General features: G+C 27.5%; 53 protein-coding genes and 6 pseudogenes (2 of these 59 only partly in view). 27 read left to right on the forward strand and 32 right to left on the reverse strand.

The window, feature by feature from the left end:
- Both CVOLT_RS06530 and CVOLT_RS06535 read right to left on the reverse strand, forming a co-directional pair.
- Positions 1–1,231, reverse strand: the 5' portion of a protein-coding gene (locus tag CVOLT_RS06530) for a DUF2920 family protein (RefSeq protein ID WP_039665998.1). The gene continues 8 nt to the left of window position 1, outside the view; the window shows 1,231 of its 1,239 coding nt (coding positions 1–1,231); it begins with the start codon at positions 1,229–1,231; the stop codon falls past the left edge of the window.
- 14 nt (positions 1,232–1,245) lie between these two features.
- Entirely contained in the window at positions 1,246–2,457 is a 1,212-nt protein-coding gene (locus CVOLT_RS06535; RefSeq protein WP_039665999.1) for a DUF2920 family protein, read from the reverse strand.
- 62 nt (positions 2,458–2,519) lie between these two features.
- On the opposite strand from CVOLT_RS06535, the gene CVOLT_RS06540 reads away from it, so the two are divergent.
- From CVOLT_RS06540 to CVOLT_RS06580, 9 genes and pseudogenes are all read left to right on the forward strand, one after another.
- Positions 2,520–3,323, forward strand: a complete 804-nt coding sequence (locus CVOLT_RS06540) for an AAC(3) family N-acetyltransferase (protein ID WP_039666000.1) — start codon at positions 2,520–2,522, stop codon at positions 3,321–3,323.
- Positions 3,304–4,788 (forward strand): amino acid adenylation domain-containing protein, encoded by a 1,485-nt coding sequence (locus CVOLT_RS06545; RefSeq protein ID WP_039666001.1) that lies wholly within the window; start codon positions 3,304–3,306, stop codon positions 4,786–4,788. The genes CVOLT_RS06540 and CVOLT_RS06545 overlap by 20 nt, the downstream gene beginning before the upstream one ends.
- Complete coding sequence (locus CVOLT_RS06550) at positions 4,775–5,482, forward strand: GNAT family N-acetyltransferase (protein ID WP_052243191.1); 708 nt, start codon at positions 4,775–4,777, stop codon at positions 5,480–5,482. The genes CVOLT_RS06545 and CVOLT_RS06550 overlap by 14 nt, the downstream gene beginning before the upstream one ends.
- A pseudogene (locus tag CVOLT_RS08260) lies at positions 5,479–6,199 on the forward strand (formyltransferase family protein). Before CVOLT_RS06550 ends, CVOLT_RS08260 begins: the two are co-directional and overlap by 4 nt.
- Positions 6,200–6,209: 10 nt before the next feature.
- On the forward strand, positions 6,210–6,443 hold the full coding sequence (locus CVOLT_RS06560; RefSeq protein ID WP_039666002.1) for a phosphopantetheine-binding protein: 234 nt from the start codon (positions 6,210–6,212) through the stop codon (positions 6,441–6,443).
- Positions 6,440–6,964 (forward strand): adenylyl-sulfate kinase, encoded by a 525-nt coding sequence (locus CVOLT_RS06565; RefSeq protein WP_039666003.1) that lies wholly within the window; start codon positions 6,440–6,442, stop codon positions 6,962–6,964. The genes CVOLT_RS06560 and CVOLT_RS06565 overlap by 4 nt, the downstream gene beginning before the upstream one ends.
- The gene (locus CVOLT_RS06570; protein ID WP_039666004.1) at positions 6,961–8,013 is read left to right on the forward strand and encodes a sulfate adenylyltransferase; all 1,053 of its coding nucleotides are present in this window, start codon (positions 6,961–6,963) and stop codon (positions 8,011–8,013) included. Before CVOLT_RS06565 ends, CVOLT_RS06570 begins: the two co-directional genes overlap by 4 nt.
- 1 nt (position 8,014) lies before the next feature.
- Positions 8,015–8,980: a pyruvate kinase gene (locus tag CVOLT_RS06575; RefSeq protein WP_039666005.1), complete on the forward strand. Its 966-nt coding sequence runs from the start codon at positions 8,015–8,017 to the stop codon at positions 8,978–8,980.
- 6 nt (positions 8,981–8,986) lie between these two features.
- Positions 8,987–10,240 (forward strand): sodium/hydrogen exchanger family protein, encoded by a 1,254-nt coding sequence (locus CVOLT_RS06580; RefSeq protein WP_039666006.1) that lies wholly within the window; start codon positions 8,987–8,989, stop codon positions 10,238–10,240.
- 186 nt (positions 10,241–10,426) lie between these two features.
- Here CVOLT_RS06580 and CVOLT_RS06585 read toward each other — a convergent pair whose 3' ends face one another.
- The 4 genes from CVOLT_RS06585 to CVOLT_RS06600 form a co-directional block, all read right to left on the reverse strand.
- Positions 10,427–11,656, reverse strand: a complete 1,230-nt coding sequence (locus tag CVOLT_RS06585; RefSeq protein WP_039666007.1) for a DUF2920 family protein — start codon at positions 11,654–11,656, stop codon at positions 10,427–10,429.
- A gap of 132 nt (positions 11,657–11,788) precedes the next feature.
- Complete coding sequence (locus CVOLT_RS06590) at positions 11,789–13,120, reverse strand: ANL family adenylate-forming protein (protein WP_039665100.1); 1,332 nt, start codon at positions 13,118–13,120, stop codon at positions 11,789–11,791.
- The gene (locus CVOLT_RS06595; protein WP_039665101.1) at positions 13,113–13,835 is read right to left on the reverse strand and encodes an SDR family NAD(P)-dependent oxidoreductase; all 723 of its coding nucleotides are present in this window, start codon (positions 13,833–13,835) and stop codon (positions 13,113–13,115) included. Before CVOLT_RS06595 ends, CVOLT_RS06590 begins: the two co-directional genes overlap by 8 nt.
- Complete coding sequence (locus CVOLT_RS06600) at positions 13,835–14,104, reverse strand: hypothetical protein (protein WP_039666008.1); 270 nt, start codon at positions 14,102–14,104, stop codon at positions 13,835–13,837. The genes CVOLT_RS06595 and CVOLT_RS06600 overlap by 1 nt, the downstream gene beginning before the upstream one ends.
- A 142-nt stretch (positions 14,105–14,246) precedes the next feature.
- Here CVOLT_RS06600 and pseF point away from each other — a divergent pair, with 142 nt between their 5' ends.
- Positions 14,247–14,936, forward strand: a complete 690-nt coding sequence (gene pseF / locus CVOLT_RS06605; RefSeq protein WP_039666009.1) for a pseudaminic acid cytidylyltransferase — start codon at positions 14,247–14,249, stop codon at positions 14,934–14,936.
- An 11-nt stretch (positions 14,937–14,947) separates the two neighbouring features.
- Here pseF and CVOLT_RS06610 read toward each other — a convergent pair whose 3' ends face one another.
- The gene (locus CVOLT_RS06610; protein ID WP_052243192.1) at positions 14,948–15,622 is read right to left on the reverse strand and encodes a CDP-alcohol phosphatidyltransferase family protein; all 675 of its coding nucleotides are present in this window, start codon (positions 15,620–15,622) and stop codon (positions 14,948–14,950) included.
- Positions 15,623–15,799: 177 nt separating this feature from the next.
- On the opposite strand from CVOLT_RS06610, the gene CVOLT_RS06615 reads away from it, so the two are divergent.
- The 4 genes and pseudogenes from CVOLT_RS06615 to pseH (CVOLT_RS08270) form a co-directional block, all read left to right on the forward strand.
- On the forward strand, positions 15,800–17,701 hold the full coding sequence (locus CVOLT_RS06615) for a motility associated factor glycosyltransferase family protein (protein WP_039666010.1): 1,902 nt from the start codon (positions 15,800–15,802) through the stop codon (positions 17,699–17,701).
- On the forward strand, positions 17,698–18,522 hold the full coding sequence (gene pseG / locus CVOLT_RS06620; RefSeq protein ID WP_039666011.1) for a UDP-2,4-diacetamido-2,4,6-trideoxy-beta-L-altropyranose hydrolase: 825 nt from the start codon (positions 17,698–17,700) through the stop codon (positions 18,520–18,522). The genes CVOLT_RS06615 and pseG overlap by 4 nt, the downstream gene beginning before the upstream one ends.
- Positions 18,500–18,937, forward strand: a pseudogene (gene pseH / locus CVOLT_RS08265) (UDP-4-amino-4,6-dideoxy-N-acetyl-beta-L-altrosamine N-acetyltransferase); the annotation flags it as partial. The gene pseG and the pseudogene pseH (CVOLT_RS08265), both read left to right, overlap by 23 nt.
- A gap of 144 nt (positions 18,938–19,081) precedes the next feature.
- Positions 19,082–19,549 (forward strand): annotated as a pseudogene (pseH, locus tag CVOLT_RS08270) (UDP-4-amino-4,6-dideoxy-N-acetyl-beta-L-altrosamine N-acetyltransferase); the annotation flags it as partial.
- On the opposite strand, the gene hisF reads toward pseH (CVOLT_RS08270), so the two are convergent.
- Genes hisF through pseA form a run of 3 tightly spaced genes read right to left on the reverse strand, consistent with a single transcriptional unit; the run spans position 19,517 to position 21,993 of the window.
- Positions 19,517–20,248: an imidazole glycerol phosphate synthase subunit HisF gene (gene hisF, locus CVOLT_RS06630; protein WP_039666012.1), complete on the reverse strand. Its 732-nt coding sequence runs from the start codon at positions 20,246–20,248 to the stop codon at positions 19,517–19,519. The pseudogene pseH (CVOLT_RS08270) and the gene hisF sit on opposite strands and share 33 nt — an antisense overlap.
- Positions 20,249–20,257: 9 nt before the next feature.
- A complete protein-coding gene (hisH, locus tag CVOLT_RS06635; protein WP_039666013.1) occupies positions 20,258–20,872 on the reverse strand; it encodes an imidazole glycerol phosphate synthase subunit HisH in 615 nt (204 codons plus the stop codon).
- The gene (gene pseA, locus CVOLT_RS06640; protein ID WP_039666014.1) at positions 20,857–21,993 is read right to left on the reverse strand and encodes a pseudaminic acid biosynthesis protein PseA; all 1,137 of its coding nucleotides are present in this window, start codon (positions 21,991–21,993) and stop codon (positions 20,857–20,859) included. The genes hisH and pseA overlap by 16 nt, the downstream gene beginning before the upstream one ends.
- A gap of 105 nt (positions 21,994–22,098) precedes the next feature.
- Between pseA and CVOLT_RS06645 the strand changes: the two genes are divergently transcribed.
- A complete protein-coding gene (locus CVOLT_RS06645) occupies positions 22,099–22,878 on the forward strand; it encodes a sulfite exporter TauE/SafE family protein (RefSeq protein ID WP_039666015.1) in 780 nt (259 codons plus the stop codon).
- Here the strand turns inward: CVOLT_RS06645 and flhB are convergent.
- The 4 genes and pseudogenes from flhB to CVOLT_RS06660 form a co-directional block, all read right to left on the reverse strand.
- Positions 22,870–23,946 carry a flagellar biosynthesis protein FlhB gene (flhB, locus tag CVOLT_RS06650; RefSeq protein WP_039666016.1) on the reverse strand — a complete coding sequence of 359 codons (1,077 nt, stop codon included), beginning with the start codon at positions 23,944–23,946 and terminating at the stop codon, positions 22,870–22,872. The genes CVOLT_RS06645 and flhB overlap by 9 nt on opposite strands.
- 266 nt (positions 23,947–24,212) lie before the next feature.
- Positions 24,213–25,229: pseudogene (locus tag CVOLT_RS08275) on the reverse strand (methyl-accepting chemotaxis protein); the annotation flags it as partial.
- Between the two features lie 132 nt (positions 25,230–25,361).
- A pseudogene (locus CVOLT_RS08325) lies at positions 25,362–26,222 on the reverse strand (cache domain-containing protein); the annotation flags it as partial.
- A gap of 345 nt (positions 26,223–26,567) precedes the next feature.
- Positions 26,568–27,164, reverse strand: coding sequence for a peroxiredoxin (locus CVOLT_RS06660; RefSeq protein WP_012662030.1), 597 nt, complete (start codon positions 27,162–27,164; stop codon positions 26,568–26,570).
- 185 nt (positions 27,165–27,349) lie between these two features.
- Between CVOLT_RS06660 and CVOLT_RS06665 the strand changes: the two genes are divergently transcribed.
- From CVOLT_RS06665 to CVOLT_RS06690, 6 genes are all read left to right on the forward strand, one after another.
- Positions 27,350–27,634 (forward strand): ferredoxin, 4Fe-4S, encoded by a 285-nt coding sequence (locus tag CVOLT_RS06665; RefSeq protein ID WP_039666018.1) that lies wholly within the window; start codon positions 27,350–27,352, stop codon positions 27,632–27,634.
- 151 nt (positions 27,635–27,785) lie between these two features.
- Positions 27,786–28,199, forward strand: a complete 414-nt coding sequence (gene ndk, locus CVOLT_RS06670; RefSeq protein WP_039666019.1) for a nucleoside-diphosphate kinase — start codon at positions 27,786–27,788, stop codon at positions 28,197–28,199.
- Positions 28,199–28,549 (forward strand): DUF177 domain-containing protein, encoded by a 351-nt coding sequence (locus tag CVOLT_RS06675; RefSeq protein WP_039666020.1) that lies wholly within the window; start codon positions 28,199–28,201, stop codon positions 28,547–28,549. Before ndk ends, CVOLT_RS06675 begins: the two co-directional genes overlap by 1 nt.
- 20 nt (positions 28,550–28,569) lie before the next feature.
- Positions 28,570–28,716, forward strand: coding sequence for a 50S ribosomal protein L32 (rpmF, locus tag CVOLT_RS06680; protein WP_012662034.1), 147 nt, complete (start codon positions 28,570–28,572; stop codon positions 28,714–28,716).
- 5 nt (positions 28,717–28,721) lie between these two features.
- Positions 28,722–29,711 (forward strand): phosphate acyltransferase PlsX, encoded by a 990-nt coding sequence (gene plsX, locus CVOLT_RS06685; RefSeq protein WP_039666021.1) that lies wholly within the window; start codon positions 28,722–28,724, stop codon positions 29,709–29,711.
- The gene (locus tag CVOLT_RS06690) at positions 29,698–30,669 is read left to right on the forward strand and encodes a beta-ketoacyl-ACP synthase III (RefSeq protein WP_039666022.1); all 972 of its coding nucleotides are present in this window, start codon (positions 29,698–29,700) and stop codon (positions 30,667–30,669) included. Before plsX ends, CVOLT_RS06690 begins: the two co-directional genes overlap by 14 nt.
- A gap of 12 nt (positions 30,670–30,681) precedes the next feature.
- Here the strand turns inward: CVOLT_RS06690 and motB are convergent, their stop codons facing one another.
- Genes motB through polA form a run of 3 tightly spaced genes read right to left on the reverse strand, consistent with a single transcriptional unit; the run spans position 30,682 to position 34,851 of the window.
- A complete protein-coding gene (gene motB / locus CVOLT_RS06695) occupies positions 30,682–31,416 on the reverse strand; it encodes a flagellar motor protein MotB (protein ID WP_039666023.1) in 735 nt (244 codons plus the stop codon).
- A gap of 8 nt (positions 31,417–31,424) precedes the next feature.
- Positions 31,425–32,198, reverse strand: coding sequence for a flagellar motor stator protein MotA (gene motA, locus CVOLT_RS06700; RefSeq protein ID WP_039666024.1), 774 nt, complete (start codon positions 32,196–32,198; stop codon positions 31,425–31,427).
- A 13-nt stretch (positions 32,199–32,211) separates the two neighbouring features.
- Positions 32,212–34,851 carry a DNA polymerase I gene (gene polA, locus CVOLT_RS06705; RefSeq protein ID WP_039666025.1) on the reverse strand — a complete coding sequence of 880 codons (2,640 nt, stop codon included), beginning with the start codon at positions 34,849–34,851 and terminating at the stop codon, positions 32,212–32,214.
- A gap of 134 nt (positions 34,852–34,985) precedes the next feature.
- Between polA and CVOLT_RS06710 the strand changes: the two are divergent.
- Together CVOLT_RS06710 and CVOLT_RS06715 are read left to right on the forward strand one after the other, a co-directional pair.
- Positions 34,986–36,341: pseudogene (locus CVOLT_RS06710) on the forward strand (MFS transporter).
- Positions 36,341–37,345 (forward strand): inosine-uridine preferring nucleoside hydrolase family protein, encoded by a 1,005-nt coding sequence (locus CVOLT_RS06715; protein WP_039666314.1) that lies wholly within the window; start codon positions 36,341–36,343, stop codon positions 37,343–37,345. Before CVOLT_RS06710 ends, CVOLT_RS06715 begins: the two are co-directional and overlap by 1 nt.
- On the opposite strand, the gene CVOLT_RS06720 is transcribed toward CVOLT_RS06715, so the two are convergent.
- Positions 37,301–37,744, reverse strand: a complete 444-nt coding sequence (locus CVOLT_RS06720) for a YqaA family protein (protein ID WP_039666027.1) — start codon at positions 37,742–37,744, stop codon at positions 37,301–37,303. The two genes, CVOLT_RS06715 and CVOLT_RS06720, sit on opposite strands and share 45 nt — an antisense overlap.
- A 289-nt stretch (positions 37,745–38,033) precedes the next feature.
- Here CVOLT_RS06720 and trpB point away from each other — a divergent pair, with 289 nt between their 5' ends.
- The 4 genes from trpB (at position 38,034) to CVOLT_RS06735 (ending at position 41,556) form a co-directional block, all read left to right on the forward strand.
- Positions 38,034–39,209 (forward strand): tryptophan synthase subunit beta, encoded by a 1,176-nt coding sequence (gene trpB / locus CVOLT_RS06725; RefSeq protein WP_039666028.1) that lies wholly within the window; start codon positions 38,034–38,036, stop codon positions 39,207–39,209.
- 91 nt (positions 39,210–39,300) lie between these two features.
- Positions 39,301–39,468, forward strand: coding sequence for a hypothetical protein (locus CVOLT_RS07945; RefSeq protein WP_165902308.1), 168 nt, complete (start codon positions 39,301–39,303; stop codon positions 39,466–39,468).
- Positions 39,469–39,477: 9 nt separating this feature from the next.
- Complete coding sequence (locus CVOLT_RS06730) at positions 39,478–41,067, forward strand: disulfide bond formation protein B (protein WP_039666029.1); 1,590 nt, start codon at positions 39,478–39,480, stop codon at positions 41,065–41,067.
- 108 nt (positions 41,068–41,175) lie between these two features.
- Complete coding sequence (locus CVOLT_RS06735) at positions 41,176–41,556, forward strand: TPR repeat protein, Sel1 subfamily (protein WP_052243193.1); 381 nt, start codon at positions 41,176–41,178, stop codon at positions 41,554–41,556.
- Between the two features lie 22 nt (positions 41,557–41,578).
- Here CVOLT_RS06735 and uvrA read toward each other — a convergent pair whose 3' ends face one another.
- The 14 genes from uvrA to lysA all read right to left on the reverse strand — a co-directional run.
- Positions 41,579–44,410 (reverse strand): excinuclease ABC subunit UvrA, encoded by a 2,832-nt coding sequence (uvrA, locus tag CVOLT_RS06740; protein WP_039666030.1) that lies wholly within the window; start codon positions 44,408–44,410, stop codon positions 41,579–41,581.
- 15 nt (positions 44,411–44,425) lie between these two features.
- On the reverse strand, positions 44,426–45,502 hold the full coding sequence (serC, locus tag CVOLT_RS06745; RefSeq protein WP_039666031.1) for a phosphoserine transaminase: 1,077 nt from the start codon (positions 45,500–45,502) through the stop codon (positions 44,426–44,428).
- Between the two features lie 9 nt (positions 45,503–45,511).
- Entirely contained in the window at positions 45,512–46,675 is a 1,164-nt protein-coding gene (gene xseA / locus CVOLT_RS06750) for an exodeoxyribonuclease VII large subunit (RefSeq protein WP_039666032.1), read from the reverse strand.
- Positions 46,672–47,373: a bifunctional demethylmenaquinone methyltransferase/2-methoxy-6-polyprenyl-1,4-benzoquinol methylase UbiE gene (ubiE, locus tag CVOLT_RS06755; protein WP_039666033.1), complete on the reverse strand. Its 702-nt coding sequence runs from the start codon at positions 47,371–47,373 to the stop codon at positions 46,672–46,674. Before ubiE ends, xseA begins: the two co-directional genes overlap by 4 nt.
- Before the next feature lie 35 nt (positions 47,374–47,408).
- Positions 47,409–48,080, reverse strand: a complete 672-nt coding sequence (locus CVOLT_RS06760; protein WP_039666034.1) for a hypothetical protein — start codon at positions 48,078–48,080, stop codon at positions 47,409–47,411.
- A 45-nt stretch (positions 48,081–48,125) separates the two neighbouring features.
- The gene (gene perR / locus CVOLT_RS06765; RefSeq protein ID WP_039666035.1) at positions 48,126–48,542 is read right to left on the reverse strand and encodes a peroxide-responsive transcriptional repressor PerR; all 417 of its coding nucleotides are present in this window, start codon (positions 48,540–48,542) and stop codon (positions 48,126–48,128) included.
- An 81-nt stretch (positions 48,543–48,623) separates the two neighbouring features.
- Positions 48,624–50,453 carry a 1-deoxy-D-xylulose-5-phosphate synthase gene (gene dxs / locus CVOLT_RS06770; RefSeq protein ID WP_039666036.1) on the reverse strand — a complete coding sequence of 610 codons (1,830 nt, stop codon included), beginning with the start codon at positions 50,451–50,453 and terminating at the stop codon, positions 48,624–48,626.
- Positions 50,450–51,262, reverse strand: a complete 813-nt coding sequence (gene fliH / locus CVOLT_RS06775; RefSeq protein WP_039666037.1) for a flagellar assembly protein FliH — start codon at positions 51,260–51,262, stop codon at positions 50,450–50,452. The genes dxs and fliH overlap by 4 nt, the downstream gene beginning before the upstream one ends.
- Before the next feature lie 4 nt (positions 51,263–51,266).
- Positions 51,267–52,295, reverse strand: a complete 1,029-nt coding sequence (fliG, locus tag CVOLT_RS06780) for a flagellar motor switch protein FliG (RefSeq protein ID WP_039666038.1) — start codon at positions 52,293–52,295, stop codon at positions 51,267–51,269.
- A complete protein-coding gene (fliF, locus tag CVOLT_RS06785) occupies positions 52,295–53,980 on the reverse strand; it encodes a flagellar basal-body MS-ring/collar protein FliF (protein ID WP_039666039.1) in 1,686 nt (561 codons plus the stop codon). Before fliF ends, fliG begins: the two co-directional genes overlap by 1 nt.
- Before the next feature lie 14 nt (positions 53,981–53,994).
- The gene (gene hisC, locus CVOLT_RS06790; RefSeq protein WP_039666040.1) at positions 53,995–55,086 is read right to left on the reverse strand and encodes a histidinol-phosphate transaminase; all 1,092 of its coding nucleotides are present in this window, start codon (positions 55,084–55,086) and stop codon (positions 53,995–53,997) included.
- Positions 55,076–56,149: a chorismate mutase / prephenate dehydratase gene (locus tag CVOLT_RS06795; protein WP_039666041.1), complete on the reverse strand. Its 1,074-nt coding sequence runs from the start codon at positions 56,147–56,149 to the stop codon at positions 55,076–55,078. The genes hisC and CVOLT_RS06795 overlap by 11 nt, the downstream gene beginning before the upstream one ends.
- Positions 56,146–56,907: an HAD-IIA family hydrolase gene (locus CVOLT_RS06800; RefSeq protein WP_039666042.1), complete on the reverse strand. Its 762-nt coding sequence runs from the start codon at positions 56,905–56,907 to the stop codon at positions 56,146–56,148. Before CVOLT_RS06800 ends, CVOLT_RS06795 begins: the two co-directional genes overlap by 4 nt.
- A gap of 1 nt (position 56,908) precedes the next feature.
- On the reverse strand, positions 56,909–57,671 hold the 3' portion of the coding sequence (gene lysA / locus CVOLT_RS06805; RefSeq protein ID WP_039666043.1) for a diaminopimelate decarboxylase. It continues 446 nt past the right edge of the window; the window shows 763 of its 1,209 coding nt (coding positions 447–1,209); its start codon lies off the right edge, out of view; the stop codon is at positions 56,909–56,911.

The raw sequence follows: 57,671 nt of genomic DNA on the forward strand, positions 1-57,671 counted from the left end.
TAATCTCTAATCTTATTTGATCATCTTCTTCCTTAAAAGTATAAATCAAATCATCACATTTATATGAAATTTCTTTTTTACACGATTTATCTTGTAAAGGTTCTTTTAAAATTTCATCTAAATGTTTTTTTATAAGTAATTTCATAGGTATTCCACAACCATGCTCTAAATTTTTAATAAATTTTCCATCTATTTCATTTTCACTTGTTATTTTAGTAAAATCAATTTCAAATCCTAAATCTTTTAAAATATTAAAATATTCTTCTCTTTCTTCTAAAGGAACATATTGATCAAATTTAGAATGATAAGCAATGTATTTTGGTTTTGGATATAAGCTTTGAACTTTTAAATGTTCTTTGTTTAATGGTTCTCTTATTATTTTTCTAGCATTGGAAAAATAATTTGGTGAAGAAGAATTAGAAGTCCAATGTGTTTTATCAAAAGCAGCTAATTTAATGTTTTTAAAAATATGCGTAAGTCCTGCACTACAATATTTAATATAATCAATCTCTCTTCCAAATCCCACAAATCTCCATAAATCATTATCCAATGTTATATGAGAAGAATTATCTACAACAGTATCAATACTCCAAGGAGCTATTTTAACACATAAATTAGCTAAATATCCTCCATGAGAAGAACCTACTAAAATAGTCTTTATACCCCACCCCGTAATTTTAAAAGGAAGATTAGATTTTACATATAAAATAGCATTGATTATATCTGTTGCTTGCATGATACCAAAATTTTGATATTCATTTTTAGTGGGTTCAAATCCTACACTCAAATATAAATGATAATCTTCATTGAGCTCTTTTTCTCTTTTTAATCTTTCTATAAATTTATTTACAACATCTGCAACACAATAAAATTCATCATATGATTTTAAATTTTGCACATCTATGGGGAGTTGTATTCCTATTGCCTCCAAACTCGTTTTTAAAATAAATTTATCAAGCTCATTAATATAAAATAATGCTCCAGTTTGAGGGCGATTTCCTATACAATGATAATTCACACTTAAAACAGCTACATTATAATTTCTTGCACAATACTCATCGATGTATAAATTATCATTTATATCTCCACCTAATCCAGGTATAATACAAACTAAAGCTTCTATTTCTTTACTATCATCATAAATGAGTTTAAACTCAACCTTAGATTCTCTTTTTATATTTAATTCTACATCATCACAAGAATTGATTTCATAAGTTTTATTGATTATCATTGTTAGTCTTTATTTTAAATTATTTCCAAAACAAATTTATCATCTTTATCCTTAAAAGTAAAAACTTTGTTTTTACAAGGATAACTTATACTATCTTCTTTCATGCTAAAGGTTTTATCTTTTAGTTTTTCAAGCATTTTTGGTAATTCTTTGTTAAATAAAGCTTTATCAGGAATTCCACAACCATGAGTTAAATCTTTAATATATTTACCATCTATATCTTTTTCATCAATTAAATGAAAAGTTATGTCATAATTTAATGCTTTTAAAATTTCACACATTTGGATTTTATATTTAGCAGGGGTTGATGGATCTTCTTTAGAATGATAACTAATAATAGATATATCTTTATTTTTTTGACTTTGTAAGATTAAATGATCTTTATTTAATAAAGCTCTTATTAGATAATTTTCATCAGCAAAATAATAAGGTGAATTTGGATCTTTACGAGTCCAAAGAGTTTTTACATGACAAAAAATTAAAGTATTTGGATCATTAAAAACATAATCTTCAGTTTCTAATTCTCTTCCTATAATATAATTTAATGGTGGCAATGCTGCTCCTGAATTATCTATAACTCCATCTACATACCAAGGAGCTATCTTGGCACACATTAAAGCTAAATAACCTCCATAAGACCCCCCCCCGTAAATCTTAGGTAAAGATTTAAATTGAGGATAGTTTTTCATAATATCTTTTAAAGCATTGATATGATCAATTGCAGCCATTATGCCAAAATTTTGATATTCATTGTTGGGTGGGATGAAAGAACGAGAAAGGCTAACTTTATAACTAGTATCTAATATTGATTTTTCTTTTAAATTATTAATAGTTTGATATAAAAATTCATAATGAGCTGATGCGGTATCTATATCTAACTTACTTGTTTGAATTTTAAAATTTTCCAAAATTGTTTTCAAATGCGGTAAATCATCTTCCATAAAAGTAGTAGTAGCACTGTATTTTTCTACATCTGATCTTCTTTGACAAAAACAATGATATAAAACATTAACAGCTATTACATCAAATTTTTTAGCTATAAATTTTCTATAACTTTCTAAAAAATGCATATTAGTATTTGCACCATATCCACCTATGATAAAAACTATAGCTTTCATTTCTTTACTATCATTGAAAGTAATTCTATATTCAAGTTTAGATTCTCTTTTTATATTTAATTCTACATCATCACAAGAATTTATTTCATAAGTTTTATTAATAAGCATTTTAAGCCTTTTGAAATTGATATTAAATTATACTTAAATTTTAAAAAATATATGGATTTAATATGAAGCTATTTTTACAACACAATGATAAAAAATACTCGAATTTTGATTTAATAAAAGCTTTTGAAAATTTAGGCATTAAAAAAGGCGATATTTTATGCGTGCATAGTGAGCTTTTTAAATTTGGAACTCCTTTACTTAAAAAAAATGAATTTTTACAAACTATAATTGATTGTTTTTTTGAAGTTATAGGAAAAGAAGGCACACTTATAATGCCAACTTTTACTTATAAATTTTGTAAAAATGGAATTTATGATAAGCTAAATTCAAAAAGTGAGGTAGGAATTTTAACAGAATATTTTCGTAAATGGGGGGGGGTAATACGCACCAATGATCCTATTTTTTCTTTTGCCATAAAAGGTACTAAACAAGATTTGTTTTTAAAAGATACAAAGAGTTGTTTTGGAGAAAATTGTGTATATGATACTTTGTGGAAAAATAATGGAAAAATCATTCTTTTTGGAACTCATCTAGTAGGATATACCTTTACTCATTTTATAGAAGAAATAGCAAAAGTCCCATATAGATATTTTAAAAATTTTAGTGGAATTTTAATAGATGAAAATGGTAAAAAAATACAAAAAAATATAACTTATTATGTAAGAAAATTAGAAGAAAATTCCTTAATATGCAAACAAAAACAAATAAATTTATTAAAAGAAAACAATAATTTTAATATAATTAATTTCGCAGGATCTTGCATAGTTAGCATAGAAAGCAAAGGATATTTTTTAGATACACTAAAATATTTAAAAAATAATCCATATAGTCTATTAAAGGATAAAAATGACAACCAACATAAATGACTTTTTACAAAAAAGTGTAGCTAAATATCCAGATAAAAAATTATTTGTTGAATTTGATGGAAAGTATATAAGCTACAAAGAATTTGACATCATTACAGATAAACTTGCAAGTAAAATAATACAAGAAAAAATTTACCAATCACCTATTTTAATAATATTACCAAAAAGTATAAATGCTTTAATATCTTTTTTTGGTTCAATAAAAAGTGGAAATTTTTATACCATACTTGATGAAAAAACTCCAAAAGAAAGAATAGAAAAAATTATACAAACTTTAAAACCAAAATTATTTATAACTTCCAAAGAATTAAATATAAATTTAGATCTACCTACTATTTATACACAAGAATTTGAAAATTTCACTATAGATAAAACAGCTTTAGAAGATATAAAAGAAAAACACATAGATACAAATTTATTATATGTATTTTTTACAAGTGGAAGCACAGGCACTCCAAAAGGAGTAAGCATAGCTCATAAAAGTGTTATTGATTATACTTTTTGGGTTTGTAAAACTTTTAAATTTGATGAAAATCACATCTTAGCAAATCAAGCTCCGCTTTATTTTGATAATAGTATTTTAGATATTTTCTCTACCATAAAAGCTGGCGGGACTTTGCATTTGCTTCCAAATCATTTATTTGCTTTTCCAAATAAAATTATAGAGCATCTAGTAAAAAATGAAGTAAATACCATATTTTGGGTGCCTTCTGTTTTGATATATTTTGCAAATACTGATGCTATAAAAGACATCGATCTTAAACTAAATAAAATATTATTTTGCGGTGAAATAATGCCAAATAAACAATTAAACATATGGAGAAAATATTTACCAAATGCTTTATTTGCAAATTTATATGGACCAACAGAAATAACTGATGTTTGTTCTCATTACATAATAGATAGAGAATTTAGCGATGATGAACTTTTACCTATAGGAAAAGCTTGTAAAAATACAGAGCTTTTGGTATTTGATGAAAATTCAAACTTAATCACTAAAGATAAAATAGGAATAAAAGGTGAGCTTTATGTAAGAGGAACTTGCCTTTCACTGGGCTATTACAATGACAAAGAAAAAACTCATAAAGCCTTTGTGCAAAATCCTTTGCATGATAATTATTTAGATCTTTTATATAAAACAGGAGATATAGTAGCTTATAATGAATTTGGTGAGCTTTTATGTTATGGAAGAATAGATAATCAAATCAAATACATGGGTCATCGTATAGAGCTTGGAGAAATAGAAACCATAATAAATTCTCATGAAAAAATCAAAAATAGTGCTTGTATATTTAAAGATGATATTATTTGTTTTTATGAAAGTGAAGATGAGATAAATTTCAAAGAATTCTTAAAAGATAAATTACCTTCTTATATGATTCCTAAAAAATTTATAAAAATAGATAATTTTAAATTAAATCAAAATGGTAAGATAGATAGAAAGGTTTTGGGTGAGTTTGTTTGATAGCACTAAAAACACAAATGAAAGTATTAGCAATATATATGAAAATATGAATAATATTTATCAAGAAAAATATGATGATAATACTTTAATATATAAAGATAATCTTCTTTTTTATATAATTAATAATATATGCAAAATAGATAATTTAAAACCATCTTTTGTAAAAATCATCACAAAAAATTTAGATGTATTAGAAAGACATGAAAAATTTTTGCAATTAAATAATTTCAAATTATTAAAAACTTTTAAGCAGATGATTTTAAAAAATGAAAATTTAAATCCTATAAAATTTAATTTTATTCAAAAACCTTCTTTAAGTGATTTGGAAGAATGTTATAATTTTTTACTAAATATTTTCAAATATGAATTTGAACTTTTTTACAATAAACAAAAATTTAAAAATTATATAAATAATATATTGATTTATAAAGAAAATAATAAAATTTGTGGCGTTTTATTATATAATAATACTATAAACTATCATGCTCAACTAGAATATATTGCTGTAAAAAATAATTTAAAATATAAAAATATAGCATACGCCTTACTTAATAGTTTCTTTTTAGAAAATCAAAATAAAAAATTTTATAAATTATTTGTTGATACTAAAAATACAAAAGCTATTAATTTTTACAAAAAATCAAATTTTATGTTCAAAGAAATAGAACTTAGATTATATAGGAATTTTTTATGAATTTTAAAGAAATTTATTTACTAGGTGATGGAAAAGTTGCCAAGGAATGTTTAAAAATTACAGAATGTTTTTTTTAACAAAAAGGTTATTTGTATAAATTTAAAAGAAAAAATTAAACTAGATGAATTTTTTACATCTATTAAAAATACTTTAATTATTAGCGCTAATAATTTTTATATTTTTAAGAAATCATGCGTTGAGCAAAACTTTATTATTAATTATCATAATTCTTTATTACCAAAACATAAAGGCTGCAATGCGCATATATGGAGTATATGGGAAAATGATAAAAAATCAGGAATTACTTGGCATAAAGTAGATTGTGGTATAAATACAGGAGAAATTATACTTCAAAAAGAAATTCAAATTACCGAAGAAACCACAGCATTAAAACTTTTAAAAAAACAACACAGCATTGCAATTGAATCTTTAAAAGAATGTTTTAATATTCTTAAAATTAATAATTTTTCATGCGAAAAATCAATAAGTTATGGGGGGGGGTATCACAAAAAATGCGATTTACCAAATAATGGAATTTTAGATTTATCTTGGGAAAAAGAAAAAATAAATCGTTTTTTAAGAGCTATGGATAATGGAAATTTAACTCCAAAAGCTAAAGTAATTATTAAAAACAAAGAAATAGAAATTGTATGTTATAAATTCAACAAAACTTACATTGAAATAATTTTAAATGATGATATAATTTTAAAAATTTAAAGGAATGACAATGGATTTAACAAATGCAACAATTCAAAAATTCTTTATCAACATCGAAAGAACAGATATTGATGAAACTATGCAAAATTTGGTTAGTGAAGATATTATAGATAGTATAGATATAATGGCTTTAGTTGCTGAAATAGAAAAATACTATGGTAAACCACTAAACGCAGAATTTATAAGTCCTGAAAATTTTGAAGATTTTCAAAGTATTAAAAATATGATTGAAAATATTAAATGAAGATAACAAATCCTATCATTTCACTAACTGGTCTTGCAGGTAGTGGAAAAAGCACCATTGGAAAAGTTTTATATGCAAAATTACAACAAAAATATCCAAACATTATCTATTTAGATGGAGACGAATTTAGAGATCTTTTAGGTGCTTATGATTATGATAAAAAAAGTCGTATTGATTTAGCCATCAAAAGATCAAATTTTGCTAAATTTTTAAATAATCAAAATATGATAGTCATCATTACTACCATATCAATGTTTAATGAAATTTATAAATACAATAGAGAAAATTTTAAAAATTATGTTGAAATTTACATTAAATGTGACCTACAAGAGCTTATAAGAAGAGATCAAAAAGGGCTTTATACCCAAGCTTTAGAAGGAAAAATTAAAAATGTAGTGGGTATAGACATAAACTTTGATGAGCCAAATCCTCATTTAATTATCAAAAATTCACATCAAGATAAAATAGAAGAAAAAACACAAATGATTATTGATTTTATTCTTCAAAAAACAAATAAATGATCCACATAAACCATGAAAATCTTTTAGATTTAAAATATCTAGCATCTGGCGTATTTGATCCTTTACATGGCTTTATGAATTATGAAGAATTTAAAAGCGTCGTATATGATATGAAACTTTTAAATGATAATATTTGGACATTACCTATAACTTTAGAAGTTAATGATGATTATAATGTAGGCTCTATACAGGATTTATATTACAATCAAACCCTAATTGGAAAAATACATATAGAGGATAAATTTCAAATACAAGATAAAGATTTATTTGAAATTTTTCAAACCAAAGATCTTAATCACCCAGGTATTAAAAAAGAAAAATCAAAATCATCTCTTAAAATAGCAGGAAAAATACAAATTAAAGAAGAGCTTTTAAAAAATACCTTATACAAAGGTATGTTGCAAGATGTTTTTAGTAAGAAAAATAAAGAAGTTAAAACTATTGCTGGATTTCAAACAAGAAATGCCATTCATAGAGCTCATGAACATCTTCAAAAAATAGCTTTAGAGCTTTGTGATGCTTTATTTATAAACCCTTTGGTTGGCTGGAAAAAACAAGGTGATTTTACTCAAGAAGCAGTGATGAGTGCATATAAAGTAATGTTTGATGAATTTTATCCACAACATAGAGTATTTATACAAGGTTTAGAAACTAATATGCGTTATGCAGGACCTAAAGAAGCTATATTTCATGCAATAGTTCGTAAAAATATAGGTTGTACTCATTTTATCATAGGTAGAGATCATGCTGGAGTTGGAGATTATTATGGAGTATATGATGCACATAAACTTGCAAAAGAATTAAATTCTACCAATAAGCTTGGTATAGAATTGTTGCTTTTAAAAGAACCTTATTTTTGCACCAAATGTGATCAAATTGTAAGTGAAAAAGTATGTTCTCATGAAAATACTCATAAAATTTCTATTAGTGGTACTAAGATTAGACAGGCTTTAGTTTCTGGAAAAATACCCGATGAAAGATTTATGAGAAAAGAAGTAGCTAAAGCTTTAATAGATCTTGGCATGGATAATATATTTATAAAGGAATAAAATGCAAAAATATATTTTAACCATAGGACCTAGTTTAGGAAATGATATAAAATTAAATGAAATTCATCAAGAAAATTTTATTTACAGGATAAATGGGGCTCATGGAAGCATAGAAGATATAAAAAATACAATCATCCATTTAAAAAATCAAATCAATAATATAAAACTTTTAATTGACTTACCTGGAAATAAAATAAGAACAGCAAATATCGATAAAAATGGCATTAAAGTAGAGTGCGGTAAAGATTTTATTTTAAAAAATGATCAATTTAATTTTAAAGAATTTCATAAATTAGTCAAACCTCAAATGGTAGTATATGCAAATGATAGTGTTTTTACTTTTATAGTTAAAGAGATCAATGAAGAAGGTATAGTATTTACTTCAAAAAGTAATGGCGTACTTTTAAATAATAAAGGTATGCATATTAGAAATTTACACAAGGATATTCCATTTTTATTTCAAAAAGATCAAGAGCTAATAAAGCTTTGCAATGAATTTGATATAGATTATGTTGGAGCATCTTTTGTTAGAAAAGTAGATAATATAAAAGAGTTAAAAAAACTTCTTAATAAAAATACAAAAATTATTTCTAAAATAGAAACTATAGATGCTGTTAATAATCTATATGAAATTTTACAAGAAGTAGAATTTATACTAATAGATAGAGGTGATTTATCTACAGAAATTGGCATAGAAAAAATACCGCGTTTTCAAGAATATATTATAAATCTTGCTAATCATAATGGAATTAAAGTATTTTTAGCAACACAAATTCTTAAAAATATGGAAGAAAAACCTATCCCTACTATAGCTGAAATTGATGATTTGTATAATATTTCAAAAAGTGGAGTGTATGGAATTCAATTATCTGAAGAAACAGCCGTAGGAAAGTTTGTAAAGGAATGTGTGCAAATTTTAAATTTGATGAAAAATGAAATAAACTCTGAAAAAATTATATTAAAGTGATATAGCATGAAATTAGAATCTTTAAGTCCTGATAATCTTACAGCTGTTTTTTTATCTTTAGGAATTTTATTATTAAGTGCTTTTTTGTTTGGAAAAATATTTACTTTATTAAAAGCTCCTAAAGTTATAGGAGAAATTCTTGGTGGATTTATTTTAGGTGCTAGTGGGCTTTATTTGATAATGCCTGATGTTGTAAGTGGAATTTTTTTAAATTTTCAAGAGCAAGGTAAAATCTTAAATACCTTTTATCAATTAGGTCTTATATTTTTAATGTTTATAGCTGGTTTTAATACACAAATTAATTTTGAAAAACAAAATATTAAAATTATCTCTACCTTGTTTTTAGGGGCAACCTTCATACCAATATTTTTTGGATATTTTTTTATTGATTATTTTAAAGAAAGCTTTATAGGTGAAAAAGGCAATGATTTATCATTTAGTTTAGTATTTTTAATAGCCATTGCTGTTACATCTATTCCTGTAATTTCTAAGATTTTTTTTGATATAGGTATTATTAAAACAAGATTTGCTAGTGTTGTGCTAACTACTTCTACTATACAAGATTTGTTTTTATGGATTTTATTAAATGTTGCGATTAATACTTCACACACTAGCTCTTTTTCTATAGAAAATAATTTATTGACAGCATTTGTTACGGTGTTGTTATTTATATTTGTAAAATTACTTGCCAATATTGTCAGTAAATTTTATTTTTCATTAACTTCTATAGATTTTTTTACCTTATCTTTTATTTTATTGTTTTTAAGCATAGGCTTGTTAAATACTTTACACATCAATCCTATGTATACATCCTTTTTGGTTGGATTTTTAATTAAAAATATTTTACAAAACAATCAAGAATTAAAAGAAAAAATCATTAGTATTTCTGATTTTTCTTTTTCATGTTTTATACCTATATATTTTGCATTAATTGGCATACAATTAAATGTAATCCATGAGTTTTCATTTATAATGTTTATTGCTTTTTGTGTGTTAGCGTGTGTGTTTGAATTTTTAGGTTGCTATATAGCTTTGTTAAGTTTAAAAATTTCTAATATCTCAAGAATTAATTTTGCCATCAGCATGAATGCAAGAGGAGGTCCAGGTATAGTCTTAGCTAGTGTTGCATTTTATTATCAAATAATAAATACTAGCTTTTTTACCACTTTAATATTAACTACTTTACTTTCTTCGATGATAGCAGGTTATTGGCTAAGATACCAAAAAAACAAAAACGAAGAAGTATTTCATAAATTTTGATATAATCTCTCTTTAAATTTTTAGAGAGATTAATGGAATTTTTTAAATTGTTAATCACATCATCTTTATTTTTAACAATTTCTAAGATATAAGCTACAATATCGTCTAAATCTTTTTCATTAATATTTTTTAATTCAAAATTAGGTTTAAAATCATCTGGTGTGCTTGAAAATATTATTTACTATTTTAAATTATTTCCAAAACAAATTTATCATCTTTATCCTTAAAAGTAAAAACTTTGTTTTTACAAGGATAACTTATACTATCTTCTTTCATGCTAAAGGTTTTATCTTTTAATTTTTCAAGCATTTTTGGTAGTTCTTTATTAAATAAAGCTTTAACAGAAATTCCGCAACCATGATTTAAATTTTTAATATATCTTCCATCTATATCTTTTTCTTCTATTAAATGAAATGTTACATCATATCCTAGTGTTTGAATAAAATTCATCAATTGCGTTTTATACTCATAAGATGTCAATACATCAGCAGAGCTATGATAACTCACATAAATAATATTTTTATTTTTTTGAGCTTGTAAGATTAAATGATCTTTGTTTAACAAAGTTCTTATTAAAAAATTCTCATCTTTAAAGCAATATAAAGAACTTTTATCAGCAGTCCAATGGGTTTTTAAAAAAATTCCCACTTGATAATTCTTTAAATTATAATACATATCAGGGGCATTAAAATCTTTTCCTATAATATAGCGTAAAAGCAACATTGCTTCACCTGAGTTATCAATAACACCATCTATATACCAAGGAGCTATCTTAGCTATTAATAATGCAAGATATCCACCATAAGAACGACCTCCATAAATTTTAGGTAAATTTGAAATTTTACCCCCCCCCTTCATATCTTCAAAATTATGCATTAAATGTTTTAAAGCATTTATAACATCAATTGCTGCCATAATGCCATAGTTTTGATATTCATTATTTGCTGGCAACATAGTTGAAGTAAAATAAAACTTATAATTTTCATTCAAAATATTCTTTGCTTTATATGTATCGATCATAGAATCTACATTAGCTATGTAATTATTAATATTTTCAAGATTAAGTGCATTTGTATCAATGTTGATTTTCTTTAAAGAATCTCTTAAATGATTCAAATTTTGCTCATCATACGAAAAAGTTGCACTATATTTTTTATCTTTTTCATTAATTCTACAACTAAAACAATGATACAAAACACTTACAGCAACAACATCAAATTTTTGTGCAATAAATTGTCTAGTAAAGTCAATTACCGATAAATCAACATTTGCCCCATAACCATCTAAAATGAAAACTATAGCTTTCATTTCTTTACTATCATCATAAGTGATTCTATACTCTAATTTAGATTCTCTTTTTATATTTAATTCTACATCATTGCAAGAGTCTATAAAATATGTTTTATTAATGAGCATTTTACTTCTTTTGTTTTAATTTATACTGCATTATACTTTTTTATTTGTAAATTTAAAACAATAAAAAGCTAAATTAAAAAAATATTCCTTAATTTAATAAAAATATACTTTAATTCTTTTACATGCCATTATCTATTTTCTCACTTTTTTAAATCTTTCACTAACTTCTAAACTTTCTACTATATCAACTTTTGTTGGAATTTTATATGAAGCTAATTTATCTTTGCAAAAGAGTCTAATTTCTTTTTTAAGCTCTAAAGAATTTATATTTTTTTCTTTAGTTAAAACAACCTTTAAGCATACACTTTGTCCAGTTAGTGGATTACTTTGTCCATATACTAAACAATCTTGTATGAAAGGAATTTGAAAAATAATACCTTCAACTTCTTGAGGTAAAACTTTTTCTCCACCAACATTTATAATTTCTTTGTTTCTTCCTACAATTTTAATATATTCTTCACCATTTTCATTTATTACTTCAACTAAATCTCCGCTAGCAAAATATCCATCATCTGTAAAAACAGAATTATCAGCATTTAAATAACCCAAACTTTGAGTATTGCTTTTAAGATATAATTCACCTTCTATGATTTTATATTCAACATTTTCTAATTTAATAAAATCTTTATAGCTTTTAGTTTGAGTTATACCAACTTCACTAGTGCCAAATGTTTGATGAAATTTTACTTTTGGAAATTCTTGTTTTAATTTATCAAGTAATGTCTCTGGCATTTTTTCTGTTCCATAAGTAATCAATCTTAAAGAACTAAAATCATAATTATTCATAACATTAAAAGCTAGCATTAAACTTAATAAAGAAGGAGAAGCTGGTAATAACGATATCTTATATTTTTCTATATTTTCAGCTAAATATTCTACATTCTTTCTATCTTTAATAGCTACTCCGCAAGCATTCATACTAAGACAATTAAAAAGAGTATTTAATCCACCTATATGATCAAACATTAAAAAAAGCAAAATATTAATATTTTTTGTTTTTTTATTTAAATACGAAGATGTAATTTTATCTAAATCATGAATTATTGCTTTAGGTTTTCCAGTGCTTCCACTAGAAAATAAAATTAAACCTGGTTTATTTTCTTTAATTAATCTATCTACTAAAGGATGGTTTATGCTATCATCATTTTTTAAAATAATTTCTCCATTATTAAATACAAGATCGCATCTAACTTCTTTAAGTTTATTTTCTATTTCTTTTTTATCTACAAACGGTATTATTATTTTATTTAATTCTATACAAGCTAACAATAAACTTATACTTTCAAAATCGTAATCACCTATAATGCCGATTATATTAGCAGTAGTAGAATTTAATAAATTTATATTTTTAAGAACATTTTCACTTAATTGCGAATAAGTATATATAATATTTTCATAAATCAAAGCATTATTATCTTTATTTGAAAATATTTTTCTTAAAAAAATATTTTTAAAATTATGCATTTACTCCGCCTAAATATATTATTTGTCCTGTTATAAAATCACTTTTTTCATCTATAAAAAAATTAATTGTATTAACTACATCATTAAAATTTCCAAATCTTTTTATAGCTTGTTGATTTAACAAATCTTGTATTTTATTTTCTGGAACATTTTTTATCAAGTCAGTTGGAACTGGAGTTGGTCCTATAGCATTACAAGTTATTCCAAAAGAACTTAATTCTTTTGCACAAACTTGAGTTAAATTACAAATTGCTGCTTTAGATGCTGCATATATAGCTTCTCCTTCTAATCTTAAAGGTGCTGCTACTGTGCTAAAATTTACTATTCTATACGGCATAGAAATAGTTTCTTTTTTATAAGTTTGACTCATAATTTTAGCTACTTCTCTAATAAATAAAAAACTACCAAAAACATTTGTATTAAAAATATTTTGCAGAGTTTTTAGCGGCGTTGTTAATATATGATTCATAGAAGCAATACCAGCATTATTGATTAAAATATCTATTTTTCCAAATTCTTTTTTAATATTTCTAATCATATTTACTACAAGTTTTTCATCACAAACATCTAATTCAAAATGTCTATAATCTTTATGTTCTATACTAGATTTTCCTCTTGAACATCCACAAACTATATGATTATTATTTAAATAGTACTCACTAAGTTCTTTTCCTATGCCTTTTCTAGTTCCAGTAATTATAATTATTTTTTGCATTATTGTTCTTGTAATTTTTTTTCTATAAATTCAGCTAATGTTTTAACATCTTTAAATGGAGAATTTCTAGAACTCATCATTTTTTCATCCGCTAAAATAATCTCTTTATTAAACTCTTCGCTCAAAATACTTTCTAAATCAGATATTAAGCTAACTAAAGCTAGGGAATCTAAATACAATCTCGTTTCCAAATTTGCTGTTTTTAGTTGAGGAATTTCATCAGATAAATTATGTAAAGCCTTTAATATAATTCCTTCGATATTTTTCATTAGTAGTTACCCCTTAATATTTTTAATCAAATATAACATAAATTAGATTTTTATCTATTTAAGTCGCGCCAATTTTATTAAATTATTTATCACTACAAATATGATACAATAAAATACTGACTTAATTTATGGATATTAAAATATGAAAAATCTCTGCATTATTCCCGCTCGTGGTGGATCAAAAAGAATTCCAAAAAAAAATATCATTGATTTTTTAGGAAAACCTTTAATTTCTTATAGCATAGAAAGTGCTTTAAAAAGTGAAATTTTTGATGAAGTAATTGTTTCAAGCGATAATGATGAAATCATTAATATAGCTTTAAATTTTGGAGCAAAGGTTCCTTTTATACGCAAAAAAGACTTAAGCGATGATTATGCAAGTTCTACGGATGTTATCAAAGATGCCATTAAAACTTTAGAAAAACAAGATCAATTTTATGAAAATATTTGCTGTCTTTATGCTACTGCTCCTTTGATAAATGAAGATGTTTTAAAAAAAGCTTATTATGAATTTATAGAAGAAGATTGCAAGTTTTTATTTTCAGCATGCGAATTTGAATATCCTATCCAAAGAGGATTTTATCTTGATGAACAAAATCAAACTCATATGTTTAATGAAAAATATTATCACACTAGAAGCCAAGATTTAACAAAAGCTTACCATGATGGCGGGGCGTTTTATTTTGGAAAAAAAGAAGCTTGGCTTGGTGAAGATTTTATGTTTAAACCTTATTCTAAAGCATTTTTACTTCCAAGAAATCAAATTTGTGATATAGATACTCCTCAAGACTTAGAATTTGCCAAAATGCTTTATCAATTTAACAAAAAATAAAAAATTTGCATTTATTGAATTTCATTGTGTTTTAAATTATATTTTAATTCAAAAAATCTATAAACTAAATCAAATAAATATAAAAAACTAAGCAAATAACATATAAAAGAAAGTATATTAAAAATCAAACCAATACTAATTAATATTACCAACAAAGTAGCATCAACACCTAATAAAAAACCTCTATCTAAACAATATTTTTTAATACCAAAACGCTTTATATTTTTCACTTTTTTTAGATTTTTTAATATATAGTGTGGACAAATTGTTCGATGTAAATTCATACAAATAATAACAAGAATACACTCAAAAAAACTAATATAAGATGCTATATAAGAAATTATAAAAACACCATTAAAACCTATATGATCGACAACTTTATCCAAATAACTTCCAAATTGAGAACGCAAATCTTTAAATCTTGCTATCATTCCATCTAAACAATCTAAAATACAATAAATTAAATACAAAATTCCAGCCAAAACCGCAAAATGATTATAAATAGCAATAAAAGATATAATTATTAAAAATAAAGACATCAAAGTTACTTGATTTGGAGTTAATCCTGTTTTAGCAACTGGTATCAAAATATATTTTTGTAAAAATAAAACCCTTATGATATATTCTGTTGGATAATATGACATTTCAAGTCTTTGTCTTTTTTTTAATTTTTCATCTAAATTCATAAAAAACCTTCGATATAAATTTTAAAAATATAAGTATTGATTATACAATAAAATATTTTATATTAACTTAGCACTTAATTTATTGTATAATTTTGGAATAAAAAATAGAAATTCCGTTTTACTAAACTAAAACTATATTTAAACTTATTTAAAACATAGCAAAAACAAGGAGAAGATATGTTGCAAAAAAACATTGCAAGTATTAAAACAGGTTTAAATCAAACTCTTTCATCAATCTCTCATTCAAAATATAAAATTATCCAAGGCAATGATAATTTAGATATAAATCTACTAAATACCCAAGATAACACTTTAATATATAAAAATCCTTTGGAAGAATTAAATGCTATGTTAAAAATTTACAATGAAAAATATTGTTTATATCCTGTTTTATATTTTTATGGATTTGGAAACGGAATTTTATATAAAGCTCTTTTGCAAAATAAACGGCATAAAGTTATTATAGTATTTGAAAAAGATTTAGAAATAATCCATACTATGTTTAGTATAATTGATTTTAGCAAAGAATTGCAAGAATTTAGATTAGTAATTGCTGATACAAATTGTCTAAATATTCTTGATTATGAAATAATGTGTAGACAACAACCTATGCTAAATTTTGCAAGAACATATTTTTTAGAACTACATTCTAATTATTATGAAAGATATCATGATGATATTCTACAAGTTAATACAAATATGGCAGAATATTTAAAAAAAGCTGTTCTTAAATATGGAAATCTTCCACTTGATGCTCTTCAAGGCATAGAACAATTTACGCATAATCTTCCCAAAATGATATCCTGCCCAACTTATAAAGAGCTTTTGCGTAAAAGAAAAAATTCAAACGACACAGCTATAATAGTTTCTACAGGTCCAAGCTTAAGCAAACAACTTTCTTTATTAAAACGATATGCTAATAAAGCTACAATTTTTTGTGCAGATAGTGCTTATCCTATATTAGCTAAATACAATATAAAACCTGATTATGTATTATCCTTAGAAAGAGTAGCTTTAACTAGCGAATTTTTCAATAATGATTTTGGTGATTTTGATAAAGATATAATATTTATCCTTAAATCATATATATATAAAAATACAATTAAATATTTAGAAAAAAATAATAGAAAATATATGTTAATCTCTTCCACTGATGCAAAATTTATTTTTTTTACACAGCTACATAATTATGGCTATCTTGCAACAGGATGCAGTGTAGCTAATATGGGGACTAATTTAGCATTTGAACTTGGACATAAAAATATAATTTTAATTGGACAGGACTTAGCATATAGCAATGATGGCATTTCGCATTCAAATGAATACACTTATTTAACCGATGCTTATAAAGATAATAAAATTTATAAAAGAGACTATGGAAAATATGAATGTATTGCTTATGGAGGAGAAGGAAAGGTGCAAAGTTCTTTTGTATGGACCTTATTTCGGCAAACTTTTGAAAGTGATATTGCATTATTTAAACATTACGATACCACTGTCTATAATTGCACCGAAGGTGGAGCTAGAATTACAGGAGCTATAGAAAAACCTTTTAAAGAAATTTGTGAAAAATTACTAGCAAAAAAATCTGAAAAAAAATTCGCCAATTTAGAAAATTTATCTTTAAACAAACAAAATGAATTAATGCTCAAAGCTTATACAAAAATTAAAAAAAGTATTGTACATTGCCAAGAATTAACTAAAACTTTTCAAGAATATTTATCAAATTTAAATGAAAATTGTCAAAATATTTGCTCTCAAAAAGATTTAAATTATATTATAAATTTTATAGATGAGATTAAAAAAGAAATTGAAGATACAAAAAATATTAACGAGTTATATGAAGTATTAAACCCTCTGCTAATACAATTTGAGCTCAATCTTGCCAGAATTTATGTACTCAATCCTATAAATGAAGATGATATTTATAATAAATCTTTATTATGGATTAAAGAGCACATAAGTTGGCTTGAATTGATTATTGCACATATAAAAGCACAAGAAAAAGCTTTAAATGATAATATAATTCCATTAAAAGAAGCCATTATACAAAGAGGATATAAACACAAGATAAAATGAAAGTTCTTTTTAGAAGTGATAGTTCAAACGATATAGGGCATGGGCATATCAAAAGAGATTTAGTCTTAGCAAAGCAATATGAAGATGTTAGCTTTGCATGTTTAGCACTAGAAGGCTCACTTATAGATGAAATTACCTATCCTGTATATGAGCTTACAAGTGCAAGTATTTATGAGCTTATCAATTTAATCAAAAAAGAAAAATTTGATCTTTTAATCATCGATCATTATGATATAAACTATGAAGATGAAAAACTAATCAAACTTGAAACAGGAGTGAAAATCCTAAGCTTTGATGATGATATTAAAGAACATTTTTGTGATATTTTACTAAATGTCAATGCATATGCAAAAGCAAGTGATTATGCGGGGTTAGTTCCTCAATACTGCGAGCTTAGATGTGGGTTTTCTTATGCTTTAATCAGAGATGAATTCTATGAAGAAAGCAAAATAAAAAGAGAAAAAATTTATGATTTTTTAATCTGCATAGGCGGAGTTGATAGTAAGAATTTATCTACTAATATAGCTTTGTCTTTACCTAAAAATAAACAAATTCTTATCATTACCACCAAAGCAAATAAACATTTAAAAAAATTAAAAAAAATAAGTGATGAAAACTCACATATAATACTCATAATTGATGCTTTAAATTTGGCACAATTAATGAATGAGAGCAAAAAGCTTATAATTAGTGCTAGTTCTTTAGTCAATGAAGCTTTGGTTTTAAAAGCAAATTTTAAAGCCATTGCTTATGCTAAAAACCAAGAAAGATTAGCTATTTGGTTAGCTCAAAAAGGATATGAAGTTGAATTTAACGCTTAAAAATTTCACTAATTTAAATGATTTTGAAAAAGAATTTATCTTACGACATAGAAACGATCCAAGCATAGCTAAATTCATGAAAACTAATTATATTAGCCATGAAGAGCATTTAAATTTTATACAAAATTTAAAAAATGATTGTACTAAAAGATATTTTTTAGTTTATGAAAACGATCAAGCAATAGGTGTGATTGATTTTATAAATATCACTATAACTTCTTGCGAATTTGGGTTATATGGCATTAAAAAAGGTGTTGGGAATTTATTAATGGAAGAAATTAAAAATTATGCTTTTAATGTTTTAAAAGTAAAAATCTTAAAAGCTTGTGTTTTTAAAGAAAACACTAAAGCTTTAAATTTGTATTTAAAACACTCTCCTGTTATAATTAAAAAGTCTAAAAAAATGTATTATTTAGAATACATACAAAAATTAATTGTTGCAAAATTATCTTCTATTAATTTTTCTTGGAAAGATGAATTAATTAGCTATACGATAAAGAATAGAGATATTATTTTAAATTTTAACTATAATGAAAAAATTATTCTTAAAAATTTTGCCAATCTCAATCACAAAGAAAAAGAAAAAATTAGACTATATAGAAATCATTTTGAAATAAAAAAGTATCTCTATCATAGACATTATATCAGCAAATACGAACATAAAAATTTTATAAATAATTTAAGAAAAATTACACAAAAAAGCTATTATTGTGTGATTTATAATAATAAAATTCTTGGAAGTATTAATTTTGAAAAAAAATCTAAAGACATTATTGAATTTGGTTTTTATGCGAACCCTTTTTCTAAAATTTTAGGATTAGGTAGAATATTAGAGCATATCAGCATATTTTATGCTTTTAAAATACAAAATTGTGATATTTTGCAACTTGAAGTATTTGAAGACAATATGCAAATCATTGGTCTTCACAAAATATTTAATTTTGAAACAACTTCATCATTTACATTTCAAAATAAATCTGTCTTAAAAATGCAACTAAACAATCCTAACAGGGATATTATTAGCTAAAAGTTCATTTTTAATGTCATTTGGAGTGTATTGACTAAAATGAAATATATAAGCTCCAGCTAAAGCATTTGCTCCTTTTTTTATAGCTTCTACCCCATCACTTGGTTTGCTAAGTCCTCCATTGATAATAAGAGGAATTTTTAATTTATCACAAAACATATCTAAAAGTTCTAAATCGTACCCGCTATTGCTTCCTTCTTTATCAATGCTAGTTAAAAGTATCTCTCCTGCTCCTAAGTCTTGGTATTTTAAAGCAAGATCTAAAGGATTAATATCAAATACTTTTTCATTAAAAACCTTAAATTCACCATTGACTTTTTTTACATCAATAGAACAAACCACACACGAACTTCCAAAAGCATTTGCAGCATCTTTGATAAAATTTACATTTACAAGAGCTGTCGAATTGATGCTAATTTTATCAGCACCTATATTTAAAACCTTTCTAATATCATCTAATGTTTTTATACCACCTCCTATAGTAAGAGGCATAAAACACTCATTGGCTATGTCTTCTAAGCTCTCAAGATCCATTTTTTTATCTATATCCAAAACTATAAGCTCATCTACATTTCTAGCATTATAAATTTTAGCACTTGTTTTGATATGTCCTATAGTTCTAAATGAAGCAAAACTTATACTTTTAACCAGCTGAGCATCTTTTAATAACACACAAGGAATAATTCTAGTTTTTAACATACAATAAACCTACAAATTTGCAAAATTTTCTAAAAGCTTTAAGCCTACATTTTGACTTTTTTCAGGGTGAAATTGCACAGCATATATATTTTCTTTTTCAAAAGAAGCACAAAAAGATATTTCATAATCACACATAGAAGTTTGTATATTTTCAAAACATTCAACAAAATAAGAATGCACAAAGTAAAAATCACTATTTTCTTTTATATCTTTAAAAATTTTACTTTCATTTTTATAATAAATATTATCCCATCCACTATGAAGTATTTTTTCTTTTTTTAAATCAAACTGCAAAACTTCACCATCAATAAAGCTTAATCCTTGGCTACCACCACCTTCGCGACCATATTTACAAAAAAGTTGCATACCAAGACAAATTCCTAAAATAGGCTTTTTATTGACTAAAATTTCTTCTTTTAAAACTTCATCTAAATGCAAAATTTTTAAATTTTGCATTCCTTGGTAAAAAGATCCAACCCCAGGCAATACAAGCTTAGAAGATTTTTTAACATCATTTTCGTTTTTTACTATAAAAACATTTTGATTAAGCGCTTCAAAAGCTTTAATAATAGATCTTAAATTTCCTAAATTATAATCAATTACACCAATCATCTTAAAATGTATTCTTCATTTTTTATTAAAGATCCATCGCAATCTCTTAAAAATTTACCATTTTCATCGCGTTTAAAAATTTTTTTATTTGTGAAACTATCTACTATTTTTTCAAATTCTTCTTTACTAAAACCACTAAATTTTAAGTATTTTTTTATAGCTTTTTTTGGAGGTTTTCCATCATATTTTTGCACCAAACGCACACCTTCTTCGCGGTTTATATAACCAAGTCTTATATCTAAGCATGCATTATCAGTAGCTCTTCCAAAGCCGTATTTGCAGTATTTTAAATAATCATGTAAATGATTAGAATAACAATCTAAATTTTCAAAATTTTCATAAGTAGTTTCAACTGGTTTTGTGCTTGTTTTAAAACCATTTTCTTTTGAAATTTTAAGATTATTTTTATAATCCCATTTAAAATAATATCCCAAAAATAAACCAGTTACTCCTACTTTTTGCAATTCTTCATCACTTGGATAAGTATAAAAATACACATCTTTTTGGCTTATGCCATTAACTCCTATCATATCAGAGATTCTATTACCTAATAATCCTCCAAATTCTTCAAGCCATTTTCTACCAAGTGTATTTTCTGTTTTTGAGCTAGCAGGGCCGCCGTATTCTATTTGAGGACTTTCTCCCCATATGATTAATGGTATATTAAAATTTACAGCTATTTTTGGAACACTTGTAAAAATACCCAAATGGTTTTGCCATTCGTTATCGCCAGTTCTTTCAAAAGCTTCTCTTGCAAGAGTTTTGTAAATTTTTGGATTTGGTTTAATATGTATAAGATCTACTCCTAGTTTATTTAAATTTTTTAGATTTTTGCGACCTATTTTTGTAGGAATACTTGGTTCAAAACAAACACAAAGCGGATTAAGTCCAAGTTCTAAACATTTTATAACTTGAAAAGTAGAATCTTTCCCGCCACTAACTCCTATAACACAATCATAAACAGGATGAGTTTTGTATTTTTTAACAAGTTCTAAAAATTCTTTTTCTCGCTCTTGCCAATTTATATTTTTATCTTTATCAACTTGTGAATTGCAAGCATCACAAATTCCATTTTCATCAAAATGTAAATCAGGTTTGGTATCTGGCATAACGCATTTTTTACAAAATTTCATTTATTCTCCAAAAAAATATAATATAAAATCAAATCGACTATGATTATATTTTCTAAAGCTAAATAAATTTTATTTTGTTACAATATTTTTATATAAAGGCTTGAAATGGATTTATTTTTTTTACCTTATTTAATCATAGGAATTTTTTCTGGAATGGCTTCTGGAATTTTTGGTATAGGTGGTGGAATGATCATAGTACCATTTATGCTCTCACTTGGACTTAGCTCCCATCATGCAATAGCAATTTCAGTAGTTCAAATGATTTTTGCGTCTGTATTTGGATCTTATTTAAATTATAAAAAGAAAAATTTAATCTTAAAAGATGGCTTGTTGATAGGACTTGGTGGTTTTATAGGAGCTATATTTAGTGGGATTTTGCTAACTTATTTTTCAGATATTACTCTAACAAGCGTTTTTTTATGCGTAAGCATTATCTTTTTTTTAAAATTTGCATTCAATCAAAAAAGCAATATTAAAGATGTAAATCATTCTAAAATTTTAAAAAATTTGATCTTAGTTATATGTGGCATTTTTACAGGAATTTTTGCTATATCATTAGGTATTGGTGGTGGATTGCTAATTACTCCAATATTGGCTTATTTTTTAGGTTATGACACTAAAAAAGTAGTTCCATTAAGCTTGTTTTTTGTGATTTTTGCTTCTATTTCTGGAGTTAGCTCTTTTGTTTATAATGATATTATTGATAAAGAAATATTACAAATTGGAATTTTGGTAGGCACTAGCTCTATGTTTGGAGTATTTTTAGGTATTAAAATCATAGAAAAAATTAATCTTAAATACCATCGCATTGCGCTTTTAAGCGTTTATATGCTTTCTATAAGCATGACTATAATTAGTTTATTAAAAAAGCTAAATTTATTTTAATCTATCTGCAAATTTTTGTCTATTAGAAGTATAAACAAAACTCAATACTTCAGCCACAGCTTTAAAAAGTTCAGGCGGTATAAGATCATTTACTTCACAAGATTTATAAAGCTCTCTTGCCAAAGGTGGATTTTCATAAATCATAACATTATACTCATAAGCCATATCTTTAATACGCAACGCTAAAAAATCCACTCCTTTAGCTAAAACTTTTGGTGCTGATTCTTTAGAACTATCATAACGCAAAGCCACAGCATAATGAGTAGGATTGGTAATGACCACATCAGCACTTGCGACATCTTGTATCATTCTTCTTCTAGCTGCTTCCATTTGCAAACGACGAATTCGTCCTTTAATCAAAGGATCTCCTTCGGTTTGTTTGTATTCATCTTTGATTTCTTGCTTACTCATACGCAAATTTTTAAAATACTGATATCTAACCAATAAAATATCCAAAAATCCTATAATCAAAAATGCAATTATCACAACAACAGCTAAAATAATAGCCTTGTCTCTAAGCCATAAAAGTTGCGGATAAATTGTATAAAGTTCCACTCTAGGTAATTCTTGCATAAATTGAAGCAAAAAAACAAAAGCTATACCAAATACAACACCCACTTTTAATATAATTTTTACAGCTTCTATGATTTTTTTTAAAGAAAATAAATTTTTAAGTCCATTAATAGGATTAATTTTATTAAAATTTGGAGTTATAGGTTTAGTGGTAAATATAAAACCAAATTGCATTAAATTTCCAAGCACACCAGCTACCATAATAGTTAAAGTTATAGGCATAATCATAATAAACATTTCTATCATAGTTTTAATGATAATTTTTTGCAAAATTTTTAAATCTAACTCAATGCCTATAAAACTTTGATAAAATAAATACAAGCCACTTATGCGCTCACCCATAAACGGCATGGTAAATAAAACAACAACTACTGCTATAATTAGCACAGCTACAGCTGAAGCATCTTGACTTTTTGGGACATTTCCTTCTTGACGAGCATCTTCAATTTTCTTGGATGTGGGTTCTTCTGTTTTTTCTTGATCATCAGCTGCCATAAACTACCTTTATGATATTAATACTATATTCACAAACCATCAAACCAACACCCTACCAAATTCAATCCCATCTACTAAAAACTTAACAATTAATACAATTAAACCCATAATAGAATATATATATAAGTTTTAATTATAAATTTTATAAGTTTTACAAGTTTTAGTTTTAAAAAACTCTTAAGCTTATATTTTTAAGTCTATATATTATCTATATAGACTTAAATTATTATTTTATTATTTTGTAGTATTTAAAACTCTAGCTTACACTAAAACTTCTTTTTCTTAGCATCTTCTAAGATATCATTAGCAATTTGATTAACATTTTCAGATATTGCAGCACTATCTTTAGCTATTTTAAGATTTTCTTGAGTTACATGATCAATTTGAGCTACAGCATCATTAATTTGAGTAATACCTGTAGTTTGTTCTTTAATACTTTCACCCATTTCATTAATAGATTGAACTAAGATATTAGTATTAGCTTCTATTTCACCTAAAGACTTTTGAGTTCTTTCAGCTAGGTTTCTAACTTCATCAGCAACAACAGCAAATCCACGACCATGTTCTCCAGCACGTGCTGCTTCAATTGCAGCATTTAATGCTAATAGATTGATTTGATCAGCAATATCTCCAATAATAGAAGTAACATTTTTAATCTCTTCACTTTGAGCAATTACTTCACTAGTTTTAGAAGAAACATTTTGCATAGAAGAAGTAATCTCTTCTAAAGCAGCAGCTGTTTCTTCTAAAGAAGAAGCTTGAGAAGATGAAGAATCAGTTAAGTCTTTTACTGCACTTTGTAATTTACCACTTTCAGTAGCAAGTAAATTAGCAAATTCAGAAGATTGTCTTAACATTTGTATGATTTCTTGTCCTAATACATTAGTAGTAATTTCTACTTCACCTTTAGCATCTTTTACTTCTGTAGTAAAGTCTAATGCTTTATAGCTATCAAATACACGATTAATTTCATTCATATTAGAACCAACTTTAGCTTGTAATACATTAAGCATATTGTTTAATACATTTTTTAATTCTACTAATTGAGGACTAGCAGGAATTGCTGTAATTCTTGCTGTTAGATTACCATGTTCTATTTCTTTAGCTGTTTCAACAGATTGTTCTACTGCTTTAGCATCTTGTTCTAAAGCATTTTTAGTTTTAGTGATGTTTTCATTAATAGCTTTAGCTATAGCTCCAAATTCGTCATTGGTTTTTATGATTAAATTGCTAGGTGCTTTAGAAATTTCATAATTTAAATATTTAAAGAAAGAAATCAAATGCATTAAAATTTGACTAATTTTACTAGTAATTGAAATTTTAATAAAATATAAAACTATAATTCCAATAAAAATTAAACTGATAATAGAAAAAACCACTATACTAAAAAGTAAAGTATAAAAAGGTTGATAGATACTCTCTTTTGGTGCTAAAGTTGCCATAGTAAAGTAAGTTTTAGTATTCCAAATTTTAAAAGGTTGCACTCCTGCTAAATACTCATATTCATTTTCTTGATAATCAAACACACCTCTTTTTGTATTTATAGAAGCATTTAAAATAGGTGTAATATCGAAATTTCCTATTTCTTTAATATTTTTTCCAACAAATTTTCTATCAGAATGAAATAAAATTAAACCATCTTGAGTCATGAGAAATTTTTTATCATTTTCAAAAATACTTCTTCTTGGATGCAACAAATCTTCTGCCAAAGCATTAATATTATATAAAATACCAATAGCACCTTGATATTTTTTATTTTTATCATATATAGGAAATGAAAAATTTATAGTAAAAATATTTTGATTGTTTATACTCAAAACAATTGGATTTGAAATATTCATTTTTTCGGCATCTTTAGATAAAATGCTGTTTAAAATATTTTGTTTTAACGCCACAGGCATAGTAAAACTTTTATTATCTTGTGCAATTATAGAATAATCTTCCAATATAATATAAGCATAAGATACAAAAGAAGATGTGCTTGATAAATTCTGCACAATATCTAAAGCTTGATTTTTTAAATTTATAGAGTCTTCTTTAATGATAGAATTTACATTTTTACTAGTAAAATCCAAAGCAGATGAAACTTGATTAAAAAAATTTTCTAATTTATTAACATTTCTAGCACCTGCATTTGAAACAAGTTTATAAGCTTCATTGTTTAAAGTTGTATAAGATTGGTAGCTAATTAAAGCAGTTAGGGTTGAGATCGCAAAAAGCACCACAAAGAAAACGATTAAAACAATTTTTGTTCCTATTTTTAAATTATTCAACATATTTTACCTCCCATTTTTTAAATAATTTAAATTTTTCTTAAATCATTACTATAATTTTAAAATATTTATCTATGATAAAAATGATCATCTATAAGATATTCATTACTAACATTGATTTATCCAAAAAATTTTTATTTAATATTATGTAGTAAAAATTTAAAAAATACTAAGTATATTTTCTTTTAATAAATAAAAATAAAATAATTTATCAATATATAACAATATACAAATATATTATTATTTTAATGCAAGAAAAAATAAGATTGAAGTTGGTATATATAATTATTTAAAAAAGGTAAACAAAGAAAAACATAAAAAATTAGTTTTTCTTTGTTAATTTTTAATTTATAGTTTTCCTTCATTTTTGCTTAGATAGTCAGCAACACCTTTAGGATCAGCTTTCATACCTTCATCGCCTTTATTCCATCCTGCAGGGCATACCTCTCCATGTTCATTTGTAAACAACATTGTATCTACCATTCTAATCATTTCATCAATATTTCTTCCAAGAGGTAAATCATTTATAACCGCATGACGAATAGTTCCATCAGCATCTAATAAGAATGAGCCTCTTAGAGCTACTGCTTCACCAAATAATACATCAAAATTTCTAGCAATTTGTTTTGTTAAATCTGCAACTAAAGGAAATTTCACTTGACCTATACCACCTTGATTTACTGGCATATTTTTCCATGCAAAATGTGAAAATTCATTATCGCAAGAAACACCAATTACTTCTATACCTCTATCTTTAAAATCTTGGTATCTTTTATCAAAAGCAATAATTTCAGATGGACAAACAAAAGTAAAATCTTTTGGATAGAAAAATACTACCGCACCTTTTGGACCAATGTTTTTATAAAGATTAAAATCTTCAACTATTTGATTATTACCTAATACAGCTGGTGCTGTAAAATCTATAGCTTTTTTAGTAACTATCATTGTTTATCTCCTAATTAATAAATTTTATTTGTAACAAAATAATATCATTTATAATTTTAAAAAAAAATAAATTGTGTAAAAATACATCAATAATTGTGTAATTATCAAAATTAAAAGATTTTAAGAATAAAATTAAAACAATTTTGATAATCTTACAACGACTATTATTTTTTAAAGGAGATAAAATGGCGGTTAAAATTACTGATATTTGCATATCATGCGGATCCTGTATAGATGAGTGTCCAGTTAGCGCTATAGTTGATGATGCAAACAATCCAGAAGGTGAAGATAGATACTATGTATATGCTGATAAATGTGTTGAATGCGTAAGCTATAATGATCAACCAGCCTGTGCAAGTGCATGTCCAACTGATGGATGTATCGTTTGGAGTGATATTGCAAATGGACAACCAAGTCGCGATAATATCGGAAGCGATTTAAGAGATGGATCAACTCCTGTATTTGCTTAATCAAAATATATAAACGCTTTTTGCGTTTATATATTTAAAAATTAATTAAACTATTCTAACATTATTCTCAAATAACTAAAATTTATCTAATTTTAAAAGATATTTTGATAATATTAGCTCTTTTATTTTAAAATATAACAAGGGGTAAATTTTGGAAAAAACACTTTCTATTATCAAACCTGATGCAGTAAAAAAAGGTGTTATTGGTCAAATTCTAACTCGTTTTGAAAATAATGGTTTAAGAATAGCTGCAACTAAAAAAATTCAACTTTCTCAAAAAGAAGCTGAAGAATTTTATGCTATTCATAAAGAAAGGTCTTTTTTTAAAGATTTAGTAGAATTTATGATTAGTGGGCCAGTTGTTGTTTCTGTTTTAGAAGGCGAAAATGCTGTTTTAAAAAATAGAGAACTAATGGGTGCTACAAATCCAAAAGAAGCAGCTCCTGGTACTATTAGAGCTGATTTTGCAGAAAATATTGACGCAAATGCAGTTCATGGAAGTGATAGTTTAGAAAATGCTAAAATTGAAATAGAATTTTTCTTTTCAAAAACTGAAATTTTATAATGAAAATTCCTTTCGCAAAGCTCAGTTTTGTCGCTTATCCTTTTAAATTGGATCTTGATGGAATAGTTTTTGAAGGATCTATTAAAAAAGAAAATTTAAAATTAGCTAAAATTGATGGTAATTTAAAAGGTTTTACTTATAGACATTGTGATCGTTGCGGAGAAGAATTAGAATTAAAAATAGATGAAAATATTGAACTTTACGCAAGTGATGGTATTTTTAAAGATGAAAATAATATCTTAAGCGATACTATGGAATTTTTTGATTCTCATATTGATTTAATCGAGCTTGCAAATAGTGAGTTACAATCTTACTTGAGTGATTATTTTTATTGCAATAAATGTTTATAATTTTAATAAAGGAGTAAAAAATGGCAGTACCTAAGAGAAGAGTGAGTAAAACTCGTGCAGCAAAACGCAGAACTCACTATAAAGTTACACTACCTATGCCTATCAAAGATAAAGATGGTAGTTATAAAATGCCTCATCGTGTAAATCCAGTTACTAAGGAATACTAAGAACGATGACAAGCATTGCTATTGATGCAATGGGCGGAGATTTTGGAGAAAAACCTATCATAGAAGGCGTTATACAAGCTTTAAGAGAAAAAGAATTTAATGCTATCTTGGTAGGTGATCCCAAAAAACTTAAGGCCTTAATCCCTCAAGATTTAAATCAATTTATAGATTATGAAGAAGCTTACGATGTTTTTGCTATGGATGAAAATTCCACCGAGGCACTAAAAAGAAAAGATAGCACTATATACAAAGCTATAGAACTTGTAAAAAATCAAAAAGCTCAAGCTGTAGTTTCTGCTGGACATAGTGGTGCTACTATGAGTTTAGCCACTTTAAGACTTGGAAGATTAGCCAATATTGCTAGACCTGCAATTGCTACACTAATGCCAAATATTCATTCAAGAACTCTTGTTTTGGATGTAGGGGCTAATGTAGATTGTAAAAGTGAACATTTATTTCAGTTTGCAATCATGGGTGAAGCTTATGCAAAAGAAATTTTAAATATTAAAAAACCAAGAATTGCACTTCTTTCAAACGGAGAAGAAGAATGCAAAGGAAATGAGCTTACAAAAGAAACCCATCAGCTTTTAAAGCAACTTCCAAATTTTATAGGCAATGCTGAAGGAAAAGATATTTTTAATGGTAGCATAGATGTGCTAGTATGTGATGGTTTTAATGGTAATATATTATTAAAAACCGGAGAAGGCGTTGCAAGTGTTATTACAAAATTATTAAAACAAGAAATTCAAAAATCTTTCTTTGCAAAATTAGGTTATCTTTTAGCAAAACCTGCATTTAAAGAATTAAAAACTCATATAGATTATGAAGAATACGGCGGTGCTCCTTTACTTGGTGTAAAAGAATGTGTCATCATAAGTCATGGAAAAAGTGGACCAAAAGCTATTAAAAATGCTATTTTTCAAGCTTTAAATTTTAGTCAGTCTAATATAAACTCTACAATAGAAAAAGAACTTTGCAATTATGAAACAAAATAAAGCCTCATTAATCAGTATAGCTTCATATGTACCAGAAAAAATTTTAAGTAATTTTGACTTAGAAAAAATGGTGCAAACAACTGATGAGTGGATTCTTAGAAGAACTGGTATAAAAGAAAGACGCATAGCAAGTGATGATGAAAATACTAGCGATTTAGGAACAAAGGCTGCTATAAAAGCTATACAAAGAGCAAATTTAACTCCTAAAGATATAGATGCTATTATTGTTGCGACCTTAAGTCCTGATTATTTTACTATGCCTTCTACTGCATGTAAAATCGCTTCTAATTTGGGTTTAAAAAATATTACAGCATTTGATATTTCTGCAGCATGCTCTGGTTTTATTTATTTGCTTGAACTTGCTAAATCTTTAGTAGAAAGTGGCGCTAAAAAAAATGTTTTGATAATAGGTGCTGAAAAAATTAGCTCAATTATTGATTATACCGATAGAAGTATTTGTGTTTTATTTGGTGATGGAGCTGGTGCTGGAGTGGTTTCTTTGGATGAAAATTTTCCTATTATCGATGTGCATACTGCAAGCGATGGAGAATTTGGGGATTTGCTAATGACTCAAAGATCTCAAAAAAGCAGTATATGCTCTGCTTTATCCATGCAAATGAAAGGTAATGAAGTTTTTAAAGTAGCTGTAAATACTTTAAGCAATGATGTGATTGAAATTTTATCTAAAAACCATATTTCACATAGTGAAATAGATTTATTTATACCACATCAAGCAAATTTAAGAATTATTAAAGCAGTACAAGAAAAGTTAAATTTTAGTGATGAGCAATGCATGCTTACAGTTCATAAATATGGCAATACTTCAGCCGCATCCATACCTATGGCTATGAATGATGCTTATGAAGAAGGTAGATTAAAAAAAGGTTCATTGATTTTGCTTGATGCCTTTGGCGGTGGATTTACTTGGGGTTCTGCTTTACTTAAATTTGGTGGTTAAAATAATTTTTTATTATTTTAACCTCTCTATTTGATCTAATATAGATTTTCTTGCTTTGACATCTGAAGAATCTACTCTAATATAAAATTCTACTCTATTGTTTTTCTCATCTTCTTTATCTTGCATTATTGGATGATTATCGCCAAAACTCACTACTATAAGTTGATTTGCATTAACACCCCTGCTAATTAAATAATCAGCAACAACTTGAGATCTTTTACTTGCAAGATCAAAATTTCGTTTAGGATCTTTGTCACTATTATCAGTATATCCTCTTAATTCTACTTGAGCTTGAGAAGGCATTTTTTTGATAACTTCTGCTATACGCTTTAAAAAATCTTGCACATCAGCAGAGTCTATCTCAACACTAGCTCTAGAAAATTCAACTCTTGCAGGCAAATTTAAAATAATGTTATTTTCTCTTTGATCTAGTGCTGCTTTTAACTTTTCTATACTTTCTTGTTGAGTGATACTTAATTTTTTAAGTTTTTCTAACTCATCAACATTTGCATTAGCTGGAGAGCTATATTTGTGATGCGTATCACTTTCTTTTTGCACTGGATTTGAAGCGGTAAATTCAAAAATTTTAACAAACTCTGTTTTTAATGCTTCTGTTTTTGATGGATTGCTTTCAGAAATCGCCCACAAAGCAATAAAAAGAGCCAAAAGCAAACTTAAAAAGTCTGCATAAGGAACAGCCCATTTTTCTCCAGCTGGACACTCTGGACACTTCTTTTTCTTACCCATTTTAACTCTTATTTATCAAATTGTGAAATTCTTGGCTCATCATGACCTAAATAGTTAAACAACTTAGCTTCTAAATCTCTAGGATTAGCACCCTCAGCTATACTTGTGATAGCTTGCATGATAACTATTCTTTCTTTGATTAAATCATGAGAATTTGCTTTCATTTTATTACCCCAAGGACCAAATAAAGCATAAGCTCCAAAAATACCCGTAACGGTTGCTGTAAATGCACCTGAAATACCCATAGCCATTGCTTGAGGATCATCAAGCAAAGTAAGTGCTAGCATAAGACCAAACACCGCTCCAACAAGACCCATAGTAGGACAAGTTTCACCAAAACGGATCCAATACTCTGCGCATTCTTTATAGTATTCTTCCATTTCTTCTATTTGAATTTCCATATTTTCTTTGATTTCATCAATACTTTTTCCATCAACCATCATCATCATAGCATCTTTTAAAAATTCATTATCGACTTCATTGGTTTTTGATTCCAATGCTAAAAGCCCATCTCTTCTTGCTATGGTAGAATATTCCACAAGCTCAGCTATCCTCTGACTTAAATTAACCCCTGAACCTTTAAAAACAACTTTTAATTCCTTATAAGCACCTTTTACAATATGTTTATGCGTAGAAGTCATCGCACAAAAAGCTGCCGTTGGCATCACAATCAAAAACGAACTAAGATGTATAACATGTAAAGGGTTTCCCCCTTCTAAAATATCCCCAACAGAAATACTAACAACAGCTAAAACCATTCCCAGTATGGTTGATAAATCCATAAAACAAATCTCCTTATTTTAATTCACCCCAATTTTTAGCAATACTTGATGAAGTTTTTAATTTTACTTTTAATTTTACAATATTTTCCATAACATCACTAGCATTTTTTGCAAATTCTTCGCATAATTGATCTTTAACTTCAAAAATAAGTTCATCATGAATTTGTAAAATCAAACGCTGATCTTCATTTAAACTTTTTGCAATTTCAATCATTGCTAATTTTATTATATCGGCAGCTGAGCCTTGAAGTATAGAATTAATGCTTTCTCTTTCATACATAGCAATTTGCATAGGTTTTGCATTATCAAAATCAAAATATCTCTTGCGGCCTAAAAGCGTTGTAATAAAACCATCATTTTTAGCTTCATTTTTTACTTTTTCAAAGTATTTTTTAATACTTGTAAAATTTTCAAAATATTTTTCAATATATTCTTTTGCTAATTTAGCTTCAATTTTTAAATTTTGACTTAAAGTTTTATAACCCATTCCGTAAATAAGTCCAAAATTAATGCTTTTAGCAATGCTTCTTGTGTGATAATTATTTTCACCAAAAATCATTATTGCAGTTTTTGCATGGATATCTTCATCATTATCAAATGCTTCTAAAAGTTTTTTATCTTCACTAAAATGAGCAAGCATTCTAAGTTCAATTTGCGAATAATCAAGAGAAATAAAACTATAACCATCTTTTGGTATAAAACAAGATTTATAGTTTTTTGCATATTGGCCATGTGCAGGTATATTTTGCAAGTTTGGATCTTTTGATGAAAGACGACCTGTTGCAGTTCCTGTTTGTAAAAAACTTGAATAAATTCTTGAATCTTTGTCATTTTTAGCAAGTTTTAACAAAGGCTCACAATAAGTAGAAACTAATTTAGCAAGTTCTCTATAATCTAAAATTTCTTTTACGATAGGATATTCATCTATGAGATTATTTAAAACTTTTTCATCAGTAGAATAACCTGTTTTTGTTTTTTTGCCACTTGGTAATTTTAATTTTTCAAATAAAATATCACCCACTTGTTTTGGAGAATTAATATTAAATTTTTCTTCTGCTAAAGCATAAATTTTCTCACTTAAAATTTTAATGTCTTGATTAAAACTTTGCATTAATTGCTCAAGTTGCATAGTATCAAGCTTAATGCCATTATTTTCCATCATCATTAGCACTTTAATAAATTCAAATTCACTATTTTTAGCAAGCTCTAATAATGATTGATCTAAATTTTGTAAAAAATACAAATAAAATCTTAAAGTAATATAAGCATCTTCAGCTGCATATTTACAAGCTTTTTCTAAATCAACACTAGCAAAATTCTCACCTTTTTTTACCAAAGCTTCAAAATGCAATGTCTCATAATCAAACAACCTTTTAGCTAAATCATCCATATTTACTCTTAAACTTGGTTCTTTTAACCATGCTAAAATCATAGTATCTGCATAATTTTTTGGAGGATTTAGACCAAAATTGTTTTTAATAATTTCAAAATCATACTTAAGATTATGTCCTACGACAAAGCTTTGATAAATTTTTTCTATGGCAAATTTAGCTCTTTGTATAGAAATTTGCTCGCTAACTCCTAAATAATCATGATTAAGCGGCACATAAAAAGCTTCGCTTTCATGAAAACAAAAACTAAAACCTACAATCTTTGCTTCTTTAGTATTTAAGCTAGTAGTTTCAGTATCAAAAGCCACAACACTTTCTTTATCTAATTTTTCTAAAATGTCAAATAATTCTTTTTCATCTAAAATCAATCTTGCATTAAAACCTAAATTTTTATCTTTATTTTGAGGATTAACACGCAATTTTTTAAGCAAAGCATTAAGCTCATAATGTTCTAATATATCTATAATTTTTAACAATGGTTCATCTTTAGGATAAGCACATTTTTCAAGCATATAAATTACATCTAAATCTTCATATAAAGTAGCTAATTTTTTACTCAAAATCGCATTTTCTTTACCTTCTAAGAGTAAATTTTTATTTCTTTCATTTCGCACTAAGGTTAAATTTTCATAAATACCCTCTATGCTTTCAAACTCATCAAGTAAATTTTTAGCTCCCTTAGCACCTATACCTTTAACCCCTGGGATATTGTCAGAACTATCACCACAAAGTGCTAAAAAATCTCTCATTTGAAAAGGTTTAACACCATATTTTTCCAAACATCCTGCTTCATCATAATCATTTTTTGAAATAGGACTATAAATGCTAACTTTTCCATCTTTGATGAGCTGATACAAATCTTTATCTTGAGTGATAATTCTTATAAAAATATCCTTATCCTTGCATGCTTTGACTAAAGATGCTATGATGTCATCTGCTTCATAACCTTCACAAGAAAAGCTCGCAAAATCCATTTTTTCTATCATTTGTATGCAAATTGGAATTTGAGCTAATAATTCTGGTGGTGGTGCTTGACGATTGATTTTATAATTTGGATCAATTTCACTTCTAAAAGTTTTACCTTTGCTATCTAGTGCAAAAATAATCATATCACTTGGATGTTCTTGTTTTAAACTATAAATAAAATTAGCAAAACCACTTATCATATTACTAGGTTCACCTTTTGAATTTTTAAGTCCTTTGATTGCATAAAATAATCTAAAGAAAAATCCAAAAGTATCAATTATTGTTAAAGTTTTCATCATTTTCCTAATAAATTTTATTAAAAACTAAGAAATTATCACTAAATTTTATTTAAAAGAGAGTAAAAGCTCTAAATTTAATTTTATGCTTTTTGGATAAAATTACGCTTTTGAAATTTTAAAACAAAGGTTTAATTTTGCAAACACAATCAATCGCAGATGAGAATTTTAAAACGCCTCAAGGCAAAAAAGCTTTTAAAAAAGCTATATTTTCTTGCTGATTGGGCACAGCTATGGAATATGCAGATTTTGCACTCTATGGCTTAGCAGCAGCCACAATCTTTTCTGAAATTTTCTTTCCTGAACAAACTCCTACTATAGCACTTTTACTTAGCTTCGTAACTTATGGAGTAGGTTTTGTAGCAAGACCTATTGGAGCTTTATTTTTTGGCTATTTAGGTGATAAATATGGTAGAAAAAATGTATTGATGATTACCATTGCATTAATGGGAATTTCAACTACTCTTATAGGTTTTATACCAAGTTATGCAGTAATTGGAATTTGGGCTCCAATTTGTTTGGTTATTTTACGCTTTATGCAGGGTTTTGGTGCTGGCGCTGAACTTTCTGGTGGAACTGTTATGCTTGGAGAGTATGCTCCAAGTAAGCATAGGGGTTTAATTTCTTCTGTTATAGCTCTTGGATCAAATAGCGGAACCTTACTTGCGTCTATGGTTTGGCTTTTAACTTTACAAATGGATAGTGAAAGTTTTAAAGAATGGGGATGGAGAATTCCATTTATATGTAGTATTTTTATTGCTATTTTTGCTGTTTATATACGCTTACATGTAAAAGAAACTCCTGTTTTTGAAAAACAAAAAGAAATGATGCTAAAAATTCGTCATGAAAACGCAATGCATGCTAAAAAAGATGAAAGAAATTTATGGCAAAAAACAAAAGCTTTTTGGATCATGGTAGGTATTAGGATAGGAGAAAATGGCCCTTCTTATTTAGCACAAGGCTTTATAGTAGGTTATGTAACCAAAATTTTACTTCTTGATAAATCAGTCGCTACTACTGCTGTGATGATTGCTTCTTTGGTTGGATTTTTAGTCATACCTTTGGCAGGATATTTAAGTGATAAATTTGGAAGACGCATTACTTATAGAACATTTTGCTTGCTTTTAATGCTTTATGCTTTTCCTGCTTTTATGTTGCTTGATAGTAAAAATGAAATTATAGTAATTTTAACAATTATCGTAGGTATGTCATTAGCATCTTTAGGAATTTTTGGGGTTCAAGCTGCTTGGGGAGTAGAATTATTTGGAGCTAAAAATCGCTATACTAAAATGGCACTAGCTAAAGAATGTGGCTCTATATTATCAGGTGGGACTGCACCTATGATAGCTTCTGCATTGCTAGCTTATTATGGAGCTTGGTGGCCTATTGCTTTATATTTTGTGATTACTGCAGGTATTGGCTTTATAACGACATTTTTTGCACCAGAAACTAGAGGTAGAGATTTAAATTTAATTGAAGATGCAGCATGATACGCCTTATTTTAGACACAGATATAGGTAATGGTATTATAGGAGCTAACACCGATGATGGTTTAGCTCTTGGGCTAATTTTAGCTTCTAAAGAAATCAAACTTGAAATGATTAGCACTGTTAGTGGTAATGTTCAGGCAAAAATTGCTTATAGCGTGGCTAAAAATTTATTAGAAAAATTAAATTTAAACATACCTTTATATTTAGGGGCTAATGAAACTTTATGCGAAGATAGTAATTTTTGGAGACAAAGATTAGATAATAGTGCTAAAAATTTTAATCTTACTCATCTTTGGGATGAGATTAGGCCTATTAAAATTTTAGATAATATCACTCCAAATGCTTGTTTAAAAATGGGAGAATTAATCACAAAATATCCTAATGAAATTTCAATTTGTGCTATAGGACCTTTAACAAATATTGCTATGGCAATGAGATTATTTGAAAATTTTGATACCAATGTAAAAGAAATTTTCATCATGGGCGGAAGTTTTGATATGCCCTATTATACTAAAGATACAAATTTTGGCTTTGATCCTGAAGCTGCAAACATAGTTTTAAATTCTAAAGCAAAGATCACTTTAGTGCCATATAATGCTACCATGCAAACTCTACTTACACATAAAGATTTAAATTCTTTAAAAGACCAAAATCCTCTTTGTAATTTTTTAGTGCAGACTTTAAAAGTTTGGATCGATTATGCAAGCAAAACAAGAGGCACTAATGGCACTTGGATACACGATGCTTTAACGATTGCTTATATGATTGACCCTAGCTTGGCTAGTTTTGAAGAATATTTTGTCGATGTCATTTGTGATAGCTCTTTAGCAAGAGGAAATTCTATCAGATGCTTAAAAGATGCTAAAATGAATTTAGTAAATTCTTATAAAAAAACCACTATAAAAGTTTTAAACGATGTTGATAATGACAAACTTTTAAAACTTATAAAAACAAGACTTTCAAATGGAATTTGCTATGAAAATTACAAAAATATAACGGGTTAATTTTCCTAAAGCTATAAAAACACAAGATTTTAAAAAAGAATATTTAGCAAAACCAAGTCCTAATGAAAAAATATCACCTACCACAGGCAAAAAAGTAAAAAAAGCATACAAAAAACCAAATTTTTTAAAATTTGCATTGAATTTGTCTAATTTCTCGATGGAATTTTTAAAATATTTTTCTAAAATTTGACTCTTACCAAAATACGCTAGGGCATAAGTGCTTAAACTTCCTAAAGTATTTGCCAAAGTTGCCACAAAAAGAACACAATAAATATTAAAATCTAATTTTACAAAAGCTATTACAAAAGCTTCACTAGCCATAGGCAAAAGAGTGCTTGATAAAAAACTTACTATAAAAAGCCCTATATAACTAATATCACTATATAAAAATTCAAACACTTTTGCTAACTTTCATCTATAAAATAATTTTATTTTTATTTTATGATTTAAATTTAAATCTTTTTTAATCATATTTACTTTACAATGAAAATGCTTTAAGCAAATTTTATTAAGGAAACTTACATGGAAAGGGAAATATTTTTTAAAACAATTTTAGATTTCAAATCTTTTCAAGCTCTTCTTTCTTGGCGTTAAGCCTACTACTGCATTTTAATTTCAATTTATTTTTTATTGTCTGATTTTAGTTGATCTTTTGATCTTAGTTTATTTTTAAATTTAAGGAATAACTATGAAAAAATATTATGGAAAATTTGGCGGACAATTTGTCCCAAATGAAGTAAAAATAGCATTAGATGAAGTAGAAAAAGCTTTTTTAAAACTAAAAAATGATAAAGAATTTAAACAAGAATTGCAATATCTTCTAAAAACCTATGTTGGAAGACCAACACCTTTATATCATGCAAAAAATTTAAGCAAACATTATAAACACGAAATATACCTAAAAAGAGAAGACTTAACACATACTGGAGCTCATAAAATCAACAATGCTTTAGCCCAAGCTTTAATAGCTAAAAAAATGAACAAGAAAAAAATCATCGCAGAAACTGGAGCAGGACAACACGGACTTGCAACAGCGACTGCAGCTGCACTTTTGGGATTAGAATGTGAAATTTTTATGGGGGCTACTGATGTCCAAAGACAAGCTTTAAATGTCTATAAAATGGAACTTTTAGGAGCCAAAGTTAATGCTATAACAAAAGGCAGAAAAACACTAAGTGATGCAGTTGATGAGGCTTTAAATTTTTGGGTTAAAAATACAAAAGATGTATTTTATGTAGTAGGAAGTGCAGTTGGGCCTTATCCTTATCCGCAAATTGTAACGCATTTTCAAAGTATCATTGGTAAAGAATGCAAAGTGCAACTTAAAAAAATCAATCAAAAAGTTGACTACATCGTAGCAGCTACTGGAGGAGGTAGTAATGCAGCTGGAATTTTTCATGCTTTTTTAAAAGATAAAAAAGTAAAACTTATAGGGGTTGAAGCAGCAGGATTAGGCAAAGATACTCCTTATCACGCAGCAACTCTTACAAAAGGAAAAATAGGAATCATTCATGGAATGCAAACTAAAGTTTTACAAAATGATCAAGGAGAAATTTCACATACCTTTAGCATCTCTGCTGGACTTGATTACCCTGGAATTGGACCATTGCATGCATATTTACAAGAAAGCAAAAGGGCAAATTATTATGCTATTAATGATGATGAGTGTATAAATGCTTTAAAATTATTATGCAAAAAAGAAGGTATCATACCTGCTATTGAAAGTTCTCATGCTTTAGCTTACTTAGATAAATTATGCCCTAGTTTAAAGAAAAAAAGCACTATAGTGGTAAATTTATCAGGAAGAGGAGATAAAGATATGCAAAGTGTTTATGAGTACAAAAAGGGTCAAATTTATGGTTAATAAATAAATAATATTTTCTCCTTTTAATTAAGAAAAATTTAATATATTTTAAATTAAATTTCGATTTAAATTTTAATTCAAAGGAGAATTTTTGGAATTTACAATACTTATCTTACTTGCAACTTCTATATTACTCATACTTATAAAACCTGAAAAAGAAAAGTTAATATTTGGAATTTTTCTATGCGGAGCTTGTTTAAACTGCTTGATGTATCTAATAGCAAGTTTTAATTCTATACTTCCTAGTGGAAATTGGTAAGGAGTAAAAATGAATACATATTTAAATAAAAATGATCAATACTTTTACCTATTTATGACCACTGCTATTTTACTTATATTAGCCATACCAGTTGGATTTGCTAATATGTATTTGGGATATTTTCATAACGAATCACCTTGCACTCTTTGTTGGTTTGAGCGTATTGGTATGATTGTAATTGGTATTTTAGGAATGTTTATTTTACGATATGGCCCTCAGATTAAATACATAGTTTGTGTATTTTTATTTGCGGGATATGGAATTTATATGGGCGTGCGACACACAGCAAGCTGGTGGCAAAGAGATATTGGTATAGGTCTTGGAGATAAATTAGTTGGAGCTCATACTTATACTTGGGCTGTTGTGGTTTATTGGTGTGTTGTAGTTGTAATGGGACTTGCTTTACTTTTTATAAGAAAAAATAGCTCAATGATGCAAGATCTTTCAAGCGAAGAAATCAAAATAAAAAAATTAAACAAGTATTCTAAATTTGTTATTGTTATATCTTTTGTAGTAGTTTGTTCTAATGCATTTCAAGCTTTAATTATAAATGGTTTGCCTCCATATACAGGAAAATCAAACCCTGATCGTTTGACATTTGATATGAGTATCATGAGTAAAACTTGGACTACAGAAGTTTGGAGTAGGCTTGCTCATTTTGATTTATTTGGTAAAAATGTTCCTGAAGAAGTTTTCATTAAAGACTTAGTTGAGCCAAAAGATTTAACATTTGACAAAAATATCTCTAATGGAGCTTTTGAAATCACAAAAAACATACAAGCTTTAAATGAAAATTTCGAAATAAAAATACCAGAACTTCAAAAATATAAGCATATCAATGCTATTGTTTATGATAAGATCAACGATGAATTTGTTTTAATTTCAAATGAAATGGCGCTTGCTTATACAAAAGATTTTAATACAGCTACAAATTTTGCATTATTTGATAAAACAAATGGATATGATATGAGATATATTGTAGATGGAACTTTTGTTGGAGATAAAGTCATCATAGGAGCTTATAATAAAACATTTAGTGGCACTCAAAAAACTGACAAGCAAATTGATCCTATGCTTGAATGGCAAACTTTTAAAGAAACTAGTGGAAATATATCTCCTGCGTTTTTTACGAAAAAAAATGATTGGTATGAACCATCAAGAAAATATATCTTAACCATTAGAGCAAAACAAAATTATGTTCATGCTTATGCAAATGATGGAGAGTATTTATATCTAATTTCAACACCAAATAAATTTAGTAAAAAACTCATTTTATCTTATGCTAGCACTAAAGATTATTTACTAAGTGGAGAAAAAGTTTTAAGTGTTGGAGATGATTTAAAGCTTAAAGAAAATAAAAATATCAATGATTATTATATAGTTGGAGCTGAGATAGTCAAAGATAAAATGCTTGCATTGAGTTTGCGTTATAATACTTTTCTTGTAATTGATTATAAAAACGCAAAAATCATTGATGCTTATGGCGTAGAAGGATTAGAAAATCCAAAATCCTTTACTATTAAAAATGACACACTTTATATACTCGATCGCACTAGTGATAAAAAAGATATCATAAAAACTTACAAAAATCCTTTATAACCCTGCTAAACATAGCAGGGCTTAAAAAATTAATTATTTTAATAATATAAATTGTAATTTAAATTATAAATTTATATAATTGAAAAAAATTAAAAAAAAGGATTAATTATGCTTAAAATCATTTTATTTTTGTTTTTAGTGTTTGGAGTGTCTTATGCAGATAAGATAGATGATCTAGAAAACTCATGCGATAAAGGGGAAGCAAAAGCTTGTAGAGATTTAGCCTATATGTATGAAGAAGGGCGAGGTAAAGTTTATAAAAATAAATACAAAGCCATTAAATTTTATAAAGAAGCTTGCGATAAAAACGATGCAACTGCTTGTAATAGATTAGGAGTTATTTATCGAGATGGTATTAATGTGAAAAAAAGCTATTTTAAAGCTAAAAAATACTTTGATAAAGCTTGTGATTTAGGTAATGATATGGGTTGTATTTGGGAAAGAAAACTTCAAAAAGATAAAATAGAAGACATACTAGATGGCAAATAAATACAAACTATGCTTAAAAAAATTAAGCATAGTTATTTTTATCCTTAAACTCTAAATTTAAATAATATCCTGTATAAGAACCACTTTTTTTATGATTTTTAGCTAATTCTTCTGCGCTTCCTTGTGCAATGACTTTACCGCCTTTAACACCACCTTCTGGCCCCATATCTATAATATAATCAGCATTTTTAATCACATCTAAATTATGTTCTATTACAAAAACACTATTTCCAAGATCTACCAAATGTTGCAAAACCAAAACAAGTTTATTTACATCTTCAAAATGAAGTCCTGTAGTAGGCTCATCTAAAATATATAAAGTTTTTCCCGTATCGCTTCTACTTAACTCTTTAGCAAGTTTTACACGCTGAGCTTCCCCACCACTTAAAGTGGTAGCATTTTGTCCTAAAGTAAGATAATCAAGTCCTACTTTTACTAAAGTATCTAGCTTTTGCTTGATTTTTGGCACAGCTTGAAAAAATTCACTTGCTTCTATGATGCTCATATTTAAAACATCTGCTATACTTTTGCCTTTATATTTTATTTCTAAAGTTGCATCATTATATCTTTTACCATTACACACATCGCAAGTAACCATAACATCAGGTAAAAAATGCATTTCTATTTTAATCTCACCATCGCCACTGCACTTTTCGCATCTACCACCTTTGACATTAAATGAAAATCTACCTATTTTATACCCTCTCATTTTAGCTTCTTTAGTAGCTGCAAAAAGATTTCTAATTTCATCCATAACACCTGTATAAGTTGCAGGATTTGACCTTGGAGTTCTTCCTATAGGACTTTGATCAAGATAAATTACCTTATCTAATTTTTCTAATCCTTCTATCTTAGCTCCATTTAGCTTTCTTACTTTTTTTGCACGATTTAATTCTTCTTGAGCAAAAGGTAATAAAGTTTGTAAGATCAAAGAGCTTTTGCCACTACCTGAAACACCCGTAATAGCGACTAAATTTCGTAAAGGAAAATCCACACTTAAATTTTTAATATTATTAATGCTAACATCTTTTAAGCTTATAAAATCTTCTTGTTTTCTATGCTTTTGATGTGAAATTTGCTTTTTACCGCTCATATAAAGTGCCGTTTGACTTTTGCTTTTTAACAATTGTTTATAAGTGCCACTAAAAACTACTTCACCACCAAATTTACCCGCATTTGGACCAATATCTACTATAAAGTCTGCTTCTTCTATAGTCATTTTATCATGCTCAACTACGATTAAGGTATTACCTTTTTGTTGTAAATTTCTTAAAGTTTTTATGAGTTTTTGAGTATCTCTTTCATGAAGACCGATACTTGGTTCATCTAAAACATACATCACCCCACTTAAACCACTACCAATTTGCGATGCAATACGAATTCTTTGAGCTTCTCCGCCACTAATAGTTCTAGCATCTCTTCCTAAAGACAAATACCCAAGTCCTACATCATAAAGAAAAAATAATCTTTCATTAATTTCTTTGAAAATAGGCTTAGCGATCATTTGTTCTTGCTCACTTAAATAATTAAAATTTTCTTTCTTAGAAAAAAAAGCTGTAGTATTTTCTATACTCATATCTAAAATATCGCCTAAATTTTTATCTGCTACTTTTACAGCTAAACTCTCAGCTCTTAAACGATGGCCATTACAATCTTTGCAAATTTTTTCACTCATATACTCGCTTAAATCTTTATCATCTTTTAGCATTTCATAAGCATATTTTACTACACCTTCAAATTTACGATTTAACCTATGTCTTTTCCATAAAAAACTAATCTCTTTAGCATTTCCATAAAGCACTAAACGCTTTTCATCTTCATTTAACTCACTATAAGGAATTTTGACTCTAATATCATTTTGCTCACAAAATGCCATTAAAAATTTATAATAATAACTTTTATTAAATCCATAAAGTAATTTTATAGCACCATTTTCTAAGCTTAAATCTTCATTGATTAATTTTTTCATATCCAAAGAATAGCGAATCCCAAGTCCATCACAAGAGCTACAAGCCCCTTTTGGAGAATTAAAAGAAAAACTCAAAGGCTCAAGCAACGGAAAAGAAATTTTACAATCAAAACAAGCATTATGCTCACTATAATGAAAATGTTTTGGAAGATCAAATTCTTCATTATTAATCACTTCTATTTCAATCTCCCCAAAACTCTCACTTAAACCCTTTTCAACATCACTAGCAAGTCTTGCTAGCATATCATCTTGTATTTGAAGTCTATCAATGGCTAATTTTATAGTGTGTTTTTTGGTTTTAGCTAATTGAATTTCTTCATCTAATCTAGTCAAAACCCCATCAATTTGAGCTCTGATATAACCTTTACTAACTAAATTTTCTAATAAATCTGCAAAACTTCCTTTTTTTTCTTTTACCAAAGGAGCATAAATAATAATCTTAGCTCCTTGTGGAAGTTTTAAAATCTCACCTACAATATCTGCACCGCTCATAGATGAAATTTTTTGCCCACATTGATGACAATGTTGAGTGCCAATTCTTGCATATAAAAGTCTTAAATAATCATAAATTTCAGTAATGGTTCCAACCGTTGATCTAGGATTTTTTGAAGTAGTTTTTTGATCTATAGCAATAGCTGGTGTTAAACCTTCAATCTTATCAACATTAGGCTTGCCAACTTTGTCTAAAAATTGTCTAGCATATGCGCTTAAACTTTCTATATAACGGCGTTGGCCTTCTGCATAAAGTGTGCCAAAGGCTAAAGTCGATTTACCACTGCCGCTAAGTCCTGTAAAAACTATAAGATTATTTTTTGGAATTTCTAAATTGATATTTTTTAAATTATTTTCCTTAGCACCAATGATACTTATCTTGTCATTATTCATCAAATCCCTTTAATTTTATACATATTTTTTGGCAAAATATTCCATAAATTCACTTAATTTTTTAACCTTTTCAAAGCTAATGGAATTATAAATACTAGCACGAATTCCACCTAAAATTTTATGTCCTTTAAGTCCTATCATACCATTTTCTTCTGCTTCTTTTACAAAAATTGATTCTAAATTTTTATCATGAGCTATATTAAAACTTACATTCATTAAAGATCTATCTTCTTTTTTAGCATGTCCTTTATAAAAACCATTGCTCTCATCTATAATCTTATATAAAAGCTGTGCTTTTTTGATATTTTGCTCATTGATTTTATCTAAACCGCCTTGGTTTAAAAGCCATTTCATCTCAAGATTAAACATATATATAGCAAAAGTTGCTGGGGTATTAAATAAAGAATCATTTTCAGAATATACACTATATTTTAACATACTAGGTATATTTTTATTTTTACTACGCTCTATCATATCTTTGCGGATAAATGCACATGCAAGTCCTGAAATTCCAGCATTTTTTTGCACTCCACCAAAAAGCATAGCTATATTTGAAAAATCAATTTTTTTAGAGAAAAAATCACTTGAAGCATCGATGATTAAAGGACTTTTAGTTTTAGGATATTTTTTATATTGGGTGCCATATATAGTATTGTTAGAGCATATATAAGCATAATCAGCATCATCGCTGAATGTAAAATCAGGTATATGATCAAACAAACTCTCTTCGCTACTTGCTACTATTTTTGTATTTACTCCTAAAATTTGAGCTTCTTTGATGGCTTTTTTTGTCCAAATGCCAGTGTTTGCAAATTCACACACCCCACCTAAATTTAAATTCATAGGAATCATAGCAAATTGCAAACTTGCCCCGCCTTGAAAAAATAAAATTTCATAATCATCATTTACCTCATATAGTTTCTTTGCCATTTGCATAGCTTCAAAATGAACTTCTTCAAAAATTTTTCCCCTATGAGATATCTCCATGATGGAAAAACCTTTACCATGATAATTAAACAAATTTTCCTGAGCTTCTTTTAAAACCTCATCGGGTAAATTAGAAGGTCCTGCGCTAAAATTCATCACTCTCATTTTTTCTCCTTATAGTATTTTTGCTTCTTTAGTTTCATCTATAGAGCAAAGTTTTACGATATCTCCTTGTTTTAAATCTTTTAAAGAAATGTTTTTTTCATCTTTTTGGAGATTAATTAAATTTTTGCTTTTTTGAAAGAAATTTTCATGTTGTTTTAAAAGCTCTTCAAAATTTTTAAGCTGATTTTGACAAGATAAAATTTTCATTTTCATAAAATTATGCAACTGATCTTTAAACATTTTAAGATGTTGTTTTTTTAATTCAAAAATACTTTCTAAAGACTTTGCTTTGACTAGATCTTGTAAATGAGCTAAATTATTTTCTTGTAATTTTATAAAATTTGAAATTTGAAATTTGAATTTCATTTCAATTTCATCAAGTTTTTGCTCTAAAGCCATCTTAGAAGGAAAAATCATATCAATAGCCGCACTTGGAGTAGGTGCTCTTAAATCTGCAACAAAATCACTAATAACATAATCAATCTCATGGCCAATAGCAGATACAACCGGAGTTTTTAAAGTATAAATTTTTCTTGCTAATTCTTCATCATTAAAACAAAATAAATCTTCCCTACTTCCACCACCCCTTGCTAAAACAATCACATCAAAACCACAACTATCTGCTTTTTGCAATGCATTTATCAAAGAAATAGGAGCATTTAAACCTTGAGTTAAACTATCAAAAATACTTATTTTGCAAAAATTGTATTCTTTTTGTTTGATAAGCTTTAGCATGTCTTGCAATGCTGCTGAAGTTAAAGAAGTAACAATTGCAACTTTTTTAGGATATAAATTGATAGTTTTTTTAGTGCTTTTATCAAACAAACCTTCTTTTTCAAGCTTTTCTTTTAAAGCTAAAAATTTAGCTTCTAAATCACCAAGGCTTGTTTTTTGCATACTTTTGGCTATAAATTGATACTTCCCGCTAGCTTCATATAAACTCACATAGCCCCTTAAATCAAGCATATCTCCAACTTGAGGCTTTGGTGATACAAATTGATTAAAACCTTTAAACATCACACAAGCTATACTTGATTTTTCATCTTTTAAATCAAAATACCAATGCCCTGAACCATGTATAGTTATTTTAGAAATTTCACCACTTAATTCTATGTCTTCAAAATGGCATTCTAATAAGCTTTTAGCTTTTAAATTTAACTCTGAAACTTTCATTTTTTTCTTGCAATAAACATAGAGCAAACACCAAAACTAAAGCTTTTATACTCTAACATTTGAAAATCTTCACTTAATTCATCAATAAAATCTTCTTTGCTTAAAAAATCATCAATAGAATTAGGTAAATACTCATAAGCACTATAATTTTTACTAATAAAACCACCAATTTTTGGCAAAATATTTTTTAGATAAAAATCCCTACAAGTTGCGATAAAACCACCTTGTTCTCTTTTAGTAAATTCAAGCACAAGCAAAATTCCATCTTTTTTTAACACCCTTGAAAATTCTTTAATCGCTTCTTTTCTATCTACAACATTACGAATTCCATAACTAATACTTATAATATCTGCACTTTGACTTTCTAAAGGTAATTCTTGGGCTTTAGCTTGAATGAAACTTGCATTTAAAATCTTTTTTTTAGCCACTTCAAGCATACCCGCACTTGGATCAACCCCTTTAATACTAGAAATTTCTTTTTGAGCTTTTTTTGCTTGATTTTGCCATTCTATTATCATATCGCCTGTTCCACAAGCTATATCAACAATATCTAATTTATCTTTAGAATACTTAAAAACACTCAAGCAAGCTTTTTTTCGCCAACTCACATCAGTGCCAAAACTCAAAATTCTATTAGCTTTATCATAAGTTGGAGCTATATCATCAAACATTTGGACAATTTTTTCTTGCTTTTGCATATTTTTCCTATCTTGATTTTAGTATTTTTTGTTTTTTAATGTTTAGCTTTCAAAACAATTTGTATTTTTTTAAAATCTGCTTTTTTTAAAACATATGAAAAATGTTTAAATAAAAATTTTATTTTATCAAATTCTATAAAATTCTCTAAAGATTTTTTAGGTATTTTTTCTAACCCTAACATTTGTTTTTCTAAAAGCAAAGTAATAGCTTGTTTTAAATTTAATTCATTATTTTGCTTAAAAAAATCACTATTATCTTTTAAAATAATTTCTATATTTAAAAATAAATTTTTGCTATTTTTACAATGAAGCAAATCAACACATTGTTTAAAATTTACTTCATCTTTATAAAGATCAATTTTAGCTTTTAAATCACACAAATCTTCTTGCAATTTTTTTTGTATATCTTGTTCAAACATATCTTCAAAAACCATAAAAAATATATTAATTTGATACAAAGCCTTATAAAGCTTTTTAAATTTTTTAAAAGTAGTTTTTTCTAAAAAAATATTTTTTCGAATTTGGAATTTTTTAAACAATTTAAAAAGCAAAATTTTAAAAGCGATAAAACTTTGAATGCAAGAAGGAAAAAATAATTTTATTTTATAATTTTTATCTAGTTTTTCTATATAATCATCATAAGTAAGAATTTTAAAAGTTTTTTTATTAAAAATTATTTTTTGTGGATTATCTAAAATTTCTATCATTTTTAAACTATAAAAATAAAGACGCTTAATGCGTCTTAAAATATATTATTTGTTTTTACAAAATTTACATCCGTTAACATGAGCAAAAACTCCAAGATAATCAATGATGTTTCCAATTTTTTTCTCAAGATTTTCTTGATAAGCTTGCAATCCACTCTCTTCATATCGCATATCTTCTATGTGATTGCATTTACTGCATATTACATGTATATGAGGATATTCATAAATATCGTAGCAAGTTTTTTGATTTGGAGTGTTAATTTCTACAACTAAACCTTGTTCTTTTAAAGTATTAAGATTTTTATAAACTGTAGCTAAAGAAATAGATGGATATTCTTCTTTAATACTTTCATACAAAGCATCAATATTTGGATGTTCATGGCGTTTTAAAATCTTAAGAATACAAAGTCTTTGCGGAGTAGCTTTTAAATCACAGTCTTTAAGCATTTGCATAAGTTCCATTTATAACTCCTAGTAATTTTATTTATAGTATAACGACTTTTTTATAAAAAAATCATTATATTAAAAGATATTTTTTATCCTTTAATAAGTTTTAATTTTACTACATAAAGATTTAACATCAAGTCCTAGATGTTTTTGCACCATATCTGTCTTACCATGGGTGATAAAATAATCTTCATATTCAAAACTAACAACTTTGATATGATTTAATCCTTCTTTTTGTAAAAAATTCATAATCAAACTTCCAACCCCGCCAATCTTAGCACTATCTGAAAAAATAAACCAAATTTTACTCTTCATAGCAAATTCTTTTAAACAAGCTTCATCCAGCGGCTTTACAAATACAAGATCAATTAAATTTGCATATTCTTGACCAAGTTCATCCAAAACTAATTTTGCTCTTGCTACACCTTGTCCAAATCCTAAAAAAACTTTATCGCTTTGATTTTCTATTAGAATTTGAGCTTTGGCAAGTTGAATTTTTTTTGCTTGAAATTCATTATCTAAAATAAAATTACCCCTAGGATAACGAAAAGCAAAAACGCCTTGATGAAAATAAGCATATTCCATAATTTCTTCCATCATTGCTTCATCTCTTGGGGCAGCTATGGTTACATTGGGTATAGCGCTTAAAAAACTTATATCAAAAACACCTTGATGGGTTTCTCCATCTTCACCTACAATTCCAGCTCTATCCATAGCAATAACTACATTTAAATTCATAATCGCACAATCATGGATTACTTGATCATAAGCTCTTTGCATAAAAGTGCTATAAATTGCTATAAAAGGCTTAAAACCTTCTTTTGCCATAGCAGCCATAGAAGTAACTGCATGTTGTTCTGCAATTGCAACATCCCAAAAACGCTCAGGATATTTTTCTATAAGCTTATCAAGCCCTGTTCCACTAGGCATAGCAGCAGTTACCCCTACTATATTTTCATATTTTTGAGCCAAATTTAACAAAGTATTGGCAAAAATTTCAGTAGCACTTTTTTTATTTACTCCTTGCTTTAAACTTTCTCCACTATTAACATCAAAAGCACCCACGCCATGCCATTTTGCATTTTTTCCTTCAGCGAGCATATAGCCTTTACCTTTGATAGTTTGAGCATGAACTACACAAGGTTTTTGCATCGCTTTGGCCTGATTTAAAGCATTAATAATCTCATTAATATTATGCCCATCAATTGGTCCGATATATTCAAGCCCTAATTCTTCAAATAAAAGACCAGGAGTAATCAATCTTAAACTTTCTTCAAAACGCTTAGCCATATAAGAAGCACCTTGAGGAAAATACTCTAAAATATTTTCAATGCGTTTTTTAAATTTTTGGTAAAACTGTGTAGCCATAGCTTGAGAAAGATATTTTGATATAGCACCAATTGGTTTTGAAATACTCATTTCATTATCATTTAAAATGATAACACAAGGATATTCTCTATCTCCTAACTCATTTAAAGCTTCATAAGCCATACCAGCACTTAAAGCTCCATCTCCAATCAAAACCACAGGCAAGCGATCTTCATTTTTTAATCTTATAGCCTTGCACGCTCCAACTGCTAAAGAAACAGAAGTACTAGAATGTCCTGCAACAAAATAATCGCCCTCATCAGGCTTTGTATAGCCACTTAGGCCATTAAATTGTCTTAAAGTATGGAAAATATCATATTTTTTATTTAAAAGTTTGTGAGGGTAAGATTGGTGTGAAACATCAAAAATAAATGGATCTTTATCAACATCAAAAACATAATGCATCCCGATACTAAGCTCTACTACTCCCAAATTTGAGCTTAAATGTCCGCCATTTTTACTTACTGTATCAATAATGATTTTACGCAAAGAAGAAGCTAGATTTTCTAGCTCTTTAATGCTCATTTGTTTGATATTTAAATGTTCAAAATCTATCATTCATTTGCCATATTTTTGATTTTTTGCAAACGAGAATTGAGGTTTGATTCTATATTACCTGCATCACTAAGTACTAAAATACTACCTTTATTTATGGCATCATCTACACTAAATTTAATATTATCACTTTGCAAATGCTCTTTTACATAGTCAAAATCATAAGGATTTAATTTTAATTCTATTTTAGTGGCATTTTTAAGTTCATTCATTAATTCTTTTGCTAAATTCAAAGCAATAGCAGAAGAATTTTCTTCTAATTCTTTAGCGATGACTTCTTTAGCAATAACCACAGCTGTATCTGCGAGTTCATTTTCATTTTTAAGCAAAAAATTATTTAAAGTTTCAATGGTATTTTCTAATTTTTCCACACTTTTTAGATATTTTTCTTTTAAATTTGCAAGTTCATCTTCAAAAGCTTTTTGAGCTTCATCATAACCTTCTTTAGTGTATTTTTCTTTAGCATGCTCAAGCTCACTAGCTAAGCGATTATTAAATTCTGCTTCTTGACTTTCTATTTGCATTTGAAGTTTAATGATGTTTCCAGACATTTCATCGGTTTTTTTGAGCAAATCTTCTACAAAATCAGGTTGGATTTGTGGAGCTGGAGCTTGATTAATGTTTTCATTCTCTTGGATTGGATCAACTTGCAAAGTGTTGGGCTCTATGGTAGTTTTTTGAGGAGTTTGAATTTCTTCGCTTGGTTTAGCTTCTTCATTAGAAGCTATCTCACTCATTACTTTAAAATGATAATTTTCAACCACATGATTAGTTATATTAGCACTTGAAATCACATTAGTTAATTTTGCCATATTCTTACTCTATCATCTCATCTGCCTCACCCACTTGGATAAGACCTTGTTCAGCTAATTTTTGCACCACTTCAACAACTTTTCTTTGTGCTTCTTCCACATCTTTTACACGCACAGCACCCAAAAAGCCCATCTCTTCAACAAAAGCTTCAGCAGCACGCGTAGACATATTTGCCATAAATTTTTGTTTTAAATCTTCGCTTGCCCCTTTTAAACCTATCATCAAATCACGCTTATCAGCAGCTTTTAGAACTTCTCTTATTGCATTAGTGCTAAGTTGAGAAATATCATCAAATGTAAACATTAAATCTTTAATGGTAGTTGCAAGTTTTTCATCACTTTGCTCGATATAAGTAAGAGTTGTCTTAGAAGCTTTTTGTCCTAGGCGGTTGAGCACTTCAGCAACTGCTCTTGGACCACCAACTTCAACTTTATAAGAGGTAAGACTTTCAAGTTTGCTTTCAAGCACAGCAGATACTCTTTTGATAATTGATGGTGAAATATCTCCAAGATTTGCCATTCTAATTACAACTTCAGCTCTTAATTCATCGCTAAAATATTCTAAAGTTTCAGCAGCTTGAGTAGTATCCATATGTGCTAAAATCAAAGCAATAGTTTGAGGATGCTCTTTGATGATGAAATCTGCAAGTTGTTGAGGCTTGATTTGAGAAAGATAAGCAAAATTTTGATTATTTTCCATACTTTTGGTAAGTTTTTCCAAAATTTTACCTGCAATCTCAGGACCAAAAGTTCTAAATAGAATTTCTTTTGCATATTCCAAACCACCACTTTTAAGGTATTGGTTAGATTGAAGTAAGGTGTAAAATTCTTCAAGAACTGCAGTAGCAACAGGCTTATCTACATTTTTTGCTAAAGCAATATAACGAGAAATTTCAGTAATAACATTAATATCCATATGAGAAAATAAAACCGTAGTTACATCTTCTCCAAGCTGAATCAAAAATATAGCGACCTTTTCTGGCATAGAAAGGTCATCATAGACCATTTTTTGTTCTTCACTGAGCTTTATCATTAGATATCCTTCTCACCAAATTCTGCATCATTTTCAACGAGCTTTTGCAAAAGTAAAGCAACCTCTTCACTTTTTTCATTTGCAACCCCTCTTAGTTTTTCAAGCAATACATCATATTGCAATGCATCCTCATCAAAACTATCACCAAAACCAAGTTGCTCTTCGACCTTTTTACGCGCAGCATTGAATTTTTCAATAGCATCTTCAGCATCATCGATAACTTGGCCATCTTTGCCTTCCATTTCTTCTTCAAGTTTGATATCTGCAAGCATTTTTTGTGAAAATGGCACGATAACTTTTTTGTAAAAAATGAAAAGTAAAATCGCTGCAAAAACATACTTAACAGGTGGAATGAATGGTTCAACAAATCTATTATAAAATGTTTGGACTTTATCTTCAACCTTAGCAGTTTTGTGAAATTCTAAATTATCTACTTCGACTGCATCACCCCTTGCAAGATTAAATCCTATAGCACCTTTAGTTAAATTTTCAATTGATTGAATTTCTCTTTCGCTTAAAGGAACATACTCATTAGTAATATTACCTTGATCATCAGTAATAACCTTGTACTTACCATCTACCACAACCGCAGCTGAAATTCTTTTAATGGTTGCAAATTGTTTAGTCGTATTGGTAACTTTTTTTGAAATCTCATTATTAGTCGTAGTTTGTTTTTTACTATAAACTTCGCGTGCTCCATTATCATCTAAACCTTCTACTGGGCCTATATTTGAAACAGCTCCTGGCACACCTTGAATTTCTTTTTCTTTAAAACCTTCTCTGTGCTCTTCTAAAGTTTGTTCACCGCGTATAACTGTATTTGGATCAAAAACTTCACTTTGTGATTGTTCTTTAGAAAAATCATAATCAATACTAACCTTAGCAACAACTCTATCATAACCGCCTGCAAAAGGAGCAATAGCTGCTATAATTTTTTGCTCTAACTCATATTCTTGATCTCTTTTGTATTTAATCTGAGCTGCGATCAAATCATCTGCAAAACCTTCTTCATCATCAAGGGGAATACCTTTTTGATCGGTAATTTTTACATTTTCAGGAGTAAGTTTTGTAACTGAAGAAGAAATTAAATTTTTAATCCCCATAATTTGTTTTTTATTAAGCTTTAAACCATCTTTTACAGTCAAGGTAACTGAAGCCGTTGGTGGAACTTGTTGTTGGGTAAAAAGTGTATCTTTTGCAAAAGCAATATGCACGGTTGCACTATGAATAGGCTCTAAACTTTCTATAGTTCTAGCAAGTTCACCTTCTAAGGCTCGTTGGTATTTTACTTTTTGCTCTGCTTCTGTTGCACCAAATTCTTGCTTGTCAAAAAGCTCAAAACCTACTTTATTATCTTTTGGTAATAATCCAGCCGAAGCTACTGCTAAACGCTGTTTATAAACTTGATCATTTGGAACTAAGATAGTTCCTTCATTACGCAAAACATATGGAACGCCATTTTTTTCAAGCTGAGCTACAATCATCGCTGAATCACTAGTATTTGCATTTTCAAACAATACTGAATATCCAGCATCATTAGCTGCACTTGAACCACTTCTAAATAGAGTTAAAAAAACTAAAAATCCAACTACAACCACGATAGATGCGGCAATAATAATGCGTTGTCTTAAACTTAAATTTTGATAAAGCTGACCAACTTGGTGCAGCATAGTTTTATAATCCATCTAATCCCTATAAGTTAAAAAATTTTAGAAAATTCTTCAAAAAATCTTGAATTTTCGTATTCTGTGCCTATGCTTATACGCACAGCATTTAAACCATAACTTTGTAAATTTCTTATTATTATACCTTTTTTAAGCAATTTTTCAGATAAATCTGTGCTATTTTTTTCATCAAAAAAATATGTAATAAAATTTGTATAGCTTTCTATATATGAAATTTTATTTTTTTTAGCAAAATCTTCAAAGAATTTCATTTGTAAAAAATTATTTTTTAAAGTTTTAAAAATAAATTCTTCATCATTTAAAGCAGCGTATGCAGCTTTAAGGCTTAAATTAGTGACATTAAAAGGTGCTCTTAATTTATAAAAAGCATCAATGATTTCTTTACAAGCTACACCATAGCCAATTCTCATACCACCTAAGCCATAAAGCTTTGAAAAAGTTCCTAGATAAACAACATTAATAAATTTATTAATGAGCTCTTGTGGATTAATATGTTTGTTTTTATCCTTAAAACTTGCAAATTCATTATATGCCCCATCAATTACAATCAAACAATCCTCATCAATTTTTTCTATAAATTCAAACACTTGTGTTTTATCTAAACATTCTCCTAAAGGATTATTAGGCAAGCATAAAAAAATCACTTTGATATCATTTTTGTATTTTTTATAAAGCTCATATAGTTCATCTATATCATGAATAAGACTTTGAGTTTTATAAACTTTTACGCCTAGCTGCTTTGCATATATTTCATACATTGCAAAACTAACACCACATTGCAAATAAGCTTTACTATGATCAAGCTTAGCATGGATGGCATATTCTATGATTTGATCGCTACCACTACCTATAATGATATTTTCTTTTTGAACCTTAAATTTGTCTGCTAAAGCTTGTTTTAACTCACTCATAGTATCATCAGGATAAAGATATGCTAAATGAGCATTGTTTATGATTGCCTCTTTGGCTTTTGGACTTACTCCATAAGGATTTTCATTGCTTGCTAGTTTGATAACTTCTTTTAAACCAAATTCTTTCGCAATCAACTCTATATCTTTTCCACTCTCGTAGGTTTTAATATTTTTTAAAAAAGGATTAAATTCCATCATCTTCTCCTGATAAATATGAACCTAACCATTGGATATAATCAGCCTTTTTGATTACCCTTTGAACATTTTCATCATCAATGTGTCCTTCAAAGTCTATATAAAAACTATGGATAAATTCTCTTGTTTTGATAGGACGAGATTCTAATTTTGTAAGATTAATCCCTTCTTTTTTAAATTCATAAAGTAAATCACTAAGTCCTCCTGGCTTATGCGCAGTATGAGCTAAAATAGAAGTTTTACAATTAGTCATTTTAGGAAGTGTTATATCGCTAAGTATTAAAAATCTTGTGCGATTTGCTAAATTATCTTCAATCCTTTCAAATAAAACTGGAACATTATAAAGCTTAGCTGCTATTTTTGAACAAATTGCAGCTGATTGTGTATCTTGCGAAGCTAAATAGGCAGCATTGGCTGTTGATTTACTTGCGATAAATTCCACCTCATTTAAATCATGACTTTCCAAAAAATTTTTACATTGGTTGTAACCTTGCGGATGAGAGTAAATCCTTTTAATTTCTTTTAAATTTTCACTCATACTTATAAAAGAATGATGTATATCCATATAAAGTTCAGCAAAAATTTTCACCTCTTCATATTTACCTAAACAATCAAGCGTAACCCCAACTGCACCTGCTGTATTATTTTCTATAGGGACAACTCCATATTTTGCTTCTTTATGAGAAAGTTCTTTAAAAACATCTTCAATAGTTGCTAAAGCATTATAACGACTCATAGCTCCAAAACGACTTCTAGCAGCTTGATGAGTATAACTCCCTTCAGGCCCTAAATATGCAATACTTTGAGGCATTTCTAAATTTCTTGAAACAGCAAAAATTTCTTGATAAATTGCTTCGATTGCATTTTGATCTAATAAACCATGATTATTATTTTTCAATCGATTTATAATCGCTCTTTCTCGCTCAGGTCTATAAATATGTCCGCCTATATTTTGCTTAATTTCCCCTATATTTTTTACATAAAGCATTCTTTCATTAAGCAAATTTAAAATTTTATCATCTATACTATCAACTTTTAAGCGTAATGTTTCTATCTCTTTCATTTAAACCTCGATATATAATAATCTTTAATGCTATCATATACAAAATTTAATTTAGAAGTATCTATACCTTTTGTATTTGAAATTTTACCGCTTAAAACTAATGCTGTTTGCATACCTAGTTCATAAGCTCCAAGCAAATCTCCTTTATAATCATCACTGATTATCAACACATCTTTAAATTCCACATCAAGCTTTTGCATTTTTAATAATTTTAAAGCACTATAGTAAAAAGCCTTACTTGGTTTTCCTATGACAGTATAGTCAAACTCATAACTATTTTTTAACATAGCCATGATGCTACCAACACCTGGGTAAAGATGATTATTTTTTTTATAAATACTACCCTCATGCATAGCAATAGCTTTAATACCATTTTTTACATACTCAATCATTTTAGCAAAATCTTGAAATTTAAAATCATCATAACTTGCTACCAAAAAAGCTTGTGGATTATTAAAATCAAGCTCATAGCCTAATTCTTCCAAGCTTTGTAAAAATTCCTTTGCTCCAAAAGCTGCGATTTTACATGGTTTTAAATAATCTTTTAAAACACAAAAAGGATCAATATAGCAATCTTTTTTAATCTCAAAACCTAAATTTTGCAAATCATTTAAAAAATGAATTTTTTTAGTATTATTGGTAATGATAACATAGGCAATATTCTTATCATTTAAGGCTTTGATTAAATCCAAAGATCCTTGGATAGGACTTTTATTAGCATCTGATATTAAAGTTCCTTGAACATCTAAAAAAAGCATTTTAATCCTTTAAAAATTCAAGCTCCAAAGCGATTTGATCTTCATAACTTTCTCTTTTTCTAATCATCCTAACTTTACCATTTTCATAGGCTAATTCACAAACTTTATTTCTAGTATTATAATTACTACTCATGCTAAAACCATAAGCACCTGCACTTTTTACTATAATCAAATCTCCAGACTTGGTACTTGGCAATTTTCTATTTTTTGCTAAAAAATCTCCACTTTCACAAATTCCACCCACTATATCACAAAAACTTTCATTTTCATGACTTTGGGCTAAAAGTTTTATCTCATGATAAGCTTCATATAAGCTTGGACGCAACAAATCATTCATCGCCCCATCTACCACTACAAAACGCTTTGAGCTATTAAATTTTTCATATAAAACCTTTGTTACAAATTCTCCCGCATTTGCAACCAAAAATCTTCCAGGCTCCATACCAATACACACATCAAGACCTTGCAAACTAGCTAAAATTCCTTGTGCATAATCATATAAATTTGGCTCTTGTTCGTCTTTATAACAAACTCCAAGACCACCACCTATATCAAAAAATTTAAGATTTATTTTCAACGCCAAAAGCTCTTTGACTAATTTTGCTACAATATTGGAAGCCTCGTGGATACTACTAATATCAAGAATTTGTGAGCCTATATGAAAATGCACTCCAACTGGCTCTAAAAATTTGGAATTTTTAGCATAAATATACATTTTTTTAGCATTTTCTATATCAACGCCAAATTTATTTTCATGTAAACCT

Origin of the sequence: Campylobacter volucris (genome assembly GCF_008245045.1) — a bacterium.
In the GTDB taxonomy this organism is placed as follows: domain Bacteria; phylum Campylobacterota; class Campylobacteria; order Campylobacterales; family Campylobacteraceae; genus Campylobacter_D; species Campylobacter_D volucris.

Coding starts and splice junctions, on each gene's coding strand:
- CVOLT_RS06735 (WP_052243193.1), top strand. CDS start 41,176: ATGCTTAAAATCATTTTATTTTTGTTTTTAGTGTTTGGAGTGTCTTAT.
- motA (WP_039666024.1), bottom strand. CDS start 32,198: ATGGATTTATCAACCATACTGGGAATGGTTTTAGCTGTTGTTAGTATT.
- CVOLT_RS06730 (WP_039666029.1), top strand. CDS start 39,478: ATGAATACATATTTAAATAAAAATGATCAATACTTTTACCTATTTATG.
- rpmF (WP_012662034.1), top strand. CDS start 28,570: ATGGCAGTACCTAAGAGAAGAGTGAGTAAAACTCGTGCAGCAAAACGC.
- CVOLT_RS06585 (WP_039666007.1), bottom strand. CDS start 11,656: ATGCTCATTAATAAAACATATTTTATAGACTCTTGCAATGATGTAGAA.
- CVOLT_RS06665 (WP_039666018.1), top strand. CDS start 27,350: ATGGCGGTTAAAATTACTGATATTTGCATATCATGCGGATCCTGTATA.
- uvrA (WP_039666030.1), bottom strand. CDS start 44,410: ATGAATAATGACAAGATAAGTATCATTGGTGCTAAGGAAAATAATTTA.
- CVOLT_RS06795 (WP_039666041.1), bottom strand. CDS start 56,149: ATGAAAGAGATAGAAACATTACGCTTAAAAGTTGATAGTATAGATGAT.
- fliH (WP_039666037.1), bottom strand. CDS start 51,262: ATGGCAAAATTAACTAATGTGATTTCAAGTGCTAATATAACTAATCAT.
- CVOLT_RS06580 (WP_039666006.1), top strand. CDS start 8,987: ATGAAATTAGAATCTTTAAGTCCTGATAATCTTACAGCTGTTTTTTTA.
- hisF (WP_039666012.1), bottom strand. CDS start 20,248: ATGTTAAAAACTAGAATTATTCCTTGTGTGTTATTAAAAGATGCTCAG.
- CVOLT_RS06575 (WP_039666005.1), top strand. CDS start 8,015: ATGCAAAAATATATTTTAACCATAGGACCTAGTTTAGGAAATGATATA.
- CVOLT_RS06570 (WP_039666004.1), top strand. CDS start 6,961: ATGATCCACATAAACCATGAAAATCTTTTAGATTTAAAATATCTAGCA.
- ubiE (WP_039666033.1), bottom strand. CDS start 47,373: ATGCAAAAGCAAGAAAAAATTGTCCAAATGTTTGATGATATAGCTCCA.
- trpB (WP_039666028.1), top strand. CDS start 38,034: ATGAAAAAATATTATGGAAAATTTGGCGGACAATTTGTCCCAAATGAA.
- dxs (WP_039666036.1), bottom strand. CDS start 50,453: ATGATAGATTTTGAACATTTAAATATCAAACAAATGAGCATTAAAGAG.
- xseA (WP_039666032.1), bottom strand. CDS start 46,675: ATGAAAGTTTCAGAGTTAAATTTAAAAGCTAAAAGCTTATTAGAATGC.
- CVOLT_RS06565 (WP_039666003.1), top strand. CDS start 6,440: ATGAAGATAACAAATCCTATCATTTCACTAACTGGTCTTGCAGGTAGT.
- hisC (WP_039666040.1), bottom strand. CDS start 55,086: ATGGAATTTAATCCTTTTTTAAAAAATATTAAAACCTACGAGAGTGGA.
- fliF (WP_039666039.1), bottom strand. CDS start 53,980: ATGGATTATAAAACTATGCTGCACCAAGTTGGTCAGCTTTATCAAAAT.
- fliG (WP_039666038.1), bottom strand. CDS start 52,295: ATGATAAAGCTCAGTGAAGAACAAAAAATGGTCTATGATGACCTTTCT.
- CVOLT_RS06590 (WP_039665100.1), bottom strand. CDS start 13,120: ATGCATAATTTTAAAAATATTTTTTTAAGAAAAATATTTTCAAATAAA.
- flhB (WP_039666016.1), bottom strand. CDS start 23,946: ATGGCAGCTGATGATCAAGAAAAAACAGAAGAACCCACATCCAAGAAA.
- pseF (WP_039666009.1), top strand. CDS start 14,247: ATGAAAAATCTCTGCATTATTCCCGCTCGTGGTGGATCAAAAAGAATT.
- pseG (WP_039666011.1), top strand. CDS start 17,698: ATGAAAGTTCTTTTTAGAAGTGATAGTTCAAACGATATAGGGCATGGG.
- CVOLT_RS06800 (WP_039666042.1), bottom strand. CDS start 56,907: ATGCTTTTTTTAGATGTTCAAGGAACTTTAATATCAGATGCTAATAAA.
- serC (WP_039666031.1), bottom strand. CDS start 45,502: ATGAGAGTGATGAATTTTAGCGCAGGACCTTCTAATTTACCCGATGAG.
- polA (WP_039666025.1), bottom strand. CDS start 34,851: ATGAAAACTTTAACAATAATTGATACTTTTGGATTTTTCTTTAGATTA.
- CVOLT_RS06760 (WP_039666034.1), bottom strand. CDS start 48,080: ATGATAGAAATTTTAGATAATCCACAAAAAATAATTTTTAATAAAAAA.
- CVOLT_RS06645 (WP_039666015.1), top strand. CDS start 22,099: ATGGATTTATTTTTTTTACCTTATTTAATCATAGGAATTTTTTCTGGA.
- CVOLT_RS06595 (WP_039665101.1), bottom strand. CDS start 13,835: ATGCAAAAAATAATTATAATTACTGGAACTAGAAAAGGCATAGGAAAA.
- pseA (WP_039666014.1), bottom strand. CDS start 21,993: ATGAAATTTTGTAAAAAATGCGTTATGCCAGATACCAAACCTGATTTA.
- CVOLT_RS06545 (WP_039666001.1), top strand. CDS start 3,304: ATGACAACCAACATAAATGACTTTTTACAAAAAAGTGTAGCTAAATAT.
- CVOLT_RS06615 (WP_039666010.1), top strand. CDS start 15,800: ATGTTGCAAAAAAACATTGCAAGTATTAAAACAGGTTTAAATCAAACT.
- plsX (WP_039666021.1), top strand. CDS start 28,722: ATGACAAGCATTGCTATTGATGCAATGGGCGGAGATTTTGGAGAAAAA.
- CVOLT_RS06560 (WP_039666002.1), top strand. CDS start 6,210: ATGGATTTAACAAATGCAACAATTCAAAAATTCTTTATCAACATCGAA.
- CVOLT_RS06535 (WP_039665999.1), bottom strand. CDS start 2,457: ATGCTTATTAATAAAACTTATGAAATAAATTCTTGTGATGATGTAGAA.
- perR (WP_039666035.1), bottom strand. CDS start 48,542: ATGGAACTTATGCAAATGCTTAAAGACTGTGATTTAAAAGCTACTCCG.
- CVOLT_RS06690 (WP_039666022.1), top strand. CDS start 29,698: ATGAAACAAAATAAAGCCTCATTAATCAGTATAGCTTCATATGTACCA.
- CVOLT_RS06660 (WP_012662030.1), bottom strand. CDS start 27,164: ATGATAGTTACTAAAAAAGCTATAGATTTTACAGCACCAGCTGTATTA.
- CVOLT_RS06675 (WP_039666020.1), top strand. CDS start 28,199: ATGAAAATTCCTTTCGCAAAGCTCAGTTTTGTCGCTTATCCTTTTAAA.
- CVOLT_RS06540 (WP_039666000.1), top strand. CDS start 2,520: ATGAAGCTATTTTTACAACACAATGATAAAAAATACTCGAATTTTGAT.
- CVOLT_RS06600 (WP_039666008.1), bottom strand. CDS start 14,104: ATGAAAAATATCGAAGGAATTATATTAAAGGCTTTACATAATTTATCT.
- CVOLT_RS06610 (WP_052243192.1), bottom strand. CDS start 15,622: ATGAATTTAGATGAAAAATTAAAAAAAAGACAAAGACTTGAAATGTCA.
- motB (WP_039666023.1), bottom strand. CDS start 31,416: ATGGGTAAGAAAAAGAAGTGTCCAGAGTGTCCAGCTGGAGAAAAATGG.